The organism is Kitasatospora sp. NPDC059408, assembly GCF_042751525.1.
Lineage (GTDB): Bacteria > Actinomycetota > Actinomycetes > Streptomycetales > Streptomycetaceae > Kitasatospora.
Map to the genome: position 1 here is coordinate 1 of NZ_JBHYWI010000018.1, position 56,476 is coordinate 56,476.

At 74.0% G+C, this 56,476-nt stretch carries 48 protein-coding genes (1 of these 48 cut by a window edge); 31 read left to right on the forward strand and 17 right to left on the reverse strand.

Annotated elements, in window-relative coordinates:
- The first annotated feature begins 200 nt into the window (after positions 1–200).
- From ACFXDE_RS14280 to ACFXDE_RS14320, 9 genes are all read left to right on the forward strand, one after another.
- On the forward strand, positions 201–1,409 hold the full coding sequence (locus tag ACFXDE_RS14280) for an FAD-dependent monooxygenase (protein ID WP_380494074.1): 1,209 nt from the start codon (positions 201–203) through the stop codon (positions 1,407–1,409).
- Positions 1,410–1,475: 66 nt separating this feature from the next.
- Positions 1,476–1,997 carry a MarR family winged helix-turn-helix transcriptional regulator gene (locus ACFXDE_RS14285; protein WP_380494076.1) on the forward strand — a complete coding sequence of 174 codons (522 nt, stop codon included), beginning with the start codon at positions 1,476–1,478 and terminating at the stop codon, positions 1,995–1,997.
- A gap of 166 nt (positions 1,998–2,163) precedes the next feature.
- Entirely contained in the window at positions 2,164–2,673 is a 510-nt protein-coding gene (locus ACFXDE_RS14290; RefSeq protein WP_380494078.1) for a hypothetical protein, read from the forward strand.
- 8 nt (positions 2,674–2,681) lie between these two features.
- Entirely contained in the window at positions 2,682–3,548 is an 867-nt protein-coding gene (locus tag ACFXDE_RS14295) for an NmrA family NAD(P)-binding protein (protein ID WP_380494080.1), read from the forward strand.
- A 348-nt stretch (positions 3,549–3,896) separates the two neighbouring features.
- Positions 3,897–7,934, forward strand: coding sequence for a Pls/PosA family non-ribosomal peptide synthetase (locus tag ACFXDE_RS14300; RefSeq protein WP_380494082.1), 4,038 nt, complete (start codon positions 3,897–3,899; stop codon positions 7,932–7,934).
- On the forward strand, positions 7,931–9,364 hold the full coding sequence (locus ACFXDE_RS14305) for a M1 family metallopeptidase (protein WP_380494084.1): 1,434 nt from the start codon (positions 7,931–7,933) through the stop codon (positions 9,362–9,364). Before ACFXDE_RS14300 ends, ACFXDE_RS14305 begins: the two co-directional genes overlap by 4 nt.
- Before the next feature lie 39 nt (positions 9,365–9,403).
- Entirely contained in the window at positions 9,404–10,804 is a 1,401-nt protein-coding gene (locus ACFXDE_RS14310; protein ID WP_380494086.1) for a serine hydrolase domain-containing protein, read from the forward strand.
- Positions 10,805–11,102: 298 nt separating this feature from the next.
- Positions 11,103–11,942: a GNAT family N-acetyltransferase gene (locus tag ACFXDE_RS14315; protein WP_380436412.1), complete on the forward strand. Its 840-nt coding sequence runs from the start codon at positions 11,103–11,105 to the stop codon at positions 11,940–11,942.
- A gap of 100 nt (positions 11,943–12,042) precedes the next feature.
- A complete protein-coding gene (locus tag ACFXDE_RS14320) occupies positions 12,043–12,855 on the forward strand; it encodes a lysophospholipid acyltransferase family protein (protein WP_380494088.1) in 813 nt (270 codons plus the stop codon).
- A 19-nt stretch (positions 12,856–12,874) separates the two neighbouring features.
- Here ACFXDE_RS14320 and ACFXDE_RS14325 read toward each other — a convergent pair whose 3' ends face one another.
- Positions 12,875–14,461 (reverse strand): MFS transporter, encoded by a 1,587-nt coding sequence (locus tag ACFXDE_RS14325; RefSeq protein WP_380494090.1) that lies wholly within the window; start codon positions 14,459–14,461, stop codon positions 12,875–12,877.
- A 214-nt stretch (positions 14,462–14,675) separates the two neighbouring features.
- Here ACFXDE_RS14325 and ACFXDE_RS14330 point away from each other — a divergent pair, with 214 nt between their 5' ends.
- A complete protein-coding gene (locus ACFXDE_RS14330; protein ID WP_380436408.1) occupies positions 14,676–15,356 on the forward strand; it encodes a TetR/AcrR family transcriptional regulator in 681 nt (226 codons plus the stop codon).
- A gap of 101 nt (positions 15,357–15,457) precedes the next feature.
- A complete protein-coding gene (locus ACFXDE_RS14335; protein WP_380436406.1) occupies positions 15,458–16,456 on the forward strand; it encodes a YdcF family protein in 999 nt (332 codons plus the stop codon).
- A 206-nt stretch (positions 16,457–16,662) separates the two neighbouring features.
- Here ACFXDE_RS14335 and ACFXDE_RS14340 read toward each other — a convergent pair whose 3' ends face one another.
- Complete coding sequence (locus ACFXDE_RS14340) at positions 16,663–19,038, reverse strand: Dyp-type peroxidase (RefSeq protein ID WP_380494093.1); 2,376 nt, start codon at positions 19,036–19,038, stop codon at positions 16,663–16,665.
- Positions 19,039–19,204: 166 nt separating this feature from the next.
- Entirely contained in the window at positions 19,205–21,064 is a 1,860-nt protein-coding gene (locus ACFXDE_RS14345) for a galactose oxidase-like domain-containing protein (RefSeq protein WP_380494095.1), read from the reverse strand.
- Between the two features lie 252 nt (positions 21,065–21,316).
- Between ACFXDE_RS14345 and ACFXDE_RS14350 the strand changes: the two genes are divergently transcribed.
- Positions 21,317–21,763: a hypothetical protein gene (locus tag ACFXDE_RS14350; protein WP_380494097.1), complete on the forward strand. Its 447-nt coding sequence runs from the start codon at positions 21,317–21,319 to the stop codon at positions 21,761–21,763.
- A gap of 135 nt (positions 21,764–21,898) precedes the next feature.
- Here the strand turns inward: ACFXDE_RS14350 and ACFXDE_RS14355 are convergent, their stop codons facing one another.
- Positions 21,899–22,444 (reverse strand): PaaI family thioesterase, encoded by a 546-nt coding sequence (locus tag ACFXDE_RS14355; protein ID WP_380494099.1) that lies wholly within the window; start codon positions 22,442–22,444, stop codon positions 21,899–21,901.
- Between the two features lie 203 nt (positions 22,445–22,647).
- Here ACFXDE_RS14355 and ACFXDE_RS14360 point away from each other — a divergent pair, with 203 nt between their 5' ends.
- Positions 22,648–24,162: a PHB depolymerase family esterase gene (locus ACFXDE_RS14360; RefSeq protein WP_380494101.1), complete on the forward strand. Its 1,515-nt coding sequence runs from the start codon at positions 22,648–22,650 to the stop codon at positions 24,160–24,162.
- Positions 24,163–24,184: 22 nt separating this feature from the next.
- Here ACFXDE_RS14360 and mca read toward each other — a convergent pair whose 3' ends face one another.
- Entirely contained in the window at positions 24,185–25,060 is an 876-nt protein-coding gene (gene mca / locus ACFXDE_RS14365; protein ID WP_380494103.1) for a mycothiol conjugate amidase Mca, read from the reverse strand.
- Positions 25,061–25,145: 85 nt separating this feature from the next.
- Positions 25,146–26,612 (reverse strand): MDR family MFS transporter, encoded by a 1,467-nt coding sequence (locus ACFXDE_RS14370; protein WP_380494105.1) that lies wholly within the window; start codon positions 26,610–26,612, stop codon positions 25,146–25,148.
- Between the two features lie 158 nt (positions 26,613–26,770).
- On the opposite strand from ACFXDE_RS14370, the gene ACFXDE_RS14375 reads away from it, so the two are divergent.
- From ACFXDE_RS14375 to murQ, 6 genes are all read left to right on the forward strand, one after another.
- On the forward strand, positions 26,771–27,469 hold the full coding sequence (locus ACFXDE_RS14375; protein ID WP_380494107.1) for a TetR/AcrR family transcriptional regulator: 699 nt from the start codon (positions 26,771–26,773) through the stop codon (positions 27,467–27,469).
- 168 nt (positions 27,470–27,637) lie between these two features.
- The gene (locus ACFXDE_RS14380; protein WP_380494261.1) at positions 27,638–28,318 is read left to right on the forward strand and encodes a DUF6445 family protein; all 681 of its coding nucleotides are present in this window, start codon (positions 27,638–27,640) and stop codon (positions 28,316–28,318) included.
- A gap of 118 nt (positions 28,319–28,436) precedes the next feature.
- Complete coding sequence (locus ACFXDE_RS14385) at positions 28,437–29,498, forward strand: NAD(P)-dependent oxidoreductase (RefSeq protein ID WP_380494109.1); 1,062 nt, start codon at positions 28,437–28,439, stop codon at positions 29,496–29,498.
- Positions 29,499–29,600: 102 nt separating this feature from the next.
- A complete protein-coding gene (locus tag ACFXDE_RS14390) occupies positions 29,601–30,233 on the forward strand; it encodes an HAD family hydrolase (RefSeq protein WP_380494111.1) in 633 nt (210 codons plus the stop codon).
- A gap of 50 nt (positions 30,234–30,283) precedes the next feature.
- Positions 30,284–30,907, forward strand: coding sequence for a TetR/AcrR family transcriptional regulator (locus ACFXDE_RS14395; RefSeq protein ID WP_380494113.1), 624 nt, complete (start codon positions 30,284–30,286; stop codon positions 30,905–30,907).
- Positions 30,908–31,220: 313 nt separating this feature from the next.
- The gene (gene murQ, locus ACFXDE_RS14400) at positions 31,221–32,123 is read left to right on the forward strand and encodes an N-acetylmuramic acid 6-phosphate etherase (RefSeq protein WP_380494262.1); all 903 of its coding nucleotides are present in this window, start codon (positions 31,221–31,223) and stop codon (positions 32,121–32,123) included.
- Positions 32,124–32,130: 7 nt separating this feature from the next.
- Here murQ and ACFXDE_RS14405 read toward each other — a convergent pair whose 3' ends face one another.
- Together ACFXDE_RS14405 and ACFXDE_RS14410 are read right to left on the reverse strand one after the other, a co-directional pair.
- Positions 32,131–32,643, reverse strand: a complete 513-nt coding sequence (locus tag ACFXDE_RS14405; protein ID WP_380494115.1) for an isochorismatase family protein — start codon at positions 32,641–32,643, stop codon at positions 32,131–32,133.
- A 49-nt stretch (positions 32,644–32,692) separates the two neighbouring features.
- Complete coding sequence (locus ACFXDE_RS14410; protein ID WP_380494117.1) at positions 32,693–33,394, reverse strand: TetR/AcrR family transcriptional regulator C-terminal domain-containing protein; 702 nt, start codon at positions 33,392–33,394, stop codon at positions 32,693–32,695.
- A gap of 126 nt (positions 33,395–33,520) precedes the next feature.
- Here ACFXDE_RS14410 and ACFXDE_RS14415 point away from each other — a divergent pair, with 126 nt between their 5' ends.
- From ACFXDE_RS14415 to ACFXDE_RS14425, 3 genes are all read left to right on the forward strand, one after another.
- Entirely contained in the window at positions 33,521–34,795 is a 1,275-nt protein-coding gene (locus tag ACFXDE_RS14415) for an MFS transporter (RefSeq protein WP_380494119.1), read from the forward strand.
- A gap of 222 nt (positions 34,796–35,017) precedes the next feature.
- Positions 35,018–36,487 (forward strand): TolB family protein, encoded by a 1,470-nt coding sequence (locus ACFXDE_RS14420; RefSeq protein ID WP_380494121.1) that lies wholly within the window; start codon positions 35,018–35,020, stop codon positions 36,485–36,487.
- A gap of 212 nt (positions 36,488–36,699) precedes the next feature.
- Positions 36,700–37,269, forward strand: a complete 570-nt coding sequence (locus tag ACFXDE_RS14425) for a hypothetical protein (protein ID WP_380436372.1) — start codon at positions 36,700–36,702, stop codon at positions 37,267–37,269.
- Positions 37,270–37,302: 33 nt separating this feature from the next.
- On the opposite strand, the gene ACFXDE_RS14430 is transcribed toward ACFXDE_RS14425, so the two are convergent.
- A complete protein-coding gene (locus ACFXDE_RS14430) occupies positions 37,303–38,772 on the reverse strand; it encodes a glutamate synthase subunit beta (protein WP_380494123.1) in 1,470 nt (489 codons plus the stop codon).
- A 110-nt stretch (positions 38,773–38,882) separates the two neighbouring features.
- Positions 38,883–39,359: a hypothetical protein gene (locus ACFXDE_RS14435; protein WP_380494125.1), complete on the reverse strand. Its 477-nt coding sequence runs from the start codon at positions 39,357–39,359 to the stop codon at positions 38,883–38,885.
- A gap of 59 nt (positions 39,360–39,418) precedes the next feature.
- Here ACFXDE_RS14435 and ACFXDE_RS14440 point away from each other — a divergent pair, with 59 nt between their 5' ends.
- From ACFXDE_RS14440 to ACFXDE_RS14450, 3 genes are all read left to right on the forward strand, one after another.
- Complete coding sequence (locus ACFXDE_RS14440) at positions 39,419–40,375, forward strand: helix-turn-helix transcriptional regulator (protein WP_380494127.1); 957 nt, start codon at positions 39,419–39,421, stop codon at positions 40,373–40,375.
- 64 nt (positions 40,376–40,439) lie between these two features.
- On the forward strand, positions 40,440–41,123 hold the full coding sequence (locus tag ACFXDE_RS14445; RefSeq protein WP_359971215.1) for a response regulator transcription factor: 684 nt from the start codon (positions 40,440–40,442) through the stop codon (positions 41,121–41,123).
- Between the two features lie 59 nt (positions 41,124–41,182).
- Positions 41,183–42,511 (forward strand): ATP-binding protein, encoded by a 1,329-nt coding sequence (locus ACFXDE_RS14450; RefSeq protein ID WP_380494264.1) that lies wholly within the window; start codon positions 41,183–41,185, stop codon positions 42,509–42,511.
- 69 nt (positions 42,512–42,580) lie between these two features.
- Here the strand turns inward: ACFXDE_RS14450 and efeB are convergent, their stop codons facing one another.
- The 3 genes from efeB to ACFXDE_RS14465 form a co-directional block, all read right to left on the reverse strand.
- Positions 42,581–43,939, reverse strand: a complete 1,359-nt coding sequence (gene efeB / locus ACFXDE_RS14455; RefSeq protein ID WP_380494129.1) for an iron uptake transporter deferrochelatase/peroxidase subunit — start codon at positions 43,937–43,939, stop codon at positions 42,581–42,583.
- Entirely contained in the window at positions 43,939–46,011 is a 2,073-nt protein-coding gene (gene efeU / locus ACFXDE_RS14460) for an iron uptake transporter permease EfeU (RefSeq protein ID WP_380494131.1), read from the reverse strand. Before efeU ends, efeB begins: the two co-directional genes overlap by 1 nt.
- Positions 46,012–46,267: 256 nt before the next feature.
- Complete coding sequence (locus tag ACFXDE_RS14465) at positions 46,268–46,576, reverse strand: hypothetical protein (protein ID WP_380436361.1); 309 nt, start codon at positions 46,574–46,576, stop codon at positions 46,268–46,270.
- Positions 46,577–46,974: 398 nt separating this feature from the next.
- Between ACFXDE_RS14465 and ACFXDE_RS14470 the strand changes: the two genes are divergently transcribed.
- Positions 46,975–48,600 (forward strand): cytochrome bc complex cytochrome b subunit, encoded by a 1,626-nt coding sequence (locus ACFXDE_RS14470; RefSeq protein ID WP_380436456.1) that lies wholly within the window; start codon positions 46,975–46,977, stop codon positions 48,598–48,600.
- Positions 48,601–48,685: 85 nt separating this feature from the next.
- Here ACFXDE_RS14470 and ACFXDE_RS14475 read toward each other — a convergent pair whose 3' ends face one another.
- A complete protein-coding gene (locus ACFXDE_RS14475; RefSeq protein WP_380494134.1) occupies positions 48,686–49,063 on the reverse strand; it encodes a hypothetical protein in 378 nt (125 codons plus the stop codon).
- A gap of 212 nt (positions 49,064–49,275) precedes the next feature.
- Between ACFXDE_RS14475 and ACFXDE_RS14480 the strand changes: the two genes are divergently transcribed.
- The 4 genes from ACFXDE_RS14480 to ACFXDE_RS14495 all read left to right on the forward strand — a co-directional run bounded on the left by ACFXDE_RS14480 (position 49,276) and on the right by ACFXDE_RS14495 (position 52,039).
- Positions 49,276–49,689, forward strand: coding sequence for a hypothetical protein (locus tag ACFXDE_RS14480; protein ID WP_380494136.1), 414 nt, complete (start codon positions 49,276–49,278; stop codon positions 49,687–49,689).
- Positions 49,686–50,759: a polyprenyl synthetase family protein gene (locus tag ACFXDE_RS14485; protein WP_380494138.1), complete on the forward strand. Its 1,074-nt coding sequence runs from the start codon at positions 49,686–49,688 to the stop codon at positions 50,757–50,759. The genes ACFXDE_RS14480 and ACFXDE_RS14485 overlap by 4 nt, the downstream gene beginning before the upstream one ends.
- Before the next feature lie 121 nt (positions 50,760–50,880).
- Positions 50,881–51,537, forward strand: coding sequence for an NADPH-dependent F420 reductase (locus tag ACFXDE_RS14490; protein ID WP_380494140.1), 657 nt, complete (start codon positions 50,881–50,883; stop codon positions 51,535–51,537).
- 64 nt (positions 51,538–51,601) lie between these two features.
- Positions 51,602–52,039: a YchJ family protein gene (locus ACFXDE_RS14495; protein ID WP_380494142.1), complete on the forward strand. Its 438-nt coding sequence runs from the start codon at positions 51,602–51,604 to the stop codon at positions 52,037–52,039.
- A 42-nt stretch (positions 52,040–52,081) separates the two neighbouring features.
- Here the strand turns inward: ACFXDE_RS14495 and ACFXDE_RS14500 are convergent, their stop codons facing one another.
- Complete coding sequence (locus tag ACFXDE_RS14500; protein WP_380494144.1) at positions 52,082–53,140, reverse strand: polysaccharide deacetylase family protein; 1,059 nt, start codon at positions 53,138–53,140, stop codon at positions 52,082–52,084.
- 210 nt (positions 53,141–53,350) lie between these two features.
- On the opposite strand from ACFXDE_RS14500, the gene ACFXDE_RS14505 reads away from it, so the two are divergent.
- On the forward strand, positions 53,351–53,881 hold the full coding sequence (locus ACFXDE_RS14505) for a GNAT family N-acetyltransferase (protein ID WP_380494146.1): 531 nt from the start codon (positions 53,351–53,353) through the stop codon (positions 53,879–53,881).
- Positions 53,882–53,893: 12 nt separating this feature from the next.
- Here the strand turns inward: ACFXDE_RS14505 and ACFXDE_RS14510 are convergent, their stop codons facing one another.
- Positions 53,894–54,790 (reverse strand): carbohydrate kinase, encoded by an 897-nt coding sequence (locus tag ACFXDE_RS14510; RefSeq protein ID WP_380494148.1) that lies wholly within the window; start codon positions 54,788–54,790, stop codon positions 53,894–53,896.
- 268 nt (positions 54,791–55,058) lie between these two features.
- Positions 55,059–56,476: the 3' portion of an ABC transporter permease gene (locus tag ACFXDE_RS14515; RefSeq protein WP_380494150.1), read on the reverse strand. 1,132 nt of this gene lie beyond the right edge of the window; the window shows 1,418 of its 2,550 coding nt (coding positions 1,133–2,550); its start codon lies beyond the right edge, outside the window; the stop codon is at positions 55,059–55,061.

Consider the following 56,476-nt stretch of genomic DNA (forward strand, 5'->3'; position numbering starts at 1 on the left):
CCAACGGTCCAAGCCCCCCACCCACAGAGTCGGCAGTCGGAAAATCATCCAGCCCCCGGAGCGGCCACCCCCGCAGCCACCCCCGGCGAACCCCACCCACCCGAAAGCCCACCCCGCACCCCAAGCCCCGCGCAGCGGCCCCCATAAGCCCGCTGTACCCTCCTTCTACAGATGTAGAAGGCAGCACGAAAGGACCAGCCATGAGCAACAACACCGCAGTGGTGGTCGGGGGCGGAATCGGCGGCCTGTCCGCCGCGATCGGGCTCCGGCTGGTGGGGTGGGACGTGACCGTCGTCGAGCGGGCTGCGACCCTCGACGACGCGGGCGCCGGCATCTCCCTGCACGCCAACGGCATGCGCGCACTCGCGACGCTCGGTGTCGCCGACGCCGTCGAGGCCGCGTCGCGGCGCCAGTACACCGGAGGTACGAGGACCCCCGACGGCCGCCGCCTCGCCCTGATGGACGGCGCCGCGCTGGAGCGCGAACTGGGCACCCCCATCGTCGGCATCCCGCGGGCCGACCTGCACCGGATCCTCCGCGCCGCGATACCCCCCAACGACCTCGTGATCGGCTCCGAGGTCACCGACGTCGCAACCGCCCCCGGTTCCCGGGTCCGGGTGACCTACGGCGAAACCACGCTGGAGGCGGACCTCGTCGTGGCCGCCGACGGCATCAACAGCAAGCTGCGCCGCCGTCTGTTCCCGTCCCACCCCGGCCCGGTGTACGCGGGGTCGACGGTCCTGCGCGCGATCACGGACCGCCCGGTCGAGGGTCTGGCCGACGACTTCGCGCTGACCTGGGGCCACGGCGCCGAGTTCGGCCACATCGGGTTCCCGGACGGCCGGGCCGAGTGGCACGCCACGCTCAACGCCCCGGCCGGCCTGCGCTACCGGGACCCGCTCGACGAGATGCGCCGGAGGTTCGCCCGCTGGCACGACCCGATCCCGGCACTGCTCGCGGCGACCCGCCCCGAGGACGTGCTGCACCACGACGTGAACGAGCTCGTCACACCCGTCCCGTCCTTCGCCGTCGGCCGGATCGCCCTGCTGGGCGACGCGGCCCACGCGATGACACCGCACCTGGGCCAGGGCGCGTGCCAGGCACTGGAAGACGCAGTGACCCTGGCCGCCTCCCTCGGCACCGCCACCGCCCTCGACACCGCTACCGCCGAAGCCGCCATCACCACCGCACTCACCCGCTACGACGCCGCACGCCGCCCCCGCACCCTGACGGTGGCACGCGACGCCCGACGGGCAGGCAGGATGGGCCAGCAGCTCACCAACCCGGTCGCCGTCGGTCTGCGCAACGCGGCGATCCGGCTCACCCCGCCCGGTGCGATGGTCCGAACGGTGCTGAAGCACGCCGACTGGACCCCGCCCCGCATCACCCCTGCCTCGCGCGCCGCGTAGTGCCTCCGGGGCAACCCGCCCCGCCCGGGCTTGACCGGGAAACTGATTAGCCGCCATATTAAACCCATGACGCAGCACCCCGACGCCGGCCACGGCGCCCCCACGCTGGACCAGGCACGCCGCCAGATCGCCCGCTACGGCCTCACGGCCGACCCGCAGGCGGTACTGGTGGCGGCCAGGCTGATGGCGGCGGGCGCCAGGCTCGGCCAGGCGGGCGAGGTGCACTTCGGCCGGTTCGGACTGTCCACCGGCCGGTACCGGCTGCTGGCCGACCTGGAGGACCACGGCGGCGAGAAGTCGCCGTCCCAGCTCGCGGAGAGCCTCGGCGTCTCGCGGGCGACGGTGACCGGGCTGGTCGACGGACTGGAGCGGGAGGGCCTGGTGGCCCGTCGCCCGTCCATCGAGGACGGGCGGCGCAACGTGGTGATCCTCACCGCGCGGGGGGCGCAGCGACTGCGCGACCTGGCACCGGAGCACTACGCCCGGATGCAGGCCATGGTCGGCGGCCTCTCGGTCGAGGAACGGACGACGTTCCTCGACCTCCTGGCCCGCGTGGTCGAGGGCATCGACGCACTCACCACCGACTAACCACCCCCCACCCCACCCAACGCCCCAGCACCCACCACCCAACGCCCAACGCCCAAATACTTAGCCACCTAACCACCGCACGCCCAAATACTTAGCCACCTAACCACCGCACGCCCAAATAATTAGCCACCTAATCAAGCACCCTCCCCTACAGAACAGGAACCCCATGAGCAAGAAGGCCCCAGGCGCACCCCCGAGATTCGTCCTCCGGCGAGAAGTCCTGACCGCCTACGTCATGCCCGCCCTGATGGCCGGCCTCGGCGGCGCCGCGACGCACCAGCCCGAGCTGATGCTCGCCGCGGTCACCACGATCGCCGGCACATCGGCGGTCGTCGCGGCCCTCATCGGAGCCCGGCTGCGCCGCCGCCCGCCCCATGCGTGGGCAGCCCGCGCGCCGCGCGCCGCAGTCGCGATCGTCCTCGCCGTCACCGCAGCAGCCGTGGCCCTGGCCGTCGGCCTCGCCGGAGCGCACTGGCTGCCCCGGATTCCCGCACTGGCCGACCAGGCCTGGCCCGGCCGCCTCCCCGTCGACCTGCCGCTGTCCTCGGCGATCGCCGCGACCCTCATCACCATCCGCTGGCGCGCCTGCCGCCCGCACCGCGCCGCCCCGCAGCACCCCGCCGCCCCGCAGCACCGCAACGACCCCGCACCCCACCCCGAGAGGCAGACCTCATGATCGTCGTCATGGGCGCAGCAGGCGCCACCGGCGGAGCCACCCTCCGCAGCCTCGCCGCCCTGGGCGCTCCGGCCCGAGCGCTCAGTCGCGATCCCGAGCGCCTCGCCGCCACCCTCGACCGCGACCTCGACGCGAGCACCCGCCCGCTCGTCGAACCGGTCTTCGCCGACGCGGCCGACCCGGAGTCGCTGCGCACCGCGCTGAGGGGCGCCCACCAGCTGTTCCTCACGATGGCCAACGGCCCGCACCAGGTCGAGCACGAGCTGCGCACGATCGGGATCGCCGGGGAGTGCGGCGTGGAGCACGTCGTGAAGATCTCCGCCCCGGCCGCGGAGCCGCTGTCCCCCGTGGCCGTCTCGCGCGGACACCACCGGGTGGAGGGACACCTGCGCGCCTCCGGCATGGCGGCGACCGTCCTGCGGCCGTACGCGTTCATGCAGAAGCTCCTCCTCCTCGCGCCCGGCATCGCCGCGGCCGGGGTGGTGCACGGGGCGATGGAACGGGCGCGCTGCAACTACGTAGACGTGCGGGACATCGGGGACATCGCCGCGGACGTGCTCACCCGGCCGGAGCTGGCGGGCGGCACGTACGAGCTCACCGGCGGGCGGGCGTACAGCCATCCGGAGCTGGCCGAGTTGATCGGCGAGCTGCTGGGCCGGCCGGTCCGCTACGTCGACCTGTCCTCCGAAGAGCTGCGCGCCCACCTGGTGACGCGGGCCGGGATGCCGGAGTGGCTGGCGACCCACGTGGTGGAGATCCAGCGGCTCGCGGTGCTCCGGAAGGAGCAGCCGGACCCGACGATCAGCCGCCTGACCGGGCGCGTCCCGCGCACCCTCCCGGCCTTCCTGGAGGAACACCTCCCCCTCTTCCGCTGAACCCTCCCCTCCACGCCCCGGCGGGCCCGGACGGCGGCCGGAAACCCCTGATCCGGCCGAAACGCCCGGGCCCGCCACCCGAACAGCGCAAGAACCCGTGTGGCATGCCTCACGACGCCGATTTTCACCTGACGTTCCGTCAAAACGACTGACGCTCCATCACATCCGAACCACGAACCATCAGTTAACAACTGATGAACAGTCAGATTCGGTCACCCATAGTCGAGTTGCACGCGCTACCCGCCAGTAGCGCCCCCGTCACCCACCGCACCCCCGGGCTACCATCGGTCGGTTGTCTACTCCAGCCCCGGAGTGGAACGGGGCGAGGACAAGGAGTCACGGGCTGCCATGACAGGTGAAGCGAACCATCCGGTCGAACCGAACCAGCCTGACCAGCAGGACGCCTCGGCCCGAGCCGTCTTCCCCGGCCGCCCGGCGCCGGCCGCGCGCACGCTCGTCGACGTCCTCGACGCCACCGTGCGCAGCCACCCGAACGAGCCCGCCCTCGACGACGGCCGCACGGTGCTCAGCTACCGCGCCCTGGCCGCCGAGGTCGAGCAGCTGCGCCGCCGCCTGGCCGCCGCCGGGATCGGCCGCGGCGACCGGGTGGGCGTGCGCGTGCCGTCCGGCACCAACGACCTGTACGTGTCGATCCTGGCCGTGCTCGCGGCCGGCGCCGCCTACGTCCCGGTGGACGCCGAGGACCCGGACGAGCGCGCGCAGCTGGTGTTCGGCGAGGCCGCCGTCGCCGGCGTGCTGGGCGCCGAGCGGGTCCTCACGACAACCGCCGAACGGACGACCACCGAACCGACAACCGTCAAAACGACGACCCCGGAAACGACGACCCCCGAAACGACGACCGCCGAAACGACGACCGCCGAGCGCGCGCCCGCGCCGGAGCACCGCGCGCCCGCGCAGGAGCACCGCCCCACCCCGGCCGACGACGCCTGGATCATCTTCACGTCGGGCTCCACCGGCCGCCCCAAGGGCGTCGCCGTCACCCACCGCAACGCCGCCGCGTTCGTCGACGCCGAGGCCGCGCTCTTCCTGCAGGAGGAGCCGATCGGCCCGGGCGACCGCGTGATGGCGGGCCTGTCCGTCGCGTTCGACGCCTCCTGCGAGGAGATGTGGCTGGCCTGGCGGCACGGCGCGTGCCTGGTGCCGGTGCCGCGCTCGCAGGTGCGCAGCGGGGCCGACCTCGGCCCGTGGCTGGCGGACCAGGAGATCACCGTGGTCTCCACCGTGCCGACGCTGGCCGCGCTGTGGCCGGCCGAGGCGCTGAACGAGGTGCGGCTGCTGATCTTCGGCGGCGAGGCCTGCCCGCCCGAGCTGGTGCAGCGGCTGGTCACCGAGGGCCGCGAGGTGTGGAACACCTACGGCCCGACCGAGGCGACCGTGGTGGCCTGCGCCGCGCTGCTGACCGGCGACGGCCCGGTGCGGATCGGCCTGCCGCTGGACGGCTGGGACCTCGTCGTGGTCGACGAGGCCGGGCAGCCGGTCGCGCCCGGCGGCACCGGGCAGCTGGTGATCGGCGGCGCCGGTCTGGCCCGGTACCTGGACCCGGAGAAGGACGCCGAGAAGTACGCGCCGCTGCCCTCGATGGGCTGGGAGCGCGCCTACCGCAGCGGGGACCTGGTCCAGGCCGACCCGGCCGGGCTGCTGTTCCTCGGCCGCACCGACGAGCAGATCAAGCTCGGCGGGCGCCGGATCGAGCTCGGCGAGGTCGACGCGGCGCTCCAGGCACTGCCGGGCGTCGCGGGCGCGGCCGCCGCCGTCCGCACCGCGCGCGGCGGCAACCAGCTGCTGGTCGGCTACCTGGTCCTCCACGGCGCCGACGACGCACCGGGGGACCCGAACACCCACGAGCCCTTCGACCGCGAGAAGGCCGTCGAACGCCTGCGCGCCGAGCTGCCCGCCGCGCTCGTCCCGCTGCTCGCTCCGGTCGACACGCTGCCCACCCGGACGTCCGGGAAGGTCGACCGCAACGCCCTGCCCTGGCCGCTGCCCGACCTGGAGACCGGCGGCCCGACCGAGCAGCTGTACGGCACCGAGGCCTGGCTGGCCGAGCAGTGGTCCGAGATCCTCGGGGTCACGGTCGGCGGCCCGCGTGACGACTTCTTCGCGATCGGCGGCAGCAGCCTGGCCGCGGCCCGGCTCACGACGCTGCTGCGCACCCGCTACCCGAGCGCGGCCGTCCTCGACATCTACCAGAACCCGACGCTGCGCAAGCTGGCCCGGCACCTGGAGCGCTCCGCCGCCGACGGGGGCGAGGCCCGGACGATCAGCCCGGTGCCGACCAGGGCCAAGCTGTTGCAGCTGCTCCTGATGCTCCCGCTGTTCACCGTGGTGGGCCTGCGCTGGACGGTCGCCCTGCTGGCGGCCGGCAACCTCCTCACCCACCTCGGCGACTACCCGTGGGCGCCCACCGCCTCCTGGTGGGCGGTGGGCGCGGGCGCGCTCGTGCTGTACACCCCGGCGGGCCGGCTCGCGATCGCGGCGGGCGGCGCCCGACTGCTGCTGCGGGGCCTGCGTCCGGGCAGCTACGCGCGCGGCGGCAGCACCCACCTGCGGCTGTGGGCCGCCGAGCGGCTGGCCGAGACGAGCGGCGCGACGGAGCTGTCCGGGGCCTGGCTGGTGCACTACGCCCGCGCGCTGGGCGCCAAGGTCGCGGCCGAGGTGGACCTGCACTCGCAGCCGCCGGTCACCGGCATGCTCAAGCTGGGCCGGGGCTGCGCGGTCGAGGCCGAGGTGGACCTGTGCGGCTACTGGCTGGACGGGGACCGGCTGGAGGTCGGCCAGGTCAAGGTCGGCTCGGGCGCCGTGGTCGGCACCCGGTCGACGCTGCTGCCGGGCGCCAGGATCGGCAAGCGCGCCCAGGTGGTACCGGGCTCCAGCGTCACCGGCCAGGTCCCGACCGGCCAGCTCTGGGGCGGCGCGCCCGCCGTCAAGCTGGGCCGCGCGGAACGCGCGTGGCCGAAGGAGCGCCCACTCCGCCGGGCCCGCTGGTCCGCGATGTACGGCGTCAGCGGCACGGCGCTGAGCCTGCTGCCGGTGCTGCCCGCGGCCGCCGCCCTCGCGCTGCTCTCCCTGTTCGTCCGCCCCGGCGACGACCTCGGCGCGGCCGTGCGCGGCGCCCTGCTCGGCCTGGTGCCCGCGACCCTGGCGTACGGCGCGGTGTACGCGGCGCAGCTGGTGGCCGCCGTCCGGCTGCTGAGCGTCGGCCTGGTCCCGGGCGTGCACGCCCTGCACGGCCGGGTCGGCTGGCAGGCGTGGACGGTCACCCAGCTGATGGACCGCGCCCGCGAGGTGCTGTTCCCGCTGTACGCGGGCCTGGTCACGCCGCTGTGGCTGCGGGCGCTCGGGATGCGGGTCGGCCGGGGCGCCGAGGTGTCCACGGTGCTGGCGCTGCCGAGCCTGACGACGGTCGGCGACGGGGCCTTCCTCGCGGACGACACCCTGATGGCGCCGTACGAGCTCGGCGGCGGCTGGCTGCGCCTGGGCGAGGCGAAGGTCGGCGAGCGGGCGTTCCTCGGCAACTCGGGGATGACGGCGCCCGGGCGGGCGGTGCCCAAGCGGGGCCTGGTCGGGGTGCTGTCGGCGACGCCGGAGAAGGCCAAGAAGGGCGGCTCGTACCTGGGCATGCCGCCGATGCGGCTGCCGCGCTCGGCGGACGAGTCGGACCAGAGCCTCACGTACGAGCCGCCGGCCCGGCTGCTGTGGGCGCGCGGGCTGGTCGAGCTGGCCCGGGTGGTGCCGGTGCTGGCCTCGGGCGCGCTCGGCGTGCTGACCGTCGCGGCGCTGTCCCGGCTGGCCGGCTCGTCGGCGCTGCTGGCCGCGGCGCTGTCGGGCCCGGTCCTGCTGGCGGCCGGCGCCGTGGCCTGCGCGGTCGCGGTGGTGGCCAAGTGGGTGCTGGTCGGCCGGTTCCGGGCGGTCGAGCACCCGTTGTGGAGCGGCTTCGTGTGGCGCAACGAGCTCGCCGACACCTTCGTCGAGGTGCTGGCCGTGCCGTGGCTGGTCGGCGCGGTGCCGGGCACGCCGCTGCTCAACCTGTGGCTGCGCGCGCTCGGCGCGCGGGTCGGACGCGGCGTGTGGTGCGAGAGCTACTGGCTGCCGGAGGCGGACCTGGTCACCCTCGGGGACGGGGTGAGCATCAACCGGGGCTGCGTCGTGCAGACCCACCTCTTCCACGACCGGATCATGCGGATGGATACTGTGGTCCTCCGCGAGGGCGCCACCCTGGGCCCGGGCGGGATCGTGCTGCCCGGCAGCACGGTGGGCGAGCGCAGCACGCTGGGCCCGGCCTCGCTGGTGATGCGGGCCGAGTCCGTCCCCGCCGACACGCGGTGGCTGGGCAACCCCATCGAGGCGTGGCAGCCCACGTCATGACCACCAGTCCCGGCCCGCAGGAAGCGCACCACGACCCCGTGAAGCCCAAGCACGTCCCGGCGGCCGCCGGAGCACCTGACCCGTACTTCCCGAACAGCGGCGACCACCGCTTCCGGGTGCACCGCTACGAGCTGGCGCTGGACTACCGGCCCGGACCCAACCGGCTCGGCGGCTCGGCCCGGCTGAGCGCGGTCGCGAACGCGGCGCTCGCCGAGTTCGCGCTGGACCTGGCCGAGTTCCGGATCGGGCGGGTGCTCGTGGACGGCAAGGCCGCCCGCTACACCCACCGCGGCGGCAAGCTGCGGGTCCGTCCGGCGAAGGCGCTGACGGCGGGCGCGGCGTTCACGGTCGAGGTGCACTACAGCGGCAATCCCCGGCCGGTGCGCAGCCCGTGGGGCGGCCTGGGCTGGGAGGAGCTGACGGAGGGCGCGCTGGTGGCCAGCCAGCCGGTCGGCGCGCCCTCGTGGTTCCCGTGCAACGACCGGCCGGCGGACAAGGCGACCTACCAGATAGCGGTCACCACGCCGTCGCCGTTCACGGTGGTGGCGAGCGGGCGGCTGCTGACCCGCACCACCCGGGCGTCCAGCACGACCTGGGTGTACGAGCAGAGCGCGCCGACCTCGTCGTACCTGGTGACGGTCTCGATCGGCCACTACCTGCCGGTGCCGCTCACCGAGCGCCCGGCGGTGCCGCAGACGGGGTACGTGCCCGAGCGGCTGGCGGCCTCGTTCGCCCGGGACTTCGGCCGCCAGCCCGCGATGATGGCGTACTTCACCGAGGTGTTCGGCCCGTACCCGTTCGGCGAGTACGCGGTGGTCCTCGCGGACGAGGAGCTGGACGTCCCGGTGGAGGCGCAGGGCGTCGCCACGTTCGGCACCAACCACCTCGGCGGCGGCTGGGAGCGGGAGCGGCTGGTCGCGCACGAGCTCGCGCACCAGTGGTTCGGCAACAGCGTCACGATCGCCGACTGGCGGCACATCTGGCTGAACGAGGGCTTCGCCAAGTACGCGGAGTGGCTCTGGTCCGAGCACGCGGGCGGCCCGGCGGCCGCCACCCACGCCGCCGCCGCGCACTCCCTGCTGGCGGGGCTCCCGCAGGACCTGCGGCTCGCCGACCCGAGCCGGAAGCTCATGTTCGACGACCGGCTCTACCAGCGCGGCGGCCTCGCCGTGCACGCGCTGCGGTGCGCGCTCGGCGACGTCGCCTTCTTCGGGATGCTGAAGGACTGGGCGAGCATCCACCGGCACGGCGTCGTGGCCACCGCCGATCTGGTCGGGCACGCCTCCCGTTACACCGAGGCGTCGCTCACGGACCTCTTCGACGCGTGGCTGCACCGGCCCGAACTCCCGCCGCTGCCGGGCGGCCCGGACGTCCCCCGGTGGCGGCAGGGCCTCCAGCGCTGGTACGGCCGCTCCGCGGACGACCGTTAATCACCGGAGACGCGCGCCGGACTGAACTACTGTCCGATCATGAGTACTCCGGAAGAGCACATGACGGACCTGCCCGAGGGGCTGCTGCCCACCACCCGCCGCGCCCTGTTCCACCGCACCGCCGTGGCCCAGGCCGAGGGCCGCACGCCCTCCCTGGTGGCCGCGGTGGTGCGCGACGGCCGCCCGGTCTGGAGCGGGGCCCGCAGCATGGTGGACGGGCACGCGCCGACCCCCGACGTCCAGTACCGGATCGGCTCGCTCACCAAGACCATGGTCGCCGTGCTGGTGCTGCGGCTGCGTGACGAGGGCCTGCTCGACCTGGCCGACCCGCTCGCCCGCCACCTGCCCGGCACCCCGGCCGACGACGCCACGATCGCCCAGCTGCTCGCGCACTCCGCCGGACTCGCCGCCGAGACGCCGGGCCCCTGGTGGGAGCGGACCGACGGCGCCCTGCGGCCCGCCCTCGGCGACCTGCTCGAAGCGCAGGAGCCGCTCAAGCACCCGGCCGGGCGCCGCCACCACTACTCCAACCCCGGCTACGCCCTGCTCGGCGCCCTGGTGGAGAAGCTGCGCGGCGAGCCCTGGTACGAGGCGCTGCGGCGCGAGGTGCTGGCCCCGCTCGGCATGGACCGCACCACGCTCCTGCCCGAGCAGCCGCACGCCGGCGGCTTCGCCGTCCACCCGTGGGCCGACGTCATGCTCCCCGAGCCCCTCACCGACACCGGGCTGATGGCCCCGGCCGGCCAACTCTGGTCGACTGCCTCCGACTTGGCCCGCTGGGCCGCCTTCCTCGCCGCCGGCGACGGCTTGGTGCTCTCCGCCGACACGATCGCCGAGATGCGCCGCCCGGCCGTCGGAGCGGACAATCCGGACTGGACCTCCGCCTACGGCCTCGGCCTCCAACTCCTGCGCCACGAAGGCCGGGTGCTGTACGGGCACACCGGCTCGGTGCCGGGCTTCGTCGCCGGGCTCTGGGTCAGCGCGCAGGACGGCCTCGCGGCCCTCGCCCTCACCAACGCCACCAGCGGCGCCAACGCCCCTCTGCTGGCCGCCCAGTTGATCGCCATCACCGCCGAGCACGAGCCGCGGATCCCGGCTCCCTGGCGCCCGCTGCCCGAGGTGGACCAGGACCTCCTCGCACTCACCGGCCCCTGGTACTGGGGCGCCGCCCCGCACGTCCTGCGGCTCACCGCCGACCGCGGCCTCGAACTCGGCCCGCTCGCCGGCGGCCACCGCAACTCCCGCTTCCGCGCCGAGCCGGACGGCACCTGGACCGGGCTCGACAACTACTACGCCGGCGAGACCCTGCGCGCCGTCCGCGCCGCCGACGGCACCGTGAGCCACCTCGACCTCGGCTCCTTCGTGCTCACCCGCGAGCCGTACGGCCCCGCCGACGCCGTCCCCGGCGGCGTGGACCCGGAGGGCTGGCGGGCGTACTGACCCCGCCCGCGCACACCCGAACGACGGCCCCGCCGGGCGTACCCGGCGGGGCCCTGTCGTGTCCACCCCCACCCGGCGAGCGCCGAACGACCCGCAGGTGCCCCGCAGATGACCACCGGGCGAGGGTGGTCCCATTCAACAGCTGCACATCTGCCCTCCGCCGAACGGCAACGTGAATTCCAGCCGACTCGGACAGACATACCGGTGACCGGTTCGCGCCCGTGCCCAGCGCGTGCGAACCGGGCCGGTGCCACGAGAACCGCGGCACCGCCGCCCGTGCTGCCCTGGAGGGTCCGCCATGACCACCGTCCCCACGTACGCTCCGACCGCAGTCGCCCCCACCCACGACGCCCCGGCGGTGCCCGCCCAGCGCCAGGACCCCACGCCCGCGCCCACCTACACCGTCTCCCTCGCCCGCGACGAGGACGACGTCCGCGCCGCCCAGCGGCTGCGCCACCAGGTCTTCGCCGGCGAACTCGGCGCCGTCCTGCACAGCCCGGTCGCCGGCCTCGACGTCGACCCCTTCGACGAGTACTGCGACCACCTGCTGGTCCGCGAGGGCCAGGACGGCACCGTCGTCGGCACCTACCGGCTGCTGCGCCCCGAAGCCGCCCGCCGGGCCGGACGGCTCTACTCCGACGGCGAGTTCGACCTCTCGGCGCTCGCCCCGGTCCGCCCCGGCCTGGTCGAGGTCGGCCGCTCCTGCATCAGCGCCGAGCACCGCGGCAACGGCGCCGTCATCAACCTCATGTGGGGCGGCATCGCCCGCTACATGGTCGAGACCGGCAACACCTGGCTCGGCGGCTGCTGCTCCGTCCCGCTCGACGACCGGGGCGCCACCGCCGCGCGCGTCTGGGACGCCGTCAGCGCCAAGCACCTGGCCCCCGAGGAGTACCGCGTCACCCCGCACCGCCGCTGGGACGCCGCCGGCGTGCCCCGCGCCGAGCGCGGCGCCCTGCCCGCGCTGCTCCGCGGCTACCTGCGCCTCGGCGCCTGGGTCTGCGGCGAGCCCGCCCACGACCCGGACTTCGACTGCGCCGACCTCTACGTGCTGCTGTCCCTGGAGCGCACCGACCCGCGCTACCTGCGGCACTTCCTCGCCGGCGTGCCCGGCCTGCCGTCGGTCACGACCAAGTGAGCGAGCGGTGGGGGCACCCCCGGCCGAAGGCTGGGGGAATGCGAGCCATTGAGCGGTGCGTGTTGCGCGAAGCGCCCCGCGAGCGGAGAGAGGCGGGCGCATGAGCGTGTGGCTGCCGACCGCGCCCTGCCGCCCGGACACGTGCCTCGTCGAGGCCTCGCCGGAGGTCCCGCACCTCCGGCGGGCGCTGCGGCTCGCGGTCTGCCTGGCGGCGGTGGTCACGGGCGTCGCCCTCACCGTGCCGGTCCGCTTCCTCCCGCACGAGCCGCGGGACCGGATGATCCGGCTCTGGGCCCGCGCGCTGCTGCGCTCGCTCGGGGTCACCGTCCGCCTCGACAAACCCACCGGCGCGGTCGGCGGCGGGATGCTCGTGGTCGCCAACCACGTGTCGTGGCTGGACATCCCGCTGATCGCCGCCGGGCGGCCGGGCCGCTCACTAGCCAAGACCGAGGTCCGGCGCTGGCCGGTGCTCGGGCCGCTGGTCGCCTGGGGCGGCACGGTGTTCCTCGACCGGGACCGGCTGCGCACCCTGCCGGACACGATCGGGGCGGTCGCCCGGGAGCTGCGCGCCGGCCACCCCGTGATCGTCTTCCCGGAGGGGTCGACGTGGTGCGGGCGGGAGAACGGGCGGTTCCGTCCGGCGCTCTTCCAGGCCGCCGTGGACACCGGCGCCTTCGTCCAGCCGGTGACGATCCGCTACCGGCTGGCGGACGGACGGCCGACCAGCGCGCCGGCCTTCGTCGGCGAGGACGGACTGCTCACCTCGCTCGCCCGGGTGGTCGCGGTGCGCGGGCTCGTCGCCGAGGTGACGTTCCTGCCGCCGATCCCGGCCCCCGAGCCGCAGCCCACCCGCTGGGGCGCCCGGCGGGAACTGGCCCGGGCGGCGCAGGCGGCGGTCGAGGGGATCCGCTGAGACCCGCCCGGTGACGGCGTCACCGGGCGTGGACCCCGGGGCCGTCCGCCGGGCTGTGCTCCGCACCCGCGTGGGCGTCCTCACCCGTCGGCGGGCCGGCGACCGGGCGGGCCCGGCCGAGGAGCAGCGCGACCAGGACGGCGGCGACGGCGAGCGCACCCGCGCCGCACCGCAGCGCGAGGTGGACACCGTCGACGAAGGCTCCGTCCACGGCCGCCTGGACCGGAGCGGGCAGCGCGCCCGCCGCACCCGTGCCGCGCCCGGCGGGCGCGTCCGCGATCGGGCCGACGGCGCCGGCCGGGACGCCGAGCCGGTGCAGGGAGGCGGTGAGGGTGTCCGTCATCCGGTTGGTCAGGACGGCGCCGAGCACCGCGATCCCGAGGACGCCACCGAGCTCCCGCAGCGTGTTGATGGTCGCCGAGGCCATCCCGGTCTGCGCCGGGGACACCCGCTGCAGCACCGCGATCGACACCGGGGTGAACGTCATCCCCATGCCGAGGCCCATTGTGAACAGCGTCCACAGGTACTCGACGTAGTGGGCCCGTTCGCCGTGGAAGGACAGCCCGAAGAGGCCGACCGCGCACAGCGAGACCCCGAGCACCAGCGGCAGCCGGGGGCCGTACGCGCTGGTCAGGCGGCTGGAGAGCGGCGCCGCGAACACGATCATCGCGGTCATCGGCAGCCCCGCGTAGCCCGCGTCCGAGGGGGCCCAGCCGAGCACGCCCTGCATGAGCAGCGGCAGGAAGAACAGCGCGCCGAACATCCCGAAGCTGACCATGAACCCACTGAGCAGCGCGGCGTTCAGGGCGCCGTCGCGGAACAGCCGCAGCTCCAGCATCGGCTGGGGCACCCGCAGTTCGAGCACCAGGAAGGCGGCGAGCAGCACGGCCGCGGCGGCGCCGCAGGCGAGCACGCGGGTGTCGGTCCAGCCGCGGGACGGCCCTTCGATCAGCGCGTAGACGAGCGCGCCGAGGCCGGCCGCGGACAGGGCGAGGCCGCCGAGGTCGATCCGCCGGGGGCGCGCGGGGATGTCGGGGAGCACGCGGGCGGCGAGCACGAGCCCGGCCACGCCGATCGGCACGTTGATCCAGAACACGCTGGCCCAGCCGAGGTGTTCGACCATCGGACCGCCGAGCACCGGGCCGACGGACAGGCCCAGTGCCGAGACCCCGGACCACGTGCCGATCGCCCTGGCCCGCTCGCGCTCCCCGGTGAAGACCGTCCGCAGGATGGCAAGGCTGCCCGGGGTGAGCAGCGCGGCGCCGACGCCCTGCAGCATCCGGGCGGCGACCAGCACCTCGATCGTCCCGGCGAGCGCGGCGGCGGCGGAGCCGGCCGTGAACAGCGCGAGGCCGAGGCGGAACACCCGGGTGCGGCCGTACCGGTCGCCGAGCGCGCCGCCGGTGAGGACGAGCGCGGCGTAGACGAGGCTGTAGCCCTCCGCGACCCACTGCAGGCCGCTGATGCCGGCATCCAGGTCCTGCCCGATCCGCGGCAGGGCGTTGTTGACGATGACGTTGTCCAGCATGGACATGAACATGGTGACGCAGAGCGTCACGAGCGCGAGCCGCTTGCGGCGCGCGCCCGGCCCTCCCGACTCCTTCATCGGACTCCCCTCCAGATTCACCGGACTCCCCTCCGGACTTCTCCGCCCCTAACGGTGTTAGGGGCCCCGGTGGCACGCCAAGAGTGCCCCTAACACCGTTAGATTGCAAGCGGGATATCGTGAGGTCGCCGGGAGGAGCGCCGCGGGCGCGCCGGAACGGCACCGGACCAGCACCGGAAGACCCGGTCCGACCACAGGAGGCGTCCACACACCCATGCCGGAGAACGAGGGCGCCACACCGGCGCTGACCAGGGAAGCGCTGGCGCAGGCGGCACTGAAGGTCCTGGAACGGGACGGCCTCGCCGGGCTGTCGATGCGCAAGGTCGCCGCCGAGGTCGGCGTCAAGGCCGCCTCGCTGTACTGGCACGTGCGCAACAAGGAGGAGCTGATCGACCTCCTCAACGACGCGATCATGGCCAAGGCCGAACCGCCGCCGCGCGAGGGCGGCTGGCGCGAGCAGCTCCACGGGTACTGCCGGATCCACCGCCGGCTGCTGCTCGACAACCGCGACGCCGCCAAGGTCGTGGCGGGCCGGTTGGGCCTGGGCCCGCACATGCTCGCGATCCTGGAGGAGCAGCTCGACCGCCTCCGCGAGGCCGGCTTCTCCAACGCCGACGCCGCGATGGTCACCTACCTGCTCGGCACCTTCGTCCAGGGCTTCGTCCTCCAGGAGCAGGCGCCGGTCTCCGCCGCCGAGGCCACCGGCAGCAGCAGCCGCCGGGACGCCGTGGACGCGGCCGCCGACCGCTTCCGCTCCCTGCCCGCCGCCGAGTTCCCCACCCTGGTCGAACTCGCCGGCGACCTCACCGAACCCGACATGGACGCCCGCTTCGAGTTCTGCGTCGCACGCGTCCTCGACGGCCTCGCCACCCTGCTCCCCCCGGAGTCGAGGTAGCGGCGCCGGCCGCCCCCCTCGTGGCGCCATAACCGCTACCCACCGGCCGTGGTTCGCGCGCGAGTTCAGGGCGGGCGCGCTCGACACCTACGATACGAGGCATGTTCGCCTACGCTCCGGCCGTCCTGTTCTTCGTGCTGTTCGGGATAGGGGTGCTCCGCGACCGGCGCCGGTTCAGCAATGCCGTGCTGCTCGGGATCGCCGTCTCCTTCCTCTCGCTCGCCCTGCTCGCCGAACTGCGGCACGCGCCCACGCTGGTGGCCGAGTTGGCGGCGCTCGCCATCGTGCTGCTGCCGGCGCTCGGCACGGTGGCCCTGGTCTGGTTCCTGCTCGCCAACGGCGTGACCATGATCCGCAAGGAGGGCGTGCGGCCCGCCAACCTGCTGTCGCTGCTGGCCGGCCTGGGCATCGTCGGCGTCCTCGGCCTGCTGGTCCTCGCGGTCGCCACCGGCTCGCACCGGCTCGGCATCCTCGCGGTCACGTCCGTGCTGGTGGTCGGCTACGTCTCCTTCCTGTTCGTGTGCTTCGTCGGCTACGCCTTCCTCTACGGCCGCCACCGGCCGCGCCGGGACGTCGACTTCGTCGTGGTGCTGGGCTCCGGGCTGATCGGCGGCGAGCGGGTGCCGCCGCTGCTGGCCAGCCGGCTGAACCGGGGCCGCGAGGTCTACGAGGAGCAGGCCGCGCGGGGCAACCCGCCGGTGCTCATCACCTCGGGCGGCCAGGGACCGGACGAGAAGCTCCCGGAGTCCCACGCGATGGCCGACTACCTGCTCGAACGCGGCTTCCCCGCCGAGCACGTCGCCCGCGAGGACCGCTCGCGCACCACCGAGGAGAACCTGCTCTTCAGCAAGGCCATCATGGAGGGCGCCAAGCCCGACTACCGCTGCGTCGTCGTCACCAACAACTTCCACGCCTTCCGGGCTGCCCTCACCGCCCGCAGGACCGGCGTCAACGGCCACGTCTTCGGCTCCCCCACCGCCGCCTACTACTGGCCCAGCGCGACCATCCGGGAGTTCGCCGCCGTCTTCCTCTCCCACAAGCTCGTCAACTTCGGCATCTGCGGCCTCCTGGCCGTCTGCGGGATCCTCGCCGCGCTCTGACGCCGCACACCGATCGGGTCCCGGGCCCGGGGGGGCGGGCGGGGCCCGAACGGCGGCCGGGCGCCCGCGGGGCCCCGGGCGGGGCGGGGGGGGGGCCCGTGGGGGTCCCCCGCCCGCGATCTCCGCCCCACCCCGTGGCGGGCCCGGCCCGCTTGGGGGCGCCCGGGACCCGATGTCGTCCATCTCCCCGAAGGGTCCCGGAACGGCTACGGCCGGCGGCACCAGACCGCCGTCGGGCGGTCCTCGCGCAGCAGGTCGTCCTGGTGGTTGCCGCCGTGGTTGATCATGATCGTCCGGTACTTGTCCTGGTGGAACACCCAGTACCAGTGCTGACCGCCGCTCGGGTCGTCCCGGCCGGGAACGGCCAGGAAGGCGTCCACCCGCGTGACGCCCTCCAGCGAGCGCCAGAGGCCGAGCTGCCGGTCGTCCCGCTGGAGCCGGTCCGGGTACGCCCGGCCGGAGCGGCCGATGGAGATCAGCCGGTAGCGCTGGCCCACCGGGGTGTTGTGGAACACCCAGTACCAGTGCGAGCCGTCGCCGGCGGGCCGCATGTCGGGGACGGGCAGGAAGGCGTCCACGTGCGTGACGGGAGTCGTCCCGCCGAACGAGCTCCACCGGCTCACCGGCTGGTCCTCGGCCACCACCCGGCTCGCGTACGGCTCGGAGGCGTCGATCGAGATGTAACGGTAGGCCTGGTTGCCGCCCACGGTGTGGAAGACCCAGTAGTCGCACTTGCCGTCGACGCGCTGCTGGTCGAACACCGGCAGGATGGTGTCGATCCGGGTGACGCCCCTCAGCGCGGGCCAGGACGAGTACGGTCCGACGTTCCTGACCACGACCCCGGTGCGGTCGTCGACCGTGCCGGTGGTGAGCTGGCGGACCTCGGTGCCGCCGGCGCCGATCAGGCGGATCGTGCCCTGCTGGAACGTCCAGTAGCGACCGTCCACGTCGGGCAGCGGCAGGACGCAGTCCATCGGCAGGTTCTGCGCCACGACCGGCTGCCTGCCGTCGTCGACGAGCTCGCCGTTGAGACGGCCCTGGGCGAGCCGGCGCAGCGTGGTGATGGAGGGCGTGAAGCAGTAGAGCGCGCCGCGGGTCTGGACGAACGGGCGGAAGTCCAGCCCGGTGGTGGCCCGTTCGCCCGCCGGGGACCTGCCCTCCCAGCTGACCCGGCCGTCGTTCACGGTGGCGAGCTGGCCGCTGACCAGCGGGTCCGGGCCGGGCTTGGCCTCGCGGCCGGGCGGGAAGTCCGGGTCGTTGATCCAGTTGGCCTGGATGAACTCGAACTGGCCCACCAGGTCGGACTGGTAGCAGACGAAGAGCAGGCCGCGCTGGGCGTCGGGGCCGAACTCGGGGATGTCGCTGGTCGGGTCGAAGGGCTTCCCGTAGGGGGCGCCGCGCCTCATGATCCGGCGGGCGTCGATGAAGGCCTCGTCGACCGGAACGCCGTCGACGAGCCCGGCGCGGGGATTGGTCTTGCGCAGGTGGGAGAAGAGCGGGGTGATCAGGCCGTCCGGGTCCTCCGGGTCGCCGAGGTACTTGAAGTCGTTGTCCGCTCCGGCGGCCGGGTCGCCGGGCTGCTGGTCGGGGTACTTGCACACCGGCGCCCCGTTGCGCCAGCGGCCCACCAGCCGGGCGGCGAACCAGTCCCGCTTCGTGTCCTCCGGCACCGCCTTGAGGTCCTTCAGCCGCCGCAGCTGGGCGTCGACCTGCGCCCACCAGCCGGCGACGTCCTGCTCCAGGCGGCGCACCACCTGGAAGGAGCCGTTGTGCATCCAGGCGGGGACGGTCTTGGCGGCGGCTGTCTCCGGGGCGTGCGTCGCGGCGAGCTTCTTCCCGATGACGAACTCGCCGGCCGGGATGATCCGGGTGCCGGGGTGCTTCTTCGAGTAGAAGACCGTCTCGGCCCCCTCGCCGGTGAACCGGTTGGGGTCGGGCTCGTCGAAGCCCTCGACCTCCGGCTCGCTGACACCGTCCTTGAAGCCGAAGTGCTCCTTGCCCTTCTTGTCGCCCGCGAGGTGCTTGCCCTCCTGCTCGTAGACGACGACCGCGCCGGCCTGGCCGGCGGCCTGCTTCTGCTCCTTCACGGCGCTGTCGAGGTCCGCCGGGGTGTCGGAGGCGATGGTCAGCACCGCGTGGACGACCGGCTTGGTGGCGCAGCCGAACAGCCAGCGCTTCGGGTCGTTGTCGTCGGTGTCGCCGAGCGCGATCGACCGCGACGGGTCGGCCGGGCCCTGGATGAACGCCTCCAGCGTGTCGCCGGTCCTGGCCTCCGCCTTCAGGAGCTCCGGCTGCCCGGTGACGAACTGCAGGCCCTGGTAGGTGAAGCTGAGGCCCAGCCAGGTGGCCTTGAGCGCCGTCGGGTCGCTGCCGCCGGAGGACTGACGGGCTTCGCTGAAGGTCTCGTTGAACCGGGCGACCTCCTGGGTGGTGGCGATCCTGGGGGTGATCTTCTCCAGCCAGCTCCGCGCCGCCGAGGCGTCGCTGAACTGGAGGAGCAGCAGGGTCATGTGGTCTTTCTTGAATCCGGCGAGGATGTCGCCCTGGATCTCGGTGTCTTGACGCAGACTCAGGTCTGGCACGGGGTGGCTCCGTTCGTCGGCTCCGTCGGCTCCGTCGGCTCCGTCGGAGTGGCGGGAGTGGTCGGCGTGGTGTCGGCTCGGCGTGGGCGTGGGCGCGGTGTCGGCTCGGCGTCGGCGTGTGTCGATGGGGCTGCCGACGGAGGTGCCGGTGGGGCTGCCGGTGGGACTAGGGGTTCGGCGACAGCTGGATCCACTTGGCCACGCTGGGCACACCGGCGTCGTTGAGGAGGAAGATCATGTACCAGCCGGGCGGGGCGTCCGCGGCCGAGGCCGGGCTCTGGAAGACGAGTTGGCCGCCCGCGCGGCTCACCAGCTTGAGCTCCAGGCGGCGCTGGCTGGTGTCCACCGAGTGCGTGGAGGTGATGGGCGCGAGCAGGACGGCGCGGGCGGCCTGGGTCGGCGAGTTGGTGTTGATCCGGAACGTGGTGCCGTAGCCCACGGGGTCGGTCGGGGCGGTCCGGATGTCCGGGCGGCCGCCGGGCTGGTGCAGGTACGGCGGCTCGTAGATCTCGATGGTGCCGTTGTTGCCGGCCTTGATGTCCGGGTTGTTGGCGATCTGCTGGAGCTCGTCGCCGGTGACCATGATCCGGCCGTCCGGCAGGACCACCGCGTTGGAGTGGTAGCCGCGCGGCAGCCGCTGCTTGGGGCCGAGGGCCCAGTTGCCGTCGGCGTCGCGGAGTTCGACCTGGCGGAAGCGGTCGTCGGGGACGTTCGGGTTGTAGTCGCCGAGGCCGTAGTCGCGGATGCCGACGGCCCCGTTGACGGTGAACAGGTTGCCGTTGGGGAAGATGAGCGTGTCGTCCTGGGCGCGGCCGAGGTTCCTCGGCTTCTCCTTGGTCCACTGGCCGCCCGAGAACTTGAAGGTGTTCGGGTCCTTGTGGTCGCCGCCGAGGACGAGCACCGAGTCCGGGCCGCTGGTGCCGTTGGGCAGGGCGACCGCCGAGCCGTACAGGCGGGTGAAGCCGTCGGGGCGGTTGGGCAGGGCGCCGCGGGTCTCGTTCACCGGGTCGAAGACGAACTGCTGGTCGGCGCTGCGGCCGAAGCCGTAGATCTTCCCGTCCCTGAGCGAGAACAGGTGCGGGTAGTCCATCCGGTAGGGCGCGTCCGCCTTCCACTGGTCCAGCGGGAGGTTCTCGGGCACGCTCGACTTGCCGTAGGAGACGTCGACGCCCTTGGCCGGGAAGCGTTCGACGATGGGGGTCGGGGTGCCGTAGCCGAGTTCGGATTGGCCGGACATGATGGTCTGCCGGCCGTCGGCCCCCGTGACCACGGACGGGTACCAGCGGCCGACCGCCATGTCCCGTTCCTGGTGCCAGGTCTCGGTCCACGGGTCGAAGACCAGGGCGAGCTTGGCACCGGTGCCGCCGTTGCCGCCGAGGTTGCCGCCGAAGACGCCGACCATGCCGTTGGGCAGGTAGGAGTGACCGGCGCAGAAGAACGGCGCGGGGCGCGGCTCGTCCAGGCCGTCCGGCATGTTGACGTCCGGCGGCGGGACGGCCTTGAACGTGCCCGGGTCGGTGTCGTTCGCGGGCGGCGTCCACAGGTAGGCACGCCCGGCGTTCTGCTTGCCGATGACGTCGGTGGGCGCGGTCTCCTTCTGGGGGTTCTCCTCGACGGCCTCGAAGGAGAAGATCAGCACCTTGCCGGTGGGCAGCAGGGCGATGTGGTCCCCGTACTCGGGCGAGGGGATGTACTGCTTGAACCGGCCGAACTGCGCGGGGTCGTACTTCGCGTTGTCCTGCGCCTGGGTGGCGGTGAGCATGTTGAAGCGGTTGGTGCGGGTGGTCTGCGGATAGCCGGTCTGGACGGCCCGCAGGCCGATCCGGTCCCGCGCCATCCCCTCGGCGGCCGGGCGCCCGAAGGCGGCCACCTCGTCGGCCCGGACCTCGGCCCGCACCTGCTCGTCGGTGATGCGCGGCGCGCCGGTCCCGGCGAAGGGGTCGGTCACCGCGGCGGCGACCGGTGCGGGCGAGGTCAGGATCGTGGTGGTCGACAGGACGACGGTGACGGCACTGGACGCCAGCACCGCCCGGAGCCTTCTGCGCGAAGCTCCGGTTGACCTGGCGGGCAGGGTGCTGGGGGGTGTTCTACGTGGCATGGGGTTCCTCGCGACATGTCGGTCAGGGCTGCTCGGCAGCCGCACGGATGACAGCGATTCGCGGCCAGTAGACCACGCTAGGTAGTCGTTCGTAAGCAGACACCCCAGTCGCCCCATGATCGGCTGTCGACACACCGTCACCGTGCGTGGTTCCTGGCGGGGCATCACCATCGTGCTGAAATGGCCGCGCACCCCACCCCCGGACCCCAGGAGCGCCTCGTGCCCAGGAAGACCAGGATCGCCGTGACCCTCGTGACGGGAGTCGTCGTCCTCGCCGCCACGAGCGGCAGTGCGGCGGCGACGACGAGCATCCTCGCCCCGCAGTCGGTGACCGGCCCCACCCTCCGGGGCGGCGCCGACGGAAAGCCGCACGAGTTGCTCTGCCCGCCCGACGAGAGCGTCTACGGCGGCGGGTTCAGCATCACTCCCGGCGAGAACCGCAGACTCGACCGCCAGCCGACCGACGTCCTGGAGAACCGCCCGAACGACGACGCCACCGGCTGGATCGTCGCCGTCCGCAAGGACGACTGCCCGCCGGAGGGCCAGAAGGGCGAGCCCCGGCCCGCCGACCTCACCATCCGCATCGTGTGCACCGACGGCGAGAACAACACCAGCCTCGGCGGCTGACACGCCCGGCCGGCCGGAGGGCCCGCGGCATGTCGGCCGCCCACGGACCGGATCGGGCGGCCCAGCGCCTCGATCCGGTCCCGTTCCCGGCGCCGCGCCCGTCCCCGGCCCCGGCGCCCTTCCCGGCCCTTCGGCTCAGTCCGTCGAGCGCGGGCCCAGGATCGCGCACGTGGTGGTGGCGTGTGCGTACAGCTTGCCGGTCTCGGCACCGACCACCCTGGCCTCGGCGGTGGCGATCGTCCGGCCGAGGTGCACCACCTCGCCCTCGCAGCGCAGCAGGCCGGTGTCGGCGAACACCGGGCGCACCATGTGGACGTTCAACTGGGTGGTCGTGTAACCGAGTCCGGCGGGCAGGCGGCTCAGGACGGCGCAGCCGAGGGCCGAGTCGAGCAGGGTGGCGAGGAAGCCCCCGTGGACGGTGTTCATCGGGTTGTACAGGTGGTCACCGGGCTCGCCCTCGAACACCGCGAACCCCGGCTTGGCCGCGGTGAGGTGGAAGCCCAGCGTGCTGCAGATGGAGGGCTGGATCCGCCCGGCGATGATCTCCTGGAGGATCTCCTCGCCGGTCAGGTGCGCGTAGGCGGTCAGCGGCGGACCGGCCGTCCACGTGTGGGTGCGGGTCCGCAGTTCCCCGGTGACCAGCGGATTCGGCTCGTCGGTCGCAACCTCTTGATTCGTCATGGGATCAACCTGCCTTGTTCCCGTCCTTCCCTCAAGTGTCGCCCGGCACCGGGAAGTCGGCGCCGAGACGGTCGGCTTCGGGGTGGTGGTGCACGCCATGCCGGGCCGCTGGACGGCGGTCGCGCGCCACATGGCCACGGTGCACGGGAGGCGACACGCTGCACGGCATCCACGTCGACTCCTCCCCCACCCAGGAGCCTCCGATGTCCGTCCTCGCCGCGCTCGCCCGTACCTCCGCCGCCGCCGTGCTGACCGCCGGCACGCTCACCGGGACACTGGCCGCCGGGGCCGCTACTGCCTCCCCCACCGCCGCAGCCGCCGCAGCCGCCGGGACCGTCTCCCCCGCCGATTCCGCGGCCGATTCCCCGACCGGCACGTTCCAGCAGGTCACCGGCTTCGGCAGCAACCCCGGCAACCTCGCGATGTACGCCTACACCCCCGCCGGACTGCCCGCCGGCGCGCCGCTGGTGGTCGCGCTGCACGGCTGCCTCCAGACCGCCTCCGACTACTACCAGCACTCCGGCTGGACCAAGTTCGCCGACCTGTACGGCTTCGCCGTGGTGTTCCCCCAGACGAACGGCGCCAACAACAGCCTGTCGTGCTTCAGCTGGTTCGACGCGACCAAGGACGCCCGGGGCACCGGAGAGGCCGGTTCGGTGGCCCAGATGGTCGCCAAGGCCGAGGCGCTGTACGGCTCGGACGGCCACCGGGTGTACGTCACCGGGCTCTCGGCCGGCGGCGGCCTGGCGGCCGACCTGCTGGCCGACTACCCGGACGTGTTCGCCGGCGGTGCGATCGACTCCGGCCTGCCCGCGCACTGCGCCACCACCCAGGGCGCCGCCTCCGCCTGCCAGAACAGCGACCAGGGCCTCACCCCCGCCCAGTGGGGCGACAAGGTCCGGTCCGCGGACCCGGGGTACGCCGGGCCGTGGCCGCGGGTCGCGGTCTGGCAGGGCACCTCGGACACCGTCGTCCGGCCGGTGAACGCCACCGAACTGCGCGACCAGTGGACCGACGTCTGGGGCCTCCCCCAGCGCCCGACGTCGAGCCGCGCCCTGCCGGGCGGCACCACCGAGGACCTGTACGCCGACCCGGGCGGCCGGCCCGCCGTGGCGGTGTACTCCGTCGCCGGGATGGGCCACGGCCTCGCCGTCGACCCGGGCTCCGGCGCCGATCAGTGCGGCGCGACCGGCAGTTACTTCCTCGGCACCATCTGCTCCTCCTACTACACCGCGCAGTTCTGGGGCCTGTCCGGTGGTGGCGGGCCCACCACCCCCGGTCTGCCGGCCCCGACCGGGTTGACCGCGTCCGCGGCCGGGCCGGACTCGATCGGCCTCTCCTGGCAGGCCGTCAGCGGCGCGGTGTCCTACCAGGTGCTCCGCGACGGCTCGCCGGCCGGCACCGCGACCGGCACCTCCTTCACCGACACCGGGCTGGCCCCCGGCACCTCGTACACCTACACCGTGGCGGCGGTGGACGCCTCGGGGACCCTGGGCGCCAGGTCGGCGGCGGTGACGGCGAGTACCAGCGGCAGCGCACTGCAGTGCTTCACCGACAGCAACTACGCCCAGGTGCAGGCCGGCCGGGCCACCCAGAGCGGCGGCCTCACCTACGCGCTCGGCTCGGGGCAGGACATGGGCCTCTGGAACACCTTCGTCACGCACACCCTGCGGCAGACCGGACCCGGCTACTACGTCCTCGCGGACGGTCAATGCTGAACGGCGCATCCGCCGCCTCCTCTCACGATCGCAGTCCCTCGAACAGGTCGGCCTCGGGCAGTTCGGCCACGGCCGGCACGCAGGACCGGGCGAGGTGGTAGTCCTCCGTCGGCCAGACCTCGCGCTCGATGTCCCGGGGGTGGGCCATGAAGGCCACCCCGGGCTCGACCTGGGTGGCGTGCGCGAGCATCGCGGCGTCCCTGACCACGAACTGCTCGGCGCACGCTATCCGCGTGGTGGTCGCGAGGGCGGGCGGGGTGTCCGGCCAGCCGGCGAGCAACTCGCCCATGGCCGAGGGGACGCCCCGTTCCGTCATCGCGTCGTGCATGGTCCGGAACCAGGCCCGGGAGAGCGCCAGGTGGTAGTAGAGCTTCGCCGCCTGCCACGGCTCCCCCGCCGCCGGATAGCGGTCCGGATCGGCGGCGGCCTCGAAGGCCTCGACCGAGACCCGGTGCGTCATCACGTGGTCCGGGTGCGGGTACCCGCCGGTCTCGTCGTACGTGATGACGACGTGCGGACGGAACTCCCGGATCAGGGCGACCAGCGGGGCCGCGGCCACCTCCAACTCCTGGGCCGCGAAGCAGTCCTCGGGCAGGTCCTCCCCGGGCCCGGGCATCCCGGAGTCGGTGAAGCCGAGGAACTGCTGGCGCACGCCCAGGATCTCGCGGGCGGCGGCCATCTCCTGGCGTCGGATCCGCGGGAGGTCGGCCCGCACCTCCGGGCGGTCCAGCGCCGGGTTGAGGACGGAGCCGCGCTCGCCGCCGGTGCAGGTGGCCACCAGGACGTCGACGCCCTCGGCCGCGTACCGGGCGAGCGTGGCCGCGCCCTTGCTGGACTCGTCGTCGGGGTGCGCGTGAACGGTGAGCAGGCGGAGTCCGCCGGGGTGCTTGGTGAACATGAGTACTCCTTGGAAGTTGATCATTGAGGTGAGCGAACGGGACCGCCGCGCGGTTCCCGGATGAGACGGCTCCCCTGTCGCGCCGTCAGACCTGCTTGCGGGTGCCCGGGTAGAGCAGGGCGGGGGCTATCGAGAGGGCGGAGAGGGCCAGCACCCACCAGAAGGTGTCGCCGAAGGCCGCGGCCGGGTGGCCCGGGTGCCCGCTCCGGGCCTGCTGCAGGACCAGCGTCAGCACCGCGGTGCCGAGGGCGCCGCCGAGCCGGTTGAGCACGTTGACCGCGCTCGCGGCGGCCGGCACCTGGGCCTTCTCCACGCTGGAGTAGACCGCCGCCATCCCCGGTATGAGGATGATTCCCATGCCGACGCCACGCAGCGTCAGGGAGGCCGCCAGCAGCCGGTCCGCCGGACCGCCGCCCGCACCGAGCCGGGTGAAGGCGAGTGTGCCGAGCAGCGAGCAGGCGATGCCGAGCAGGATCAGCGGACGCGGTGCGAGCCGGTCCGCGATCCGCCCCGCAAGTAGCGAGGTGACCGCCGTGCCGAGGGCCTGCGGCGCCAGGAGCAGCCCGGCCTCCACCGCGCCGGCGTGCTCCACCTGCTGGTAGTAGAGCGGCACCAGGAACATCGAGCTGTAGAGCGCCGCGCCCTGGAGGAAGGAGTTCGCCGTCGCGACCGCGAAGCCGCGCCGCGCGAAGAGCCGCAGGTCGATCAGCGGCGCCCGACCCCCGCCGGCGGACGGGCGCAGCGCGTGCCACCCGTACGCGAGGAGGAGCAGGGCCCCCGCCGCGGCCGCCGCCGGGCCGGCCCAGCCGCCGTCAGCAATCACCGACAGCCCGTAGACCAGGCCCGTCAGGCCCGGGGAGAGCAGTGCCAGGCCGAGGCCGTCCAGCCGGGGACGGGCCTGCGCGGGACCGCCCTCCGACGGGAGCCAGCGGAGCGCCAGCAGCACGGTGACCAGCCCGACCGGGACGTTCAGCAGGAACATCCAGCGCCAGCTCAGGTGATCCAGCAGCACACCGCCGAGGATCGGGCCGAGGACCGGCGCGAGACTGATCGGGAGCAGCAGCGTGCCCATCACCCGCCCGATCCTGGACGGACCGGCCGCCTGCACCATGAGCGTCTGCCCGAGGGGCTGGATCATCCCCCCGCCGATCCCCTGGATGATCCGGAAGGCGATCAGGCTGCCCGTCGACCACGACAGCCCGCACAGCGCGGAGCCGAGGACGAACAGCACCACCGACGCGAGCCACGCGCGCCGGGCGCCGAACCGCCCGGCGGCCCAGCCGGACAGCGGCATGACCAGGGCTATCGCCAGCAGGTACCCGGTGGACACCCACTGGACCGCCGCCATCGAGCCGTGCAGGTCGCGGGCGACGGAGTCGATGCCCACGTTGACGATCGTGGTGTCCAGCAGTGCGAGCACCGGACCGAGCGCCAGCACCGCACCCATCTTCATCAGGCCCGGCGGCAGCGGCTCCCGCCCGGCGCGGACCGGCGTCCGCCCGGCCGTCCCCTCCGCCGGTTCCCTCTTCACCGTGGTGACCTTCGCGGTCATGGCCCCTCCCCGAGGTTCGACGTCGTGTCCACGCCCGTGCGGCCGAGGACTCCTCCGACGGCCTGTCCGGCCGCCGAGGAAGAACTTAGGTCGAACCCAGTGATTGGGTCAAGCATAATTTCTGTGCTCGACCCAGCGAACTACGCTAGGCTCGCGCCATGACCGACAGCACCCCGAACCTGCGCGAGCTCAACAAGCGCCGCACCCGCGAGGCGATCTCGCACGCCGCGACCAGGCTCTTCATCGACCGGGGCTTCGAGCGGACCACCATCGCCGAGGTCGCGACGGCCGCCGGCGTCGCCAAGATGACCGTCACCAACCACTTCCCGCGCAAGGAGGACCTCTTCCTCGACCTGCACGAGGAGATGGTCGCCAGGTACGCCCGAGCGGTCGCCGACCGCGCCCCCGGCGAGTCCGCCCTCGCCGCGCTGCGCCGCGCCTGCCTGGCCGAGATCGACCGGCGCGACGCCGCGCTCGGCTTCTCCGGCGAGGCGTTCGCCCGCACCATCACCGAGAGCCCCGCGCTGACCGCCCGGCTGCGCGAGCTGCACGAGCAGGGCGAGACGGCGCTCGCCACCGCCCTGGCCGAGGCCGCCCACGTGCCGGCCGGCGACTTCGAGAGCCGGGTCGCCGCCGGCCTGCTGGCGGCCGTCCCCCGGGCCGTCTCCACCGAGGTGTTCCGCCGCACCCTGGCCGGGGAGGACCACGAGGCCGTCGCGGCGGCCGTCCGCCCGTCCGCCGCCCGCGCCTTCGACCGCCTGGAGGGCGCGCTCGGCGACTTCGCCGTCCGGGCCGACGAAGCCGGGGCGGCCGACGAAGCCAAGGAAACCGAGGTGACCAAGGCAGCCGAGGAATGACCACGAACCGGGCGGGGCACGACCACCCGCCGGACCGCCGCCCGACCACGAACGACTGCACACCCGGCACCGAACCGAACGCCCGCACCCCGATCACCACTTGACGAAAGGTTGACCTGTTCACGGCAGAAAGTTGACGCCCGCCGCCCCTATCGTCGGCCCATGCCCATGCCCCCACAGCCCATCAGGCCGACGGCCCTGCCGGTCCTCCCCTACCGCAAGCCCACCCGCGGCCGGGACTACTGGGTCCTGGACAACGTCCTGCCCGATCCGGACGCCGTCCGCGAGCGCGTCCTGGCCCGCGGCGACTGGACCGAGGGCTACCCGCACCGCCCGGAGACCTGGCCCGGCCTGCGCACCATGCCCGGCCTGGAGCCCGGCGAGCTCGCCCGCGTCGAGGCCCAGGTCCGCAAGGCCACCGGCGCCTCCCGGCTCTGGGTCCAGAGCACACCGGGCGGCGGCACGCTCAACCACAACTGCGTCCAGGTCGTCGGCGCCGGCGAGTCGGAGTCCCGTCCGCACACCGACTCCCGGGCGCTCTGCCGCTACGCCGCCGTGCTCTACCTGAGCCCCGGCGCCCCCAAGGACGCCGGCACCAGCTTCTACCGCCAGCAGTTCCCCGGCGGCCGGCTCGGCGGCAACCTCGTCAACGCGCCGCACAACAACCTCGTGGAGGCGCTCGGCACCCGCCACGTGCCCGCCGACCACTTCACCGAGGACGTCCGCGTCCCGAACCGCTACAACCAGCTGCTCCTCTACCACGCCAACCTCATCCACAGCGCCACCACCTACTACGGCACCGAGCTGGCGGACCGCCGGATGACGGCCGTCTTCTTCTGGATGGCCTGACGCGCCGCCGGCCGACCGTCCCGACGGACGGCCCGGCGGAGGGCCCGATGACCGTCCCGACGGACGGCCCGATGACCGTCCCGACGGACAACCCGACCGAACGGCACGCACCTTCACCATGGATCACCCGCGAGTCCTCCTGCTCGACGCCGCCCCCGGTCCGCTCCTCGACCGCGAACTGGAGCGCCTGACCGGCCACCGCCTGGCCGTCACGCTCAACCTCCGGCGCGTCGAGGACCGGGCGGGTGCCCGGTCCGCCTGGTCGGAGCTCGTCGAGTTCACCGACCTCGACCCCTTCGACGAGGCGTCCCTGATGGCCGAGTTCAGCCGCGGACCGGGCTTCGACGCGCTCAAGTCCCGCGCGGGCGTGCCCCTGCGCGCCGCCTTCCTCGCCGCGGCGACGGCCCCCGAACGACACCGCCCGCTGCGGGTGATCGGCCGCGCCGGAGCCGGCACCGACCACGTGGACCTGGCCGCCGCGGCCCGGTGCGGCATCACCGTCACCCACGCCCCGGGCTCCAACGCGAACGCCGTCGCCGAGTTCGCCCTCGCCCAACTGCTCACTCTCACAAGGGACCTGTCCGCCCACAACGAGAGGTCGCACCGAGGAGCCTGGGGCGCACCCGCGACCCCGCCGCGCGAACTCTCCGAACTCACCCTCGGCATCGTGGGACCGGGCCTGATCGGCACGGCACTCGCGACACGCGCGTCCGCCCTCGGCATGACCGTCCAGGCACACGCGCGCCGTCCGACCGCGCCACCGATACGGCACGTCCCGTCTCTCGACACCCTCCTCGCCACCAGCGACGTCGTGTCCCTGCACCTCCCACTCACCCCGCAGACGCGCCAATTGATCGGCCGACGCGAACTCGCCCTGCTCCGACCGGGATCGGTGCTCCTCAACACCGCGCGCGGCGGCATCGTCGACGAAGGGGCGCTCGCCAACGCCCTGCGCGACCCCGCCCACCCCCTCGCGGCCGCCGCCGTGGACACCTTCGCCCACGAGCACGCCGCCTTCGCCTCGCCCCTGTTCGGCCTGCCCAACGCCCTGCTCACCCCGCACGTCGCGGGCATGACCCGAACGGCCATGGCCGAGGCCGCCCTCCGCTGCGCCGACCACCTCGCCGCACTCCTCGCCGGACGCCCCGAAGGCATCCCGGTCGCCTCACCCGCCCGGTAGCAGCACCCGGCCCGCGACCCCGCCGGCCGCCCCTGTCACGCCCCTGTCACAGAGCGCGCGAACCGCTTGACCCGGCCGGTCCCCGCCCGCCGACAGTGGGTCATGGACGAACGCTGCATCATCCTCGACATCGGCGGCGTGCTGGAGCACACGCCGCGAACCGGCTGGATTCCTTACTGGGAACGGGAGTTGGGCTTGTCGCCGGGCACCGTCGACCAGCGTCTGGAGGACGTCTGGCACGCCGGCTCGATCGGCGCCGTCGACGAGGCGGAGGTGCGCCGACAGGTGGCCGCCCGACTGCGCCTCGACCCGCCCCGGGCGACGGCGTTCATGGCCGACTTCTGGGCGGAGTACCTCGGGACGCCGAACGTCGAACTCATCGCCCACGTACGCGGCCTGCGGCACCGGACCCGGCTCGGGATCCTGAGCAACAGCTTCGTCGGCGCCCGCGAGCGCGAGGTGAGCCGCTACGGCTTCGACGAGCTCGTCGAGGACGCCGGGCACATCGTCTACTCACACGAGATCGGTGTGGAGAAGCCCGACCCGCAGGCCTTCGAGAAGGCTTGCACGATCCTCGGCGTCCGCGCCGCCGACTGCCTCTTCGTCGACGACCACGCGCCGAACGTCGAAACCGCCCTGACCCTGGGCATGCAGGCGCACCTGTTCGACGACAACCACCGGACGATCGCCCGCATCGCCGAATTCCTGTCCACTGACGGCGAGTTCCAAAACTGACGGCCGATAACCCATTGACGGAGTGAGTGCTCACTCCACATCATGGAGTCATGACCGAGACACCTGGCACCCAGCCCGCCCGACGCCGGGCACCCGCGATGGACCCGGAGCAGCGGCGCGCGATGATCGTCGCCGCCGCGCTCCCCCTCGTCGTCGAGTACGGCGCGTCCGTGACGACGGCCAAGATCGCCCGGGCCGCCGGCATCGGCGAGGGCACGATCTTCCGCGTCTTCGACGACAAGGACGCCCTCCTCGCCGCGTGCATGGCCGAGGTCCTCAACCCCGACGACACGATCACCCACCTCGCCGCGATCCCCCTGGACCAGCCCCTCGCCGACCGGCTGGCCGAGGCCGCCGACGTCGTGCGCGGACACCTGACCCGCATCGGAGCCGTGGCCGGAGCCCTCATGGCGGGTGGCCGGCTGGAGCGGCCCGGGCCCGGCCCGGACGGCAAGCTGCCCGACCGCGAAGCCGGACTGGCCCGGCCGCGCGCCGCCCTCGCCGCCCTGTTCGAGCCGGACCACGACGCGCTGCGGCTCAGCCCGGAACGCCTCGCCGACGCCTTCCAGCTGATGATCATGTCCTCCGGCCGCCCCGGCGCCCCCGACCCGCTCACCACCGCCGAGCTCGTCGACCTCTTCCTCCACGGCGCCCTGCAGAGCGCCCCGCGGTGACCGGACGCCAGGCGACTGCCCCGGACCGGAGCCGTCGATCACCGCAACGGCGAGGCTCCGCAGTCACCCCCGGGCCCAGCCGGAACGCTCCGGCGGGCTGAGCCGCCCCGGCGTCCCGATGGCGGCGCCCCACCTCGGTGTGGGCGCCGCCATCGCACACCCGTACACCGGCCGCTCGGCCATCGGCGTCTGCCCGGGTTGGCGGCCGTCACCCCCGGGGAGGCTGAGCGGCATGAACCAGCCCGCACTCCCGATCGCCGAAACGATCACCGAAACGACCGCCGGAACGACCGCCGGAACGACCGCCGAAGCAATGGCCGAAGCGACCACCGAGACGACCACCGAGACCGTCCGCCCCGACTGGGCGGAGATCGACGGGCTCCCGACTCTCGACCTCCTGCACCTCATGAACGCCGAGGACCGGACCGTCCCCGCGGCCGTCGCCGGGCAGCTGGAGCGCATCGCCGCCGTCGTGGACGGGGCCGCCGAGCGGATGCGGCGGGGCGGGCGCCTGATCTACGCGGGCGCCGGGACGGCCGGGCGGCTGGGGGTGCTGGACGCCGCCGAGTGTCCGCCGACCTTCGGCACCGACCCCGGCCGGGTCGTCGGGCTGATCGCCGGCGGTCCGGCGGCCGTCACGGCGGCGGCCGAGGGCGCCGAGGACCGCGCCGACCTCGCCGCGGCGGACCTGGCCGCCCTGGCACTCACCCCGGACGACATCGTGATCGGCGTCTCCGCCTCCGGCCGGACGCCCTACGCGGTGGCCGCCGTCCGGTGCGCCCGCGCCGCCGGTGCGCTCACCGCCGGGCTGGCGGGCAACCGCGGCTCGGCGCTCGTCGCGGCCGCCGAGCTGCCGATCGAGGTGGTCACCGGCCCGGAGGTCCTGGCCGGCTCGACCAGGCTCAAGGCGGGCACGGCGCAGAAGCTCGTGCTCAACCTCATCTCGACGGCCGTCATGGTCCACCTGGGCCGTACGTACGGAAATCTGATGGTCGACGTCCGCGCCACCAACGCCAAGCTGCGTGACCGCGCCCGCCGGATCGTCACCGAGGCCACCGGCGCCGCCGACGCGGACGTGCGCCGCGCCCTGGCGGCGACCGACGGCCGGGCCAAGGACGCGGTCCTCGTCCTGCTCGCGGACGTCGACGCGCCGACCGCCGCCCGTCTGCTCACGGACTGCGACGGCCGGCTCCGCGAAGCCCTCAAGCGCGCCTGAGGGATCATCAGCCGAACGTCAGCTCGGCCTTCCCGGCGACCGCCCCGAGCCGCGGGAAGGAGTGCGCCACCGGCGCGCGGTGCTCCTCCTCCGTGAGCGCGGTCATCGCGTCCTCGACGAACACGACCTCGTAGCCGAGGTCGACGGCCGCGCGGGCCGTCGACTCGACGCCGAGGTTGGTCGCGATGCCGGCCAGCACGACGGTCCTGACACCCCGCGCCCGCAGCAACTCGTCCAGCCCGGTCGCGTGGAAAGCGCCGATCGTGCGCTTGACCACGACCTCGTCGGCCACCGCCGCGACCTCCGCGACCAGGTCGCTGCCCGGCGGCTGCTCGGCGACGTTCGGCCGCTCGACGCGCACGGCGACGACGGGGGCACCGGCCTCGCGGAAGACCCCGGCCACTTCCAGCGAGGCCGCGAGGACCTCCGTGCCGGGGCGCGGGGCGAGCGGGTTGGCGACGATCCGGTCCATCAGATCGACGAGGACGAGCGCGGTGCTGCGGGCATCGAGGGTTCGCATGGCGCTCACGCTAGTGGATCTCCCGGCACCCGGAATCCGCCCCCTCTCCTCAAGCGGACTCCCCGGACTCCCCGACGTCGCCGGACTCCCCGACCTCCCCGACCTCCCCGACCTCGCCGGACTCCCCGGCCTCCCGTGCGATCTCCGCACGGAACCCCTCGATCATGACCCGCAGCCCGTACTCGAAGTCGGCGTCGTGGTCGGCCATCCGCAGCACGTCGGCGGCCTCGCGCAGCAGCGGCAGGTCGCGAAGGGCGTCGTCGTCGTAGAGCGGCGTGTCGCGGTCCTCGGCGTCCTGCCGCCAGGCCTGCTCCTCGGTGACCCAGCCCATGATGTACCGGTCGACGGCGAGCAGCAGCCGCAGGGCCGTGCGCGGCCGCAGCCCGGCCCGGCAGAGGGCACTCACCTGGGCCTCGACTGCCGGGAGTTCATCCTCGCTGGGCAGGGTGCCGGCGTGCACGCGCGCACCGTCGCGATAGGCGAGCAGCGCACGGCGCTTCGCGCGGGCGTCGGCGGCGATCCAGTCCGGCCAGTGCTGCGGGTCGGGGGTGCGGTCGGGCGGCAGGGCCTCGGCGAGCATGGCCTCGGCCATGAGGTCGAGCAGTTCCCGCTTGTTCTTGAAGTGCCAGTACAACGCCGGTGACTGGACGCCGAGTTCGCGCGCCAGGCGGCGGGTGGTGAGCCCGTCGATGCCGACCTCGTCGAGCAGTCGCAGCGCGGTGCGCACCACCTCGTCACGTTGCAGCGCCATGCCGACCGCCCTCCGAACCCGTTCCGCGTCGTTCGCCCGCCTTATTCGCTTGCCCATCAACTTTATCGCCGATAAGGTCGGCGCCGGAATTTATCAGCGATAAGGACAGCATCGAGGACCACACCCATGCCCACCCCGCCCTGGCTCGACACGGCGCCCTGGCGCTCCTCCCGGGACTTCCGCCTGACCTGGACCTCCGGCACGGTCACCCTGCTCGGCTCGGTCTTCACCATGACGGCGATCCCGCTCCAGATCGCCGACCTCACCGGCTCGCCGCTCGCCGTCGGCGCGGTCGGCGCGGTCGAACTCGTGCCGACGATCCTGTTCGGCCTGTACGGCGGCGTGCTCGCGGACCGCGCCGACCGCCGCACCGTCGCCCTCGTCACCGAGATCGCGCTCGCCGTCCTCAGCGCGCTCCTCCTCGCCAACGCGCTGCTCGGCACGCCCGCGCTGTGGCCGCTGTACGCGGCGGCCGGGCTCGCGGCGGCGCTCCAGGGGCTCCAGCAGCCCTCGCTGGAGGCGATGATCCCGCGCCTCGTCCCGCACGATCAGCTGGTCGCGGCCGGCGCGCTGCTGTCACTGCGCTGGAGCGTCGCCGGACTGGCCGGCCCGGCCGCCGCCGGCCTCGTGATCGCGACGGCGGGCGTCCCGGTGGCGTACCTGGTCGACGTCGCCACCTTCCTGGTCTCGATCGCGCTGCTCGCCGCCGTCCGCCCGGTGCCGTCCGAGCGGGACGCCGAGGCCCCGCAGTGGCGCGAGTTCACCGAGGGCGCCCGGTACGCGGCCCGCAGGCCGGATCTGCTGGGCACCTACCTGGCCGACCTCGCGGCCACCGTCTTCGCCCTTCCCACCGCACTCTTCCCCTTCCTCGCACGGGAGTTGGACGCCGTATGGGCCCTCGGCCTGCTCTACGCCGCCTCGGCGGCGGGCAGCCTGGTCGCCGCCACCACCAGCGGCTGGACGGACCGCGTGCACCGGCACGGCCGCTTCGTGCTCCTCTCCGCCGCGGCGGTGGGCCTCGCGATGGCCGGCGCCGCAGCCGTGCCGCACCTGTGGGCCGTCCTCGCGTGCCTCGTCGTCGCGGGCGCCGCGAACTGGACCGGCGACACCTTCCGCAGCGCCATCTGGAACCAGTCCATTCCGGACGAACTCCGGGGCCGCACGGCCGGGCTGGAGATGCTCATCGGCTCCGCGGGACCGGCCCTCGGCGACCTGCGCGCCGGTGGACTCGCCGCCCGGCAGGGCATCCGCGCGGCACTGCGCACCGGCGGGCTCCTCTGCCTGACCAGCGTCGCCGCCCTCTCCGCCGCCCTGCCCACTCTGTGGCGCTACGACCGCCGCACCGACCCGCACGTCCGGGCCGTCCGCGCGGCCGCGCAGGCCGAAGAGGCGGCGCGGTGACGCCACCGGGCCGCGCCGGGGCGGAGACGCCGCGTCCGGTCGCCGGCACTCGGCAGGCAGCCTCGGCAGGCCGTACTCGGCAGGCAGTGCGAGAACGATTGACGTGAATACGCCGCCCCGGCCGCACAACCGTTGACCCCTTCCCCATCAGGCGCTTGGCTCACTCCGGGCCGGCCGCCGGGGAGTCGAGCGCGGCCCGCCGATCCCAGGGGAGGGACCACGATGAACCGAGCACGCCCGACGCGCCACGTCCTGCGCGCCGCCTGCACACTGGCCGCGGCGGCGCTGGCCTGCGCGGCGGCCGCGCCCGCGCACGCCGACGCGCCCACCGGCGTCACCGAGCGGGTGACGGTCGGCACCCCGGGCTCGCAGCCCGACGGAGCCTCGAACGCGCAGGGCCTGAGCGCGGACGGCCGCTTCGCCGTCTTCACCTCCAGCGCCTCCAACCTCCTGCCCGGCAGCGGCAACGGCCGGACCAAGGTCTTCGTCCGCGACCTGTGGACGGGCAAGGTCGAACGGGAGGACGTCGGCACCGCCGGGGCCGACGCCGACCTCGACTCCTACGAGGCCACCATCAGCGGCAACGGCCGCTTCGTGGCGTTCACGTCCTCCGCGACGAACCTCGGCTCCGGCGCCGGCCGCGCCACCCCGGACGTCTACGTCCACGACCGCCTGACCGGGAGGACCGAGCCGGTCGCCGCCACCGATCCGGCGAAGCCCCAGACCGGCCACTCCGCCGGCACCCCGTCGATCAGCTGGGACGGCCGTTACGTCGCCTTCCAGTCCGACCGCACCGACCTCGCCCCCGCCGGCATCACCCCGCACGGCGGCACCATCTACGTCACGGACCGTCGGACCGGGAAGACCCGCCTGGTCAGCATCGGCGCGGACGGCACCGCGGCCAACGGCTCCTCCGCCTCGCCGGTGATCAGCGCGGACGGCCGCACCGTCGGCTTCATCTCCAAGGCGACCAACCTCATCGCCCAGGACAAGCCCGGCGCCTTCCCCGAGGACGCCTTCGGCGACCTGACCACCGCCGACGACCTCGCGCCCGGCAGCAGCAGCACCAGCACCGGCAGCGGCACCGGCACCAGCACCGGCACTGGCACCGGCACCAGCAGCCCCAGGATCCTCAAGCCCCGCAGCTACCCGTTCTACGTCCGCGACCTCGACGACGAGGAGACCCGCCTCGCCAGCCCGGACGGCAAGGGCGGCTCGCGCGGCGTGGAGAACCCGAGCCTCAGCCCCGACGGCCGGTTCGCGGTCTTCTCCGCCCCCGTCTTCCACGGCACCGGCCCGTGGGACCGTCACTTCGAGGTGTTCGTCCGCGACCTGGAGCAGGGCACCGAGCGCTCCGTCACCGTCGCCCTCCCGGGCACCACGGTCCGCTCCGACGCGTGGGAGGGCCGGATGACGGCGGACGACCGCTGGGTCTACTTCAGCTCGACGGCCGACGACCTCGTGCCCGGGGACACCAACAACGCCTCCGACGTCTTCCGGTTCGACCTGTGGAGCAACCGCACCGAGCGGGTCAGCGTGGCCACCGACGGCTCGCAGAGCACCGGCGGGTCGAGCGCCCCGTTCGTCGACGCGTTCGGCACCACGGTGCTGTTCACGTCGGAGGACGGCACCCTCGTGCCGGACGACTCCAACAAGCTCCCCGACGTGTTCGTCCACAGGTACCGGTTCTGACGGACCGCCACCGCCACCCCACCGGGCCTGCCGCGCGATCAACCGCGCAGCAGGCCCGTTCTGTTCACGTCAAGCGAATAGTTTCCACGACTCTGTTGACTGACACTTTGTCAACAGTTCACCATTCACGGTCTACCCGCATAGATTCCATGGTGGTGGCATGGACACACCGCCCGGCGAAGGAAGCCGGGCCGCCACAGGAAGCTCCCCACATGCTTCGTTCCCAGCGCCTCGCCCCCGCCGTGGCCGCCGTCGTCCTCACCGTCGGCGCGCTCGCCGCCGGCGGCACCGCGCACGCCGCCGCCCCCACCCAGCACCGCGCCGCAGCGCCGCTCGACCAGACCTGCTCGCAGGCCTACCTCCCGCTGCCCGACCCGGCCTGCACCCCCGGCGCCACCAACCCGGACGTCACCCAGGCCACCATCGACGACACCATCTGCGTGCCGGGCTACAGCACGTCCATCCGCCCGCCGTCCAGCTACACCACCAAGCTGAAGATCCAGCAGATCGCGGCGTACGGCTACAGCGACACCAACACGTCCGACTACGAGGAGGACCACTTCATCCCCCTCTCCCTCGGCGGCCACCCGACCGACCCGAACAACCTGTGGCCGCAGCCGCACTACGCCACCGGCAGCAACGGGTCGACCTCGACGGACAAGGACAGCGTCGAGTACAAGCTCTACCGGGCCGTCTGCAACCACCAGGTGGACCTCGTCCCCGCCCAGCAGGCGATCGTCACCGACTGGACCACCGCCCTGTCGGTCCTCGGCCTGAGCTGACGGCCCGGGTGAGGGGGCAGGTCCACTGCCCCCTCACAGCGTCAACGCCCGCGCCGAAGCCCGGATCGGAGCCGGGAGCTCGGTGACGCCCCGCAGGTAGCGGTCCACCGCCGCGGCCGCCGCCCGCCCCTCGGCGACCGCCCACACGATCAGCGACTGCCCGCGCCCCGCGTCACCCGCGACGAACACGCCGTCCGTGCCCGTCGCGAAGCCGTCGTCCCGGGTCAGCGCACCGTCCGGGCCGGTGGCGAGCCCGAGTTGGGGGATCAGCTCCTGGTCCGGTTCGGGCCCTGCGAAGCCCAGCGCGAGCAGTGCCAGCCCGGCCGGCAGGCTCCGCTCGGTGCCCGGCCGCGGCCCGCGGTCCGGCGGCTGCGCCTCGGCGAAGCGCACGGCCGCGAGCCGCCCGTCCGGGCCCGCCTCGAAGCCGACGGCCACCGCCGCGAACACCCGTGGCCCGGCCGCCGCCGCGCCCGCCTCCTCGTGCGAGGTCGTCTCCCGGTAGACCTTCGGGTGCACCGGCCACGGCTGCCCCGCCGCCCGGCGCTCCGGCGGGCGCGGGTTGATGTCGAGCTGGGTGACGGACGCGGCGCCCTGGCGCAGCGCCGTGCCGAGGCAGTCCGCGGCGGTGTCCCCGCCGCCGACGATCACGACGTGCCGGCCCTCGGCGGACAGCGGCGAGTCCGGGCGGTCGCCCTCGTCCACCCGGTTCGCCCAGGTCAGGTAGGCGATCGCCTGGTGCACGCCGGGCAGGTCGCGGCCCGGCAGCGGAAGTTCGCGGCAGGCCGTGGCGCCCACCGCGACCACCAGCGCGTCGCACCCGGCCCGCAGCTCCCCCGCCGCGACGTCCCGGCCGACGCGCACGCCGCAGCGGAAGCCGGTGCCTTCTTCCCGCATCTGGTCGAGCCGCCGGTCGAGCCGGTGCTTCTCCAGCCGGAACGGCGGGATGCCGTAGCGCAGGAGCCCGCCGGGGCGGTCGGCCCGCTCGTACACCGTCGTGGCGTGCCCGGCGCGGGTGAGCTGCTGGGCCGCCGCCAGCCCGGCCGGGCCCGAGCCGACCACGGCCACCCGCCGCCCGCTCGGTACGTCCGGCGGGCGGGGCCGGTCCCAGCCGCTCTCCCACGCGCGGTCGGCGATCGCCAGCTCGACGTTCTTGATGGTCACGGCGGCGCCGTCGATCGCGAGCACGCACGCGCTCTCGCAGGGCGCCGGGCAGAGCCGGCCGGTGAACTCGGGGAAGTTGTTGGTGGCGAGCAGCCGGGAGGCCGCCGCCCGCCAGTCGCCGTCGGCCACCAGCCGGTTCCACTCGGGCACGATGTTCCCGAGCGGGCACGCGTCGTGGCAGAACGGGAGGCCGCAGTCCATGCACCGGCCCGCCTGCCCGCCGACCACCGGGAGCAGCGCCCCGGGCCGGTACACCTCGCGCCAGTCCCCCACCCGCTCGTGCGCGTCCCGCCGCGCCCGCTCCGCGCGCGGGGTGGTGAAGAAGGCCATCCGGTCTGCCATAGCGGCCTCCGGCAGGACGTGCCGTGCAGGGAACGTCCGGGGCGCGCCGGACGCGCCACCGTGTGGCCACCGTACGCCCACGAAGGGTGGGGGCGCGAGGGCGGCCGGACCTACGCGCGCCGGGTGAACTCCATGGTCCAGTTCGTCACCCAGGTCGCGCCGCCGTCCGTGGAAAAGGCCTGCTCCCAGCGCGCCGAGTCCGCCGTCACGCCCGACCACACGAACCGTGCCCGCACCGGCGTGCCGTCGTATTCGTCGTCCCCGAAGAACTCGCCGCGCCTGTCCGCCCACCGCCCGGCGACCGGCGGGAACAGCGTGCCCGTGCGGGTGCTGGACCAGTACAGCGACCACTCCTCGCGCGCCGGGTCGTACAGCCGCAGGGTGAGCCCGGAGAAGCCCTCGGTCGGGAAGTCGATCTCGTCGACGTTCGCGTTGCCGCCGAAGTGCCGCGAGCCCCGCGTCACGCCCGGGAACTCCTCCCACGGGCTGCGCGGGTCGAGGAAGTCGGCGCGGCGGCGGTTGGCCACGTCCCATTCGCCCACGAGGAAGTCGAAGTCGGTTCGTCCGGTGTTGTTCTCAAGTCCCATGCCTGGACGCCAAGCCGGGTTCCCTGACATCGTGTGTCAGTGAAGTCCGAGGGGTCCCCGTGAAGTCCGCCCGCATGCTGTCGATCCTGCTCCTCCTCCAGACCAACGGCCGGATGACCGCCCAGCGGCTGGCCGAGGAGCTGGAGGTCTCGGTGCGCACCGTCTACCGGGACGTCGAGGCGCTGCAGGCCGCCGGCGTGCCGCTGTACGCGGACGCCGGGCACGGCGGCGGGTACGAGGTGCTGGCCGGCTACCGCACCCGCCTCACCGGGCTCAACGCGGGCGAGGCCGAGGCGCTGTTCCTCGCCGGGCTGCCCGGCCCGGCCGCCGCCCTCGGGCTCGGCCCCGCCCTCACCGCCGCCCAGCTCAAGCTGCGCGCCGCGCTGCCGCCCGGGCTGCGCGCGGACGCCGACCGGCTGCGCGCCCGCTTCCACCTGGAGGCGCCCGGCTGGTACGCGGAGGACGACGAGGTGCCGTTCCTGGCGCAGGTCGCCGACGCCGTGTGGCGCGGCCGGGTGCTGCGGGTGCGCTACCGCCGCTGGAAGGCGCCGACGGACGTCGACCGCCGGCTGGAACCGTACGGCCTCGTCCTCAAGGCCGGCCGCTGGTACGTCGTCGCCGGGCCGGGGCCGCGCACCTACCGGGTCGACCAGATCCTCGAACTCACCGAGACCGACGAGGAGTTCACCATCCCCGACGACTTCTCCCTGGCGTCCCACTGGCGCCGCCACGAGGCCGACTTCCACGCCCGTCTGCACCACGGCGAGGCCCTCGTCCTGCTCGCCCCCGGCGCCGCCGCCCGCCTGAGCACCGCCGCCGCGCGCGCCGCCGAGGCCACCGGAGCCCCCGAGCCGGACGGCCGGACGCGGGCCGTGCTGCCGATCGAGTCGCTCGACCACGCCCACGCGGCCTTCCTCGCGCTCGGCACCGACATAGAGGTCCTCGCCCCGCCCGAACTCCGCGCCCGCCTCGCCGCCACCGCCCGCGCCCTCGCCGACCGCTACGCCGACGGGTGAGCCCGCCGGCCGGCCCCGCCCCCCGCCTGGAACCGCCGTGCACACGCCAGGGAGAATCCCACGCATGACCCACACCGTGCTGATCGCCGAGGACGACCGCGCCATCCGCGACTCCCTCACCCGCGCCCTGCAGCTGGAGGGCTACCGCGTGCGCACCGCCGCGGACGGCGCCCGGACGCTGGCCGCCCTCGACGAGCAGCGCCCGGACGTCCTGGTCCTCGACGTGATGATGCCCGCCCCGGACGGCCTGGAGGTCTGCCGCCGGCTGCGCGCCGCGGGCGACCGCACGCCCGTGCTGATGCTCACCGCCCGGGTAGAGGTCCAGGACCGGATCGCCGGGCTCGACGCCGGCGCGGACGACTACCTGGTCAAGCCCTTCGACGTCGGCGAGCTGTTCGCCCGCCTGCGCGCCCTGCTTCGCCGCAACCCCCCGGAGCAGCCCGTCGAGGACGTCCTGGCCGTCGCCGACCTGCGGGTCGAACCGGGCGCCCGGCGGGCCTGGCGCGCGGGCGAGGAGCTGGAGCTGTCCAGGACCGAGTTCGACCTGCTGGAGCTGCTCACCCGGCACGCCGGCTCGGTGCTCGACCAGGCCACCGTCTACGAGCGGATCTGGGGCTACGACTTCGGCCCCGGCTCCAAGAACCTCGCGGTGTTCATCGGCTACCTGCGCCGCAAGCTCGACCGCCCCGGCCTGGCACCGCTGATCCACACCGTCCGCGGCGTCGGCTACACGCTGCGCGCCTCGTGACCCGCCCGCGCCGCTTCGACCCGCGCCGGCTCCGGCCGCGCCCGGGCCTGCGCACCACCATGTCGCTGGCGTTCGCCGCGCTGGCCGTCCTGGTGGCGGTGCTGATCGGCGCCCTCGGCTACCACGCCGCCGCCGCGCTGATCCGCGACGACGAGAAGGCCGACTTCACCACCGCGCTCCAGTCGGTGGGCAACCAGGTCACGCGGCAGACGCTGTACCCCGGCGACTTCAACGGGCCGACCGGTCTGAGCGAGCAGCTACTGCGCCCGATCCGGGTCACCGCGCAGGCGCTCGACGCCAACGGCGCCGTCCTCCCGGGCAGCTCCCACGTCGTCCTCCCGGGCGCGCCGGACGACGGCGACCTCGCCCGGGCCACCGCCCCCGCCCGGACGGTGATCGGCGTGCGGCACGTCGGCGACGCGACCTACCGGGTCGGCGTCGTCTCGCTCGGCGGCGGCCGGGGTGCCGTCCAGGTCGTGCAGGAGACCGGCGACGTCGAGGACCTGCTGTACGCCCTGCGGGGTCAGATGGCGGCCGTGGTGGCCGCCGTCGCCCTGCTCGCGGGTGCGGCCGGCTGGCTGCTCGCCCGCCGGATCACCGGACGCCTGGTGCGGCTGACCGACGTCGCCGAACTGGTCGCCGACAGCGGCCGGCTGGACGTCCCGGTGCCGGCCGCCGGGAGCGACGAGGTCGGCCGGCTCGGCCGGGCCTTCGACCGGATGCTCGGCCGGCTCGCCACCGCCAAGGAGAACCAGCGCCGGCTGGTCCAGGACGCCGGGCACGAGCTGCGCACGCCGCTCACCAGCCTGCGCACCAACCTCTCGGTGCTCCCCAGCCTGGACCGCCTGCCGCCCGCCGAGCGCACCGCGCTGCTGGACGACCTGGCCGAGGAGGCCAAGGAGCTGACCCTGCTGGTGGACGAGCTCGTGGCGCTGGCCGCCGAGCAGAAGGCGGACGAGGACCCGGTCGACGTGGTGCTGGCGGACGTGGTCCGCGAGGCCGCCGCCCAGGCCCGCCGGCGCACCGGCCGCGAGATCGCCGTGGACGCCGACGCCACCGTGGTCACCGCCCGCCCGGACGCGCTGGCCCGCGCGGTGGGCAACCTGCTCGACAACGCGGCCAAGTTCGACCCGGCCGGGGCCGCCCCGATCGACGTCGTCGTGAGCGGTCCCCGGGTCGAGGTGCGCGACCGCGGTCCCGGCATCGACCCGGCCGACCTGGAGCGCGTCTTCGACCGCTTCTACCGGGCCACCGCCGCGCGCAGCCTGCCCGGTTCGGGGCTCGGCCTGGCCATCGTCCACGAGGTCGCCACCTCGCACGGCGGCACCGCGTTCGCCGTCAACCGGGACGGCGGCGGCGCCGTCATCGGCTTCACCCTCGGCGGCTGACGGGCCGCGGACGCGCGAACGGCCCCCGGAACTCCTCCAGAGTTCCGGGGGCCGTGGCGCGCGGGGGCGTCAGGCGCTGGCGAACAGCCCCCGGCCGAGCCAGTCGGCGTCGTCCTTCACGCCCGGAAGGACGAAGAAGTACCCGCCGCCGGTCGGCGAGATGTAGTCCACCAGCGGCTCGCCGACGAGGCGGGTCTGGGTGGCCTCGAACTGCCGCACCACGTCCTGCTGGTAGCAGCAGAAGACGAGGCCCATGTCGAGGTTGCCGGCCTTGTCGATGCCGCGGTCGTAGTTGAAGCCGCGGCGCAGGATGCGCGAGGTGTCGGTGTCCGCGGTGCGCGGGTTGGCGAGGCGGATGTGCGCGTTGAGCGGGATCGCCTTGCCGTCCGGGTCCTTGGCGTAGTCCGGGGCGTCGTTCTCCTGGTGGCCGTCGAGCGGGGCGCCGGTGTCGCGGCGGCGGCCGAACATCTTCTCCTGCTCGGTGAGGGTGACGCGGTCCCAGAACTCGATCAGCATCCGGATGATCCGTATGACCTGGTAGCTGCCGCCGGTCGCCCACGCGGGCTCGCCCATGCCGTCGGTGACCCACACCAGCCGGTCCATCTCGCGGGCGGAGGCGGTGTCCGGGTTGACGATGCCGTCCTTGAAGCCGAGCAGGTTGCGCTGGGCTCCGTCGGGGCGGGACTGGTTCTGGAAGCCGTCGATCCGCCAGAGGATCTGCATCGCGCCGCGGGTGTGCCGGGTGATGTCGCGCAGGGCGTGCAGGACGGTGTCCTGGCGGTCGGCGCAGATCTGCAGCGAGAGGTCGCCGTGGAGCTCGGCGGCCTGCAGGTTGTCGTTGGGGAAGGTCTTCATCGGCGCGAGCTTGACGGGCTTGGCCTTGGCGAGGCCGTAGCGGTCGTCGAAGAGCGAGGCGCCGACGCCGACCGTCACGGTCAGGTTGTCGGTGGCCACGACCGGGCCGAGGAGGCCGCTGTCGGAGGGCGGCGCGCCGACGCCGAGGTCCGGCGGGGTGCCGCCGGCGGTGAGGAAGCGGATCCGCTCGGTCAGGGTCCTGAACAGGTCCTCCAGGGCCTTGCGGTCCTGGGCGATCACCTGGCAGGAGACGAAGGCGGCGTAGCCGGGCGCCGGGGTGGTGACGCCGGCCTGGTGCGCGCCGTGGAAGGGCACGACGCCGTTGGAGGCCTGGTGGCCGTCGCCCGCGGCGGCCGGCTCGGCGGAGAGCGTGAACGCCGCACCGGTGCCCGCCAGGACGGCCGCCCCCGCGCCCGCGCCGAGCGCCGCCCGCACGAAGCTGCGGCGGGCCGGGCCGGCCGGGCAGCCGCCCTGGCCGGCGGCCTCGGCGGCGGCGGCCTGCTGTGCGGCGGCAGCGGCGGAAGCGCCGTGCGGGAACGGGCAGGAGCCGGTGGCTGCGGTGTGGTCGGTCATCAGGCGGCCTTCCGGATCTCGAGCAGGGCGGGGATGGGGGACAGGTCTTCGAGCAGCTGGCCGGTGGCGCCGTTGAGCCGGCGGCGGGCGTCGGCGGGCAGCTTGTCCAGCGGGGTCCAGCCGTCGGCGGTGCGGGCGGCCGCGACGAGGTCGCCGACGCGCTTCATCCCGGTGTTGACCCGGACGAGGACCTGCGGGTCGCGCTCGTCGAGCAGCGGCTGGAGGAGCGTCAGCAGCTCCTGGGTGCCGGCCAGGTTGGCCTGGGTGGTGGCGAGGCTGGTGCCGCTGCCCATGTCGGTGTCGCCGGTGAGCTCGAACTGGAGGGTGTTCTCCAGGATCTCGTGGGCGCGCAGCGGCAGGTCGGCCGGGTCGAAGTCCTGGGTGGGGAAGTCGTGCACGAGGGTGGCGACGTCGCGGGCGAGGCCGTCGGCGACGGGCGTGAGGTCCGCGGCGGACTGGCCGTGCCACAGGCCGTACTCCAGGCGCAGGAAGCCGGTGAAGCCCGGGTCCGCGGTCTTGTCGGGGAGCCCGTCGGCGCGGCCGTCGATCTTGCCGTCGAGGTCGGCGAAGGTGCCGTAGGCGGCGCCGAGCGAGGCGTACTGGAGGTGTGCGGTGAGCCAGTCCGCCCGGGCGGTCGCGAGGTCGCCGCCGTGGATGTCCGCCTGGAGCTTCTGGGACTGCGTCATGAGGGTCGCGAGGCCGTTGACGACGTAGTCCTTGTAGGCGGCGAGCGGGGCGTCGAGGTCACCGTCGCCGACCGGCTTGACGGCCTTGACCTCGCTGCCGCCGGTGACGTGCACGGAGGCGGAGGTGACGGACTTTCCGCCGGTGGGCACGCAGCGCCAGGCGTAGTCGCCGGTGCCGATGGTGGCGGTCAGGGCGCGGGTGGTGCCGGGCGCGAGGCCCTCGACCTCGCCGTAGACGGCGCCGCTGGCCGGGTTGACCAGGTACACCTCGGAGACCTTGTCGCCGGTGTTGCGCATCTGGAAGACCTGCTGGCCGGGCAGCGGGGCGGTGAAGCCCTTGCCGCACTCCTGCTCGGAGACGGCGACGGTGGCGGCGCTGTCCTTCTTGCCGTCGCTGACGGCGATGACGGCTCCGGCGACGACGGCCGGGACGGCGACCAGCGCGGCCGGGAGCACCCACCGCGGCCGGCCCGAGGCGGCGGGCGCGGGGGTCCCGGCAGCCGTCCCGGTGGCCTTCTCCTCCGTCTGCTCGGCCGTCTTCTCCGCCGTCTGCTCGGCGGCGGGCGCGGCCTGGCCGGCGCGCAGGCCCTGCAGGAACAGCGTCATGACGATGCACAGGTAGGCGACGTAGGCGACGACCTGCAGGACCGTCATGGTGACGGTGAGGTTGAGCGTGCCCTGCACGAGCGTGGCGTACCAGGACTGCGCGTCCAGGTGCCCGCTGAGGTCGAACGCGTACGACGTGGAGCCGCCGACCAGCCCGGACTCCTGGAGGTCGCGCAGGCCGTAGCCGAGCACGCCCGCCGCGATGACGATCAGGCCGGCGCCGGTGATGGTGAAGAACCGGGTGAGGTTCATCTTGAGCGCGCGCCGGTACAGGCCCCAGCACAGGCCCGCGGCGAGCACCAGGCCGACCGCGGCGCCGATCAGCGGGCCGGTGGACTCACCCGCGGTGCGGACGTTGGTCCACAGGAAGAGGGAGGTCTCCAGGCCCTCGCGGGCGACGGCGAGGAAGCTGGTGAGCACCAGCGCGCCGGCGCCCAGCGCCAGCGAGGCCTCGACCTTCGAGCGGATCTCGGCCGACAGGCTGCGCGCGGAGCGGCGCATCCAGAAGACCATGGCCGTGACGAAGCCGACCGCGATCAGGCTCAGGATCCCGCCGAACGCCTCCTGGGCGTGGCCGGACAGGTTCGCGGCGGTGAAGGTGAGCACCGCGCCGAAGCTGAGGCTGACGGCGACGGCCGCCGCGACGCCGGTCCACACCTGGGGCAGGCGCCCCTTGCGGTCGAACCGGACGAGGGTGGCCACCAGGATCGACACGATCAGGCCGGCCTCAAGGCCCTCCCGCAGCCCGATCAGAAAGCTGGGAAACGCTTCATCCCACATGCAGCGGGCTCCTCCCCCGGTCACCCCGGGTCGTACCTGTCCTCGGAGTCCCACCGCGGTGACGGGGGACGGCACAGCCGAACGCCCCGGACTGGTTCGGTCCAGGGCGCCTCGGCTTAGCTTAGGCAAACCTTAGAGGTGCAGGGAGCCACTGAACCCGCCGCCAAGGTAAGGGTTCGGTATGAAACCCACCTTCCGTCTCAGCATTCGACCCGGCCTCCGGCGCGCCGCCTTCCCGGCGCACCGGCGCCAGGACTCAGCCCCACCACTGCTCGGGAACGGTCTCCGGCTCGGCCGGGACGCCGACGGGATCCGGGACGGGCGCCACGTGCAGGTCGCCGCCGTCCGCCTCCGCGACCTCGTGGCCGGCCTCCCGCAGGACGACCGCCGCCGCCCCGAGGACGGCGGCGCGCACCCCTTCGGGCGAATCGCCGCCCGGCGGCCAGCCGACCACCACCCCCTCCGGACCGGGGCCGATCCGCAGCGGGGACGGGCCGGCGGCGTCGAGTCCGGCGCGGGAGAGGGTCGCGGTCACGTCAGCGAGGAGTTCACGGTGATCCACCATTGGCGCAGCGTAGGCCCGGGTTCCCGCGACCCCGGGCCGCGGCGCGCGCCGAAACGGTTCGGCGGCACCCGAGCGCAGCACCGGCCGCTTCCCGGACGGCCGATCGCGGGCCCCGGGACCCCCGTCCGGCCCGACACGAGCGGCCGGACGGGCCGATGGACGTGCACAGTCGGCCCCCTGCCGACAGCATGACAGAGTAAGCGATCCATCACCCTGAGCAACGGGACCAGCGGTCACCAGCACCGCGGGCCGGATCCGCCCGGCGGTCCCGTATCGAGAGGTCCCATGATCACATCACTCCGCCGGCCGGCGTTCTCGCCGACGGGCCTCCAGCACGGCACGCCGAGGACGCCGGGGAGCCCGTCGTGAGAACCGACCAGCAGTCGCAGCCGGGACCGGTGACCACCAGTACGCGTGACCAGCCCGCGAACAAGGCCGAGGCCCTCGCCGACTGGGCCGACGGCCGCCTCGGCATCTACTCCCTGGCGAAGGCCAACCTGCGCAAGATCTTCCCGGACCACTGGTCCTTCATGCTGGGCGAGATCGCGCTCTACACGTTCGTCATCATCATCCTGACCGGCGTCTGGCTGACGCTGTTCTTCAACCCGAGCATGGGCGAGGTCGTCTACAACGGCTCGTACGTCCCGCTCAAGGGCATCCAGATGTCGGAGGCCTACGCCTCCACGGTCAACATCAGCTTCGAGGTCCGCGGCGGCCTGCTGATGCGCCAGATCCACCACTGGGCGGCCATCGTCTTCATCGCCGCGATGCTGACGCACATGATGCGCGTCTTCTTCACCGGGGCGTTCCGCAAGCCTCGCGAGGTCAACTGGGTCTTCGGCGCGCTGCTGCTCTTCCTCGGCATGTTCGACGGCTTCATGGGCTACTCGCTGCCGGACGACCTGCTCTCCGGCACCGGCATCCGCTTCATGGAGGGCGCCGTCCTGGCGGTGCCGATCGTCGGCACGTACCTGCAGTTCTTCATGTTCGGCGGGGAGTTCCCCGGGCACGACATCATCCCGCGGCTGTTCACCGTCCACATCCTGCTGATCCCCGGGATCATGGTGGGCCTGCTCGCGGCGCACCTGATCCTGGTCTTCTACCACAAGCACACCCACTTCGCGGGGCCCGGCCGCACCAACGACAACGTCGTCGGCATGCCGCTGCTGCCGGTCTACACCGCCAAGGCGGGCGGGTTCTTCTTCCTGGTGTTCGGCATCATCGCGCTCATGTCGGCGATCGCGACGGTCAACCCGATCTGGGCCTACGGGCCCTACCGCCCCGACCAGGTGTCCACCGACGCCCAGCCGGACTGGTACATGGGCTTCTCCGAGGGCCTGATCCGCGTCATGCCGGGCTGGGAGATCAGCGTCTGGGGCGGCCACACCCTGAACCTCGGGGTGTTCGTCCCGCTGATGGTCTTCCCGACCGTCCTGCTGGTCATCTGGTGCTACCCGTTCCTGGAGGCGTGGGTCACCGGGGACCGCGGCGAGCACCACATCGCCGACCGGCCGCGCAACGCTCCGGTGCGCACGGCCTTCGGCGCGGCCTGGATCAGCCTGTACCTGATCCTGCTGGCCGGCGGCGGCAACGACCTGCTCGCGACGCACTTCCACCTGTCGATCAACGCGATCACCTACGCGGTGCGGATCTGCTTCTTCGCGCTGCCGGTGGTCGTCTTCGTGATCACCAAGCGGTGGTGCATGGGCCTCCAGCGCCGCGACAAGGAGAAGGTGCTGCACGGCCGCGAGACCGGCGTCATCCAGCGGCTCCAGCACGGCGAGTTCATCGAGGTGCACGCGCCGCTGCCGCAGGGCCGGATGTACACCCTCACCTCGCACGACCAGCCGGAGCCGGTCGAGCTGGAGCCCGAGGTGGACGAGAACGGCGTGGCCCGCAGGGCCGGGCTGTTCACCCGCGCGCGGGCGAAGCTGTCGCGCGGCTTCTACGGCGAGGGCAGCCGGATCGCCAAGCCGACCGTCGAGGAGCACCAGGAGATCAGCAGCGGCCACGGCCACCACTGATCCCCGCACACGCCGAGGGCCCGCCGCAGCGTCTGCGGCGGGCCCTCGGCGTCGCGGCGTCCTGTCGCGGCGCCCTGTCGCAGCATCAGCCCCGCAGGATCGCGGGCACGGCGGCGAACAGCGCGGCCGCCAGCGTCACGGACAGGCAGAGGGCGGCCCACCGGGCGCAGATCCGCCGGCACTCGCTGCGGTAGCGGGCGGCGAGGCGGCGGCAGCGGTCGACGGCACGGTCCACGACCTCCTCGGCGTAGCGCAGCCGGTCGGCGGCGTAGGCCCGCTCCAGGCTCTCGCGCTCGGCGGCCGGCAGCCAGGCGAACTGGCCGGCGAAGGCCCGGGCGTCCCGTTCGGCCGCGGCGACCTCCGCCTCCCAGGCCAGGAAGCCCTCCAGGCGGGCGATCTCCACGCGGGTGTCCACCTTCTGCCGCGGGGTCCGCGCCCTCGGCGGACGCTGTCTGCCACCCATTGACCGCTCCTTCGTGCCGTCGCCAGCTCCTTCGCAGCGAAACCACGCAACTACTATCAGTGACGAACGGAGGGTGCGGGGCGACTCGCCGAGCCCCGAGCGCCGAATGGGGCCGCGAACTCCGGACACGCTCCGCGCACGGGCGTGTACCATCGGCAAGCATTGCGACGGTGCACCCCGGGCTGGCCGGGGCACGAGCCAGGAGGTCGGCCATGCCCGATGCCGGTCGGTTCAGCGGGGCGGGCGAGCAGGGCGAGCGGGCGGTCTCGGAAGCCGCCGCCGTCCTGGAGCGCGAGTTGGCGGCCGGTCTGGCCGACGCCAAGGCGGCGGGCGAGCGCCTCGTCGACGAACACCGCGTCGACCAGGAGGAGTTCGGGCGGCTGGTGCGCCGGGTCTCGGACAACACCCACGAACTGATCGACGCCGTCAGCGCCCGGGTGCTGGGCAACACGGCCGGCGACGCCGCCGAGCACACGCGCAGGATCGCCGAGAACGCCCACGACATCGTCGACCTGCTGCTCAACCTCAGCCGCCTCGCGCCGGCCCTCGCCAACCAGGGCCTGAGCACCGCCTTCGGACCGCAGCGCACCGCCGCCGGGGAGCCCGACGAGCGGCCCGGGGAGTGACACCGCCCCGGCTCACGGGCGGCGCCGGACTGGTCGAACGGGTGCTGGCCCGCTACCGGGAGCGCACGGTGGCCGCACTGCTGCGGCACATCCCCGAGCAGAGTCCGCCCTACCTCTACGACCTGGCCGCCGACTACCCGGCCCGCCCCGGCAAGGGCCTGCGCGCGGCGCTGTGCCTCGCCACCTGCGCGGCCTTCGGCGGCGACCCGGGCCGCGCGCTCAACCCGGCCGTCACCGTCGAACTGTTCCACAACGCCTTCCTGATCCACGACGACATCCAGGACGGCAGCGAGCTGCGGCGCGGCGAGCCCACCCTCCCGGCCGCGTACGGCGTCGAGGTCGCGCTCAACGTCGGCAACGCCACCCACCTGCTCGGCCTCCAGCGGCTGATGGCCAACCGGCGGGGGCTGGGGGGCGAGCTGGCCTGGCGGCTGTTCGAGGAGACCGAGCTCATGTGCCGCCAGTCGCTGGAGGGCCAGGCCCTGGAGATCGCCTGGATCCGCGACAACGCGTGCGCCCTCGTCCCCGGCGACTACTACCGGCTGTGCCTCAAGAAGACGTCCTGGTACACCTTCCTCTACCCGTGCCGCACGGGCCTGCTGGTCGCCGAGGGCCCCTCGGCGGACTCCGGCCGGCTGGACCGGTTCGGCTGGTACCTGGGCGCGGCCTACCAGATCCAGGACGACGTGCTGAACCTCGCCGGGACGCAGGAGGAGTACGGCAAGGAGATCGCCGGGGACCTCTGGGAGGGCAAGCGGACGCTGATGCTGATCCACCTCCTGGAGCGCTGCTCCCCCGCCGAACGCACCAGAGCCGAGCGGTACTTGAGCCGTACGAGGTCCCAGCGCGGCCCGGAGGCCGCCGAGGACGTGCGGTGGCTGCTCGACCGGCTCGCGGCGTACGAGTGCATGGAGAGCGCGCGGCAGGCGGCGGCCGGGCTGGTCGCGGCGGCGGAACGGGAGATCGACGGGGTGCTCGGCGCGACCGACGCCTGCGGGGAGCAAGAGGCGGACGAAGCACGGGAGTTCCTCCTCGCGCTGCCGGGATTCGTGGTCGAGCGGGGACGCTGACGGCCTGCCCGCCACCGGGACCCGTTCGCCGGACGGTCCTTCGGGACTGAGCCCGGGTCAACTATCGTCGTCGCCGGCAACGCTCCACGAGGGCGCGTTTCACGGGAGATGCGGAGTGGCTGTGCGCATCGGAATCATCGGCACGGGCGTGGTCGGGCAGACGCTGGCGAGCAAGCTGGTGTCGCTCGGCCACGAGGTCACCCTGGGCTCGCGGACCAAGGACAACGAGAAGGGGCTGGCCTGGTCCGCCGCGGCGGGCCCGCACGGCCACTGCGGCACGTTCGCCGACGCGGCGGACTTCGGCGAGGTGGTGTTCAACGCCACCGGCGGCACGGTCGCGCTGTCGGCGCTGCGGGCGGCGGGGGCCGAGCGGCTGGCGGGCAAGCTGCTGATCGACGTGTCGAACCCGCTGGTGTTCTCCCCCGAGGGCGAGCTCACCCTCGACCCGGTGAACACCGACAGCGTCGGCGAGCGGATCCAGCGGGAGTTCCCGGCGGCCCGGGTGGTCAAGGCGCTCAACACGATGAACGTCGCCGTGATGGTCGACCCGGCCGTCCTGCCGGGCGAGCACAACCTGTTCGTCTCCGGGAACGACGACGCAGCCAAGGCCGAGGCGGTCGCGCTGCTCGGCGAGTTCGGCTGGCCGGCGGAGTGGATCATCGACCTCGGGGACATCACCGGCGCCCGGGCGACCGAGATGATGATGCCGTTCTGGCTGCGGCTCTACCGCCACTTCGGCACCGGCGAGTTCAACTACTCGTTCAAGCGCAACGCGTAACGGCCGCCCGAGGGGCGCGGGGGCGGCGCGCGGGGAGCGGAGCGCACGGGGGACAATGGACCGCATGTCCCGACGTCGCCCCGCTCCCCGAGCCGCCGCCCCCGCGCCGCGGCTGCTGCCCTCCTCCCCGTGCCCGTGCGGCCTGTCCGCCTCCTACGGCGACTGCTGCGGCCGGATGCACCGCGGCGTGGCGGAGGCCCGCACGGCCGAGGCGCTGATGCGCTCCCGCTTCAGCGCCTTCGTCGTGCAGGACGAGGCGTACCTGCTGCGCAGCTGGCACCCGGACACCCGGCCGGACTCGGTGGACTTCGACCCGGCGCTGCGCTGGACCCGGCTGGAGATCGGCGCCACCACCGAGGGCGGCGCGTTCCACTCCGGGGGCACCGTCGCGTTCCGCGCGTACTGGACGGAGGGCGACGAGGAGGGGGTGCTCAGCGAGAACAGCCGGTTCGTCCGGCACGAGGGCGCCTGGGTGTACCTCGACGCCCTCTCGCTCGGCTGAGACCGGCTGCCCGCTCCCGGCTCCCGGCTCCCGCCCGCACGGCTACAGGTAGTCGTCCAGGCGCCCGAGGGCGTAGCCCTGTGCCGTGACCTCGTTCAGGACCTTGCGGAGCAGGTCCGGCATCGTGGCCTTCCAGTCCTCGGTGCCCCGGAAGTGGGTGAGGATGATGTCGCCCGGGTGGAGCTTCTGGTCGTCGTAGCGCCACTCCATGTGGTCCGGGAAGGCCTCCTCGTTCCACAGCGGCACCGCCTGGACCCCGCACGACCCGGCCGCGCGCAGCGTGTCGTCGTTGTACTCGCCGTACGGCGGGCGGAACAGCCGGGGGCGGACGCCGATCTGCTGCTCCAGCTGGTCCTGCTGGGTGCAGATCTCGTAGCGCTGGGTCTCGTAGTCGTGGATCTTCAGGTTGCGGTGGTTGATGGTGTGGTTGTTGATCTCCACGCCCTGGGAGTGGAGGTCGCGGAAGTAGCCGTAGTTCTCTCGGGCGAGGTAGTCGGAGACGAAGGCGCTGAGCGGGATCCCGAGCTCGGCGGCCATCTTGTTGAACTGCGGGTCCTTCTCGGCGCCGTCGTCGACGGTCAGGAACACCACCTTGTCGTCGGTGGGGACGCGGAACACCACGGGCGGGCGGCCGTCCTTGAGCTTCACGCCCTGCATCGCACGCAGCCGGGGCTTGGCGGCCGGGGGCGGGGGCGCCTTCAGCGGCGGCTCGGCCAGGCCCCAGCGCTGGGCGGTCTCGAACGCCGCGCGGACGGCGGTCTCCTGGCGGGCGACGGCCTCGCTGCTGCTCTCCTCCTCCTTGCGGGCGAGGCCCGGCAGCATGGGCGGCGCGGCGGGCGGGCGGGCCCCCGCCCGGTCGACGGCGGGCTCCCCGGCGGCCACCGCCTCCGCCTGGGCGGCCGGTGCGGCGCTCGGGGCGTTGGCGACCTCCGCGGCCTTGGCGGCGTTGGCGGCATTGGCGGCATTGGCGGCGCCGGCGGGTGCGGCCTTGGGCCCGGCGGGTCCGGACGGCCCGGCGCAGCCGGCGACGACGGCGGAGAGGCAGACGGTGGCCAGCAGACCGGTCCGCAGACCCCTCCGGGCCGGGTGACTGCCCTTCAAACCCCCATTAATGCGATGATCTGATGGTGCGTTCATAACGCCACTGCTCCCCCGGAGGGCACCCCCGTCAATCCCCCCGTCACCCGCACGGCAGAACGACCCGCCCGGGACCTTGCCCAAGCTTTGCCCTGCGCAGGACGGCCGGACGGCCCCGCACGCACCGCGAAAACCCTTTGCCGCCGGGCCGCCCGCACGGCGACCATGCGGGGTATGACCACCGGCACCACCGCACCCGGCCCGGCCTGGGCCGTCGCCCCCGAGGACGTGACCACCGACGAGGCACTGGCCCTGCTGCGCGAGTACTACTACGACGTCGCCAACCGGTACAGACGGCTGCACCACGGCGAGGACTTCGACACCGAGGTCCTGGAGGCCGGCCTGGCCGACACCCCCAGCGACGACCTCGCCGAGCCCACCGGCCTGTTCCTGATCGGCCGCTACGACGGCCGCGCCCAGTCCTGCGCCGGGCTGCGCCGCCTCGACGCCGCCACCGTCGAGCTCACCCGCGTCTACGTCCGCCCCGGCCTGCGCGGCACCGGCGGCGGCGCCCGCCTGCTCGCCGCCGTCGACTCCGCCGCCCGCGCCCTCGGCGCCGGGCGCATCGTCCTCGACACCCGCCTCGACCTCGTCGAGGCCCGCGCCCTCTACACCCGCCACGGCTACCGCGAGATCCCCGCCTACAGCACGGGCCCGTACGCCGAGGTCTGGTACGGCAAGGACCTCACCGAGGCGGCGCAGTAAGGCACTTGGGGCCTACCGGGCCAGCGCCTCGGCCAGCTCGGCGGACGAGGGCGGGTTCGCGCCGGGGCGCGAGACGGTGACGGCCGCGGCCGTCACCGCGTGCGCGAGGCAGACGGCGAGCGGGGCGCCGCCCGCGCGGGCGTGCAGGAAGGCGGCCATGAAGGAGTCCCCGGCGCCGACGGTGTCCGCGACCCGCACCGGGCGGGCGGGGACCTGCTCCCGGGCACCGTCGGCGGTGAGCGCGACGGCGCCGGCCGCCCCCAACGTCACGGCGACGACGGCCGGGCCGAGCCCGAGCCAGTACCGGGCGACGGACTCCGGATCCTCGTCCGGGTAGAGCCAGGCCAGGTCCTCGTCGCTGGCCTTGACCACGTGACTGAGGGCCACGCAGCGCTCGACCCGGCGGACGGCCCCGGCCCGCTCGCCCATCAGCGCGGGCCGCACGTTCGGGTCGTAGCTGACGCTCGCCCGGCCGCGCAGGCGCTCGACGACCCCCAGCACGGCCGCCGCGCCCGGCTCGGTCACGGCCGCGATCGAGCCGATGTGCAGGTACCCGGGCGCGTCCGGCCCCAGGAGATCGACACCGTGGGGAGTGCCGAGCGTCCAGCCGATGTCGAAGGCGTACTGCGCGCGCCCCTCGCCGTCCAGCTCGACGACGGCCGAGGGCGTCCGCGCCACGGCCTCCGCGCGCACCGTCACCCCGGCCGCCTCCAGGTGCGCCCGGATCAGGCGCCCGTGGGCGTCGTCCGCGAGCTGTGTGAGGAGCGTCGCCGCCCGCCCCAGACGCGCCAGGCCGTACGCGACGTTCGCCGGGCTCCCGCCGGGGTGCGCCCGGTCCGGTACGCCGTCGGCGCGGACGACGTCGGCGACGCACTCGCCGATCACCAGGAAGTTCGGGGACGTGGTCACAGCGGCTCCTGGCGGTCCGGCGCGGAAGGGGCGGACCGCAAGCCTACGGCTGTGGGCGGGCATGAGAGTACGGCCGCCGGACCTGGCCAGGTTCTCCGGCGGCCGTGGCCCCGCCCGTCAGGGGGCGGAACTCTTCGACCGTATGACGGAGGGCCACCGCGCCGCTACCGCAGTGCTCCGTCCGGGGGACGCGACCGTGTCGCGTCCCCCGGCACCCGCCGGTCGGTCCCGCCGCGAGGCGAGGGGTGCGCGCCCGACCGGCCGCTCATCAGGCGGTGATCGCGGTCAGGATCCTCGTCCGGGCCGCCTTCATCGCGGGGAGCACGGCCGCCGCGAGACCGGCCAGGGCCGCTCCGGCCAGGACGGCGAGGATCGTCGTCCACGGGATGCTGAGCGCGGTGATGCCGTACAGGGTCAGGACCTTCTGGCCGGTGACGCCCCACGCCACGCCGAGGCCGAGGCCCAGCAGGGCGCCGTGCACGGCGATGAGGACGGACTCCAGCCGGACCATCCGGCCGATCTGGCCGCGCGAGGTGCCGACGGCGCGCAGCAGGCCGATCTCGCGGGTGCGCTCGATCACCGAGAGGGCGAGGGTGTTGGCCACCCCGAGGACGGCGATGACGATCGCGAGCGCGAGCAGGGCGTACACCAGGTACAGGACGGTGTCGACCTGACCGGTGACCTGCTTCTTGTAGTCGGCCTGGCTCTGCACCGTCACCTGCGGGTAGGACGCGAGGGCCGCCCCCAGGGCCGACTGGACGGCCCGCTGGTCGGCACCGGCGGCGGTGTCGAGGAAGAGCGCGAAGTCCTGGGCCTCGGGGGCGTACCTGGCGAGGGTGTCGAGGGAGACTTCCCAGCTGCCGCCGTCCTTGCCCGCGCCGGCCGGCGGCCTGGAGATCGCGCCGACCGTGAGCGTGCCCACCGCGCCGTTGAGGAAGTGGAGTTCGACCTTCGAGCCGATCGCGAGGTGGTCGGCGTCGGCGGTGGTCTCGTCGACCATCAGCCCGCCCGCGGCCACGTCGGCCGTGGAGCCGGCCACGTACTGCGGCTTGACGGCCCGGTCCACGGTGGCGACGTCGACGCCGGACAGCACCAGCTGGAAGCCGTTGAGGTGGGCGACGGCGTAGCGCTGGCGGGTGACGGCCTGGACGCCGGGCACGGCCCGGACCCGGTCGGTGACCTCGTGGCCGATCGGGGTGGCACCGTTGCCGGACAGGACGTAGTCGGCGCCGAAGGTGCTGTCGACGTCCCGGTCCACCGAGGTGGTCAGCGAGGCGGCCAGGACGGCGACGGCGCCGACCAGGGAGAGGCTGATCATGAGTGCCCCGGCGGTGGCTCCGGTGCGGCGCGGGTTGCGGACGGCGTTGCGGCGGCTCATCCGGCCGACCGCGCCGAACAGGGCCGGGTACGGCGCGCCGAGGCCGTACACGACGACGCGGGAGAGCGCGGGGCCGAGCACCACCAGGGCCACCAGGGACAGCACGATGCCGCCGCCGAGCAGGGCGCCCGCCGTCAGGATCGTCGCGTGGTGGGTCGCGGCGCCGTACAGGAGGCCGCCGCCGGCGGCGAGCAGGACGGCGCCGAGCGCGGTGCGCACGCCGAGCCGCGGGGCGGGCGGGGTGTCCGCCTCGCGGAGCGCGGCCATCGGGGAGGTCCGGGCGGCCCGACGGGCCGGCAGGTAGGCGG

Bases quoted from the DNA above. Each gene is read 5' to 3' on its own strand.
- ACFXDE_RS14410 (WP_380494117.1), bottom strand. From the start codon at position 33,394: ATGGCGCTGCAACGTGACGAGGTGGTGCGCACCGCGCTGCGACTGCTC.
- ACFXDE_RS14430 (WP_380494123.1), bottom strand. From the start codon at position 38,772: ATGGCAGACCGGATGGCCTTCTTCACCACCCCGCGCGCGGAGCGGGCG.
- ACFXDE_RS14310 (WP_380494086.1), top strand. From the start codon at position 9,404: ATGAGTACTCCGGAAGAGCACATGACGGACCTGCCCGAGGGGCTGCTG.
- ACFXDE_RS14320 (WP_380494088.1), top strand. From the start codon at position 12,043: ATGAGCGTGTGGCTGCCGACCGCGCCCTGCCGCCCGGACACGTGCCTC.
- ACFXDE_RS14360 (WP_380494101.1), top strand. From the start codon at position 22,648: ATGTCCGTCCTCGCCGCGCTCGCCCGTACCTCCGCCGCCGCCGTGCTG.
- ACFXDE_RS14280 (WP_380494074.1), top strand. From the start codon at position 201: ATGAGCAACAACACCGCAGTGGTGGTCGGGGGCGGAATCGGCGGCCTG.
- ACFXDE_RS14305 (WP_380494084.1), top strand. From the start codon at position 7,931: ATGACCACCAGTCCCGGCCCGCAGGAAGCGCACCACGACCCCGTGAAG.
- ACFXDE_RS14330 (WP_380436408.1), top strand. From the start codon at position 14,676: ATGCCGGAGAACGAGGGCGCCACACCGGCGCTGACCAGGGAAGCGCTG.
- ACFXDE_RS14335 (WP_380436406.1), top strand. From the start codon at position 15,458: ATGTTCGCCTACGCTCCGGCCGTCCTGTTCTTCGTGCTGTTCGGGATA.
- mca (WP_380494103.1), bottom strand. From the start codon at position 25,060: ATGTTCACCAAGCACCCCGGCGGACTCCGCCTGCTCACCGTTCACGCG.
- ACFXDE_RS14495 (WP_380494142.1), top strand. From the start codon at position 51,602: ATGTCCCGACGTCGCCCCGCTCCCCGAGCCGCCGCCCCCGCGCCGCGG.
- ACFXDE_RS14405 (WP_380494115.1), bottom strand. From the start codon at position 32,643: ATGCGAACCCTCGATGCCCGCAGCACCGCGCTCGTCCTCGTCGATCTG.
- efeB (WP_380494129.1), bottom strand. From the start codon at position 43,939: ATGACCGACCACACCGCAGCCACCGGCTCCTGCCCGTTCCCGCACGGC.
- ACFXDE_RS14390 (WP_380494111.1), top strand. From the start codon at position 29,601: ATGGACGAACGCTGCATCATCCTCGACATCGGCGGCGTGCTGGAGCAC.
- ACFXDE_RS14285 (WP_380494076.1), top strand. From the start codon at position 1,476: ATGACGCAGCACCCCGACGCCGGCCACGGCGCCCCCACGCTGGACCAG.
- murQ (WP_380494262.1), top strand. From the start codon at position 31,221: ATGGCCGAAGCGACCACCGAGACGACCACCGAGACCGTCCGCCCCGAC.
- ACFXDE_RS14300 (WP_380494082.1), top strand. From the start codon at position 3,897: ATGACAGGTGAAGCGAACCATCCGGTCGAACCGAACCAGCCTGACCAG.
- efeU (WP_380494131.1), bottom strand. From the start codon at position 46,011: ATGTGGGATGAAGCGTTTCCCAGCTTTCTGATCGGGCTGCGGGAGGGC.
- ACFXDE_RS14380 (WP_380494261.1), top strand. From the start codon at position 27,638: ATGCCCCCACAGCCCATCAGGCCGACGGCCCTGCCGGTCCTCCCCTAC.
- ACFXDE_RS14505 (WP_380494146.1), top strand. From the start codon at position 53,351: ATGACCACCGGCACCACCGCACCCGGCCCGGCCTGGGCCGTCGCCCCC.
- ACFXDE_RS14350 (WP_380494097.1), top strand. From the start codon at position 21,317: ATGGCCGCGCACCCCACCCCCGGACCCCAGGAGCGCCTCGTGCCCAGG.
- ACFXDE_RS14395 (WP_380494113.1), top strand. From the start codon at position 30,284: ATGACCGAGACACCTGGCACCCAGCCCGCCCGACGCCGGGCACCCGCG.
- ACFXDE_RS14480 (WP_380494136.1), top strand. From the start codon at position 49,276: ATGCCCGATGCCGGTCGGTTCAGCGGGGCGGGCGAGCAGGGCGAGCGG.
- ACFXDE_RS14290 (WP_380494078.1), top strand. From the start codon at position 2,164: ATGAGCAAGAAGGCCCCAGGCGCACCCCCGAGATTCGTCCTCCGGCGA.
- ACFXDE_RS14325 (WP_380494090.1), bottom strand. From the start codon at position 14,461: ATGAAGGAGTCGGGAGGGCCGGGCGCGCGCCGCAAGCGGCTCGCGCTC.
- ACFXDE_RS14295 (WP_380494080.1), top strand. From the start codon at position 2,682: ATGGGCGCAGCAGGCGCCACCGGCGGAGCCACCCTCCGCAGCCTCGCC.
- ACFXDE_RS14370 (WP_380494105.1), bottom strand. From the start codon at position 26,612: ATGACCGCGAAGGTCACCACGGTGAAGAGGGAACCGGCGGAGGGGACG.
- ACFXDE_RS14450 (WP_380494264.1), top strand. From the start codon at position 41,183: ATGTCGCTGGCGTTCGCCGCGCTGGCCGTCCTGGTGGCGGTGCTGATC.
- ACFXDE_RS14425 (WP_380436372.1), top strand. From the start codon at position 36,700: ATGCTTCGTTCCCAGCGCCTCGCCCCCGCCGTGGCCGCCGTCGTCCTC.
- ACFXDE_RS14315 (WP_380436412.1), top strand. From the start codon at position 11,103: ATGACCACCGTCCCCACGTACGCTCCGACCGCAGTCGCCCCCACCCAC.
- ACFXDE_RS14435 (WP_380494125.1), bottom strand. From the start codon at position 39,359: ATGGGACTTGAGAACAACACCGGACGAACCGACTTCGACTTCCTCGTG.
- ACFXDE_RS14475 (WP_380494134.1), bottom strand. From the start codon at position 49,063: ATGGGTGGCAGACAGCGTCCGCCGAGGGCGCGGACCCCGCGGCAGAAG.
- ACFXDE_RS14355 (WP_380494099.1), bottom strand. From the start codon at position 22,444: ATGACGAATCAAGAGGTTGCGACCGACGAGCCGAATCCGCTGGTCACC.
- ACFXDE_RS14420 (WP_380494121.1), top strand. From the start codon at position 35,018: ATGAACCGAGCACGCCCGACGCGCCACGTCCTGCGCGCCGCCTGCACA.
- ACFXDE_RS14415 (WP_380494119.1), top strand. From the start codon at position 33,521: ATGCCCACCCCGCCCTGGCTCGACACGGCGCCCTGGCGCTCCTCCCGG.
- ACFXDE_RS14465 (WP_380436361.1), bottom strand. From the start codon at position 46,576: ATGGTGGATCACCGTGAACTCCTCGCTGACGTGACCGCGACCCTCTCC.
- ACFXDE_RS14375 (WP_380494107.1), top strand. From the start codon at position 26,771: ATGACCGACAGCACCCCGAACCTGCGCGAGCTCAACAAGCGCCGCACC.
- ACFXDE_RS14445 (WP_359971215.1), top strand. From the start codon at position 40,440: ATGACCCACACCGTGCTGATCGCCGAGGACGACCGCGCCATCCGCGAC.
- ACFXDE_RS14385 (WP_380494109.1), top strand. From the start codon at position 28,437: ATGGATCACCCGCGAGTCCTCCTGCTCGACGCCGCCCCCGGTCCGCTC.